The following is a 54,817-nucleotide window of genomic DNA, read 5'->3' as shown; positions in this document are numbered from 1 at the left end:
GCTCGCCCGAGGCGAGGCGCTCCCTGGCCGCCGCGATGGTCTGCCACTCGAAGGTGCCGCCGCCGAGGGTGTCGAACACCGCGTCGGCGGTGATCACCATCCGCGCCCCGGGCTCCCGGGGCGTGGAGCCGGCGCTGGTGACCTGGGTGGCCAGGGCGTGGGGCAGGCCGTCGCGCTGCAGGCGGTGCAGGGCGGCGTGCCAGCTTTCGGGACGCCGCTCCCGTTCAGGACGCCGGGCCATCATGCGTCCCCCTGCGCCGGCGGCCAGGGATGGTGCCGCGAGCGCACCGCCTCGGCGGCGAGCAGTACCCGTTCCGGCGTGGCCGGGGTGTCGAGCCGCGGCGCTTCACCGTAGTCGGCGAGGCTGGCGAGCGCGTCGCGCAGCGCCGACCACACCGACATGCCGAGCATGAAGGGCGGCTCGCCCACCGCCTTGGAGCGGTAGATGCTGGCCATGGAGTTGGGGTGGCCCTCCAGCAGGGTGACGTTGAACACCGGCGGCAGGTCGCCGTAGGTGGGGATCTTGTAGGTGGCCGGGCCGTCGGAGATCAGCCGGCCGGCTTCGTTCCACTTCAGCTCCTCGCTGGTCAGCCAGCCCACGCCCTGGATGAAGCCGCCCTCGACCTGGCCGAGGTCGATGGCCGGGTTCAGCGAGTCGCCCACGTCGTGGAGGATATCGACCCGGTCGACCTGGTACTCGCCGGTGAGGGTGTCGACGCTGACCTCGGCCACGGCGGCGCCATGGGCGTAGTAGTAGAAGGGCCGGCCCTTGCCGGTCGCGCGGTCGTAGTGGATCAGCGGGGTGGCGTAGAAGCCCTTCTCGGAGAGCGAGATGCGGGCGAGATACGCCGCCTGGACGAGCTCGCCCCAGGGGATGCGCCGCTCGCTCTCGCCCTCGCCCGCCACCAGGTGGCCGGCCTCCAGGCGCATGCCCTCGCGGTCCAGCCCGCCGAGCTCGGCGAAGAAGTGCTCGCTGGCGAAGTCGAACAGCCGTTCCTTGAGCTTCAGGCAGGCGTCGCGGGCGGCCTGGCCGTTGAGGTCGGCGCCGCTGGAGGCGGCGGTGGGCGAGGTATTGGGCACCTTGTCGGTGCGGGTGGCGGTGATGCGCACCGTGTCGAGGTCGAGGGCGAGCTCCCGGGCCACCACCTGGCAGATCTTGGTGTGCAGCCCCTGGCCCATCTCGGTGCCGCCGTGGTTGATCATCACGCTGCCGTCGGTATAGACGTGAAGCAGGGCGCCGGCCTGGTTGAGGTGCTTGGCGGTGAAGGAGATGCCGAACTTCACCGGGGTCAGCGCCAGGCCCTTGCGGATGACCGGGCTCTCGGCATTGAACTCGGTGATCGCCCGGCGGCGGGCCCAGTAGTCGCTGCTGGCCTCGAGCTGTCTCACCAGGTCGTGGAGCAGGGCGAGCTGGTCCACCGTCTGGCCGTAGTGGGTGACGTTGCGGCCTTCGCGGTAGAGGTTGCGCTTGCGCACGGTCAGCGGATCCTCGCCGATCCGGCGGGCGATGTCGTCCATGGCCGCCTCGATCACCATCATGCCCTGGGGACCGCCGAAGCCGCGGAAGGCGGTGTTGGAGGCGGTGTGGGTGCGGGCGCGATGGCCGGTGACCCGGGCCTCGCCCAGGGAGTAGGCGTTGTCCGAGTGGAACATGGCGCGGTCGACGATCGCCTCGGAGAGGTCGGGCGAGTAGCCGCAGTCGCCGATCACGGTGATCTCGCCCCCCTGGATCACCCCCTGGTCATCGACGCCGAGCCGGTAGCGGTTGTGGAAGGGGTGGCGCTTGCCGGTGACGCGCATGTCCTCGGCCCGCGGCAGGCGGACGCGGGTGGTGCGCCCGGTGCGACGGGCGATCAGCGCGGCGATGCAGGCCCAGGGGGAGGCCTGGGTCTCCTTGCCGCCGAAGCCGCCGCCCATGCGGCGCATCTCCACGGTGACGGCATGGAAGGGGATGCCCAGCACCTCGGCGACCAGCTTCTGGGTCTCGCTGGGGTGCTGGTTGGAGGTATAGACGACCACGCCCTCGTCCTCGGTGGGCTGCACCAGGCAGGCCTGCCCCTCCAGGTAGAAGTGCTCCTGGCCGCCGACGAACTGCTCGCCCTCGACCACATGGGCGGCCTCGGCCAGCGCCCGCTGCCAGTCGCCGCTCTGCTGGACATGGGTGGGGCGCACGACCTCGCCGCGCTCGGCGGCCGCCACCGGGTCGAGGCTGGCCGGCTGCTCGTCGATTTCCACCACCGCGGCGCGCACCGCCTCGCGGGCGGCGCGGTGGCTCTCGGCGGCCACCGCGAAGAGCACCTGGCCGACGTAGCTGATCTCCTCCTCGACGAAGATGGGGTCGCCGGGGAACACCGGGCCGATATCGGTGTGGCCGGGCACGTCGCCGATGGCGATGACGTCCACCACGCCGGGCATCGCCCTGACCCTTTCCAGGTCGAGGCGGGTCAGCCGGCCGTGGGCCACCGGCGAGAGGCCCAGCGCCACGTGCAGGCAGTCGGCGGGGGCGCGGATGTCGTCGATATAGGCGGCGCGCCCGGTGACATGCTTGACCGCGCTCTCGTGGGCGCTGGCGCTGCCGGCCGCTCCTCGGCTGGTGGCGGGGCGGTCATCGCGGTTGGTGGTCTCCCGGGCCTGGGGGCCATCGCCCTCGATCCGACCCCGCTGCGTTTCGCGAGCCCTGGCGGAGTCGTCCGAGACGTCTGGTGCGGCGCCGGGCGCCTGAACGAACTTAGTGAGCGTACGCATGGAGCATCACCTCCCGGTCGGTGTGGGACGACGGCTGCATCTGGTGGTCACGAAGCAGGACCAGGCGCAGGCGCTCGAGCAGGTTGGCGGCGGAGAGCTGGCGGTAGTGGGCGCTGCCACGCACGTCGCTCATGGGCTGGAAGTCTCGCGTAAGCGCCAGCCGGGCGGCCTGGAAGGCGGCGGTCGAGGGGGCCTGCCCCTCCAGGGCGGCCTCGGCGGCGGCGGCGCGCTTGGGCGTCGCCGCCATGCCGCCGAAGGCCAGGCGCACCTCGCGCAGGATGCCGTCCTCGAGCTTCCAGCTGAAGGCGCCGAGCACTGCGGAAATGTCGTCCTCCCGACGCTTGGACAGCTTCCATACCTTGAGGGTCCGGCCCGCTTCGGGGCGGGGCAGGAAGATGGCGCGGATCGACTCGCCCTCGCCCAGCGCGGTCTTCTTGTAGTCGAGGAAGAAGTCGTCCAGCGGCAGCTCGCGCTCGCCCTCGGGGCCGGTGAGCCAGAGCCGCGAGCCCAGGGCCAGCAGCACCGGCGGAGTGTCGCCGATGGGTGAGGCGTTGGCGACGTTGCCGCCCAGGGTGCCGCGGTTGCGGATCTGGGCCGACCCCAGCCGATGCAGCAGGTGGGCGAAGGGCTCGAAATGCTCCTCGAGCAGCGGCTCCAGGCGCGAATAGGTGACGGCGGCGCCGATCCACCAGCCGGGACGGCCGTCGTCGAGGGTGGTCTCCTCGATGGCGTTGAGCTCGGCGACCCGGGTCACGTCGATCAGCCGCTCGAAGCGCTCGAGGCGCTGGGTGGTCTCGAGCCAGAGGTCGGTGGCCCCGGCCACCAGCCGGGCGTCGGGGTGGCGGCGGCGCAGCTCGACCAGTTCTGCCAGGGTGGCCGGCTGGGCGAAGCGGGCATCGGTCTCCGGGGCGGCGGGTGGCGGCGCCGCCGCATCGAGCCACAACGGACGCTGCTCGGGATGCTCGCCCATGGTCAGGGCGGCGTCGCGGATCGGCCGATAGCCGGTGCAGCGACAGAGGTTGCCGCCGAGCGCGGCCTCCAGCCGCTGCGGGGTCAGCGGCGCCGGGGTCAGCGGCGCCGGGGTGTGGTGCTGTTGCTCGTGCAGGGTGAACAGCGACATGACGATGCCCGGGGTGCAGAAGCCGCACTGGCTGCCGTGGCACTCGACCATGGCCGCCTGGGCGGGATGCAGGGTGTCGCCCTGGGCCAGTCCTTCCACGGTGACCAGGTGGCGACCGTGGAGCTGGTGGGCGGGCGTGATGCAGGCATTGGCGCTGTGGTAGCGGACGCTCCCGTCGGGCCCGGCCTCGCCGATGGCCACGGTGCAGGCGCCGCAGTCGCCCGAGGCGCAGCCCTCCTTGGTGCCGGTCTGGCCGAGCGTCTCGCGCAGCAGCTCGAGCACGCTGGTCTCGGGGGAGGCCTCGCAGCGGCGAGGCTGCCCGTTGAGCAGGAAATCGATCATCGCCTTGTCTCTTGTTGAGTGTCTCTTGTTGATGTGGGTGGCTGATGCCGTGCAGCTGTTGACCATTCGGTCAGGATGTTTCCAGCATGGTTCAGAATCGATCGGTTTGCAAGCCCGTTTGCACCCTTCACAGGGCTGGTGCACTATCCCGAACACTTGATCGCCTGGACGAGGGCCCGGACACGACATGGGGCAGTGAGGTTGCCGATGACGCAGTGGAAGACGCCTCCCGAGAGGAGCGTGCGTGAGAAGGGGGAAACCAACGGCATGACGCGCGAGCGTAACGAGCGCGAGATCCTGGCGGCGGCCGAGCGGGTCTTCGCCCGGCACGGCTATCGCGGCGCCAGCCTCCAGGACATCGCCGAGCAGGCCGGGCTGCCCAAGTCCAATGTGCTCTATTACATGGGCAGCAAGCGGGGGCTCTACGTGCGCCTGCTGGAGCGGATGATGGAGCGCTGGAATGCGCTGCTCGATGATATATCGGTGGAGGACGATCCTGCGGAAGTCCTCGAGGCCTTTATCCGCAGCAAGATGCAGCTGTCGCGCCGCCACCCGGAGGGGTCCCGGCTGTTCGCCGCCGAGATCCTCGGCGGGGCACCCTTCCTGCAGGAGTACCTGAGCGGCGGGCTGCGCGACTGGGTGCAGGCCCGGGCGCGGGTCTTCGAGCAGTGGGCGGAGCGCGGCCTGATGGACCCGGTCGACCCGGTGTGGCTGATCTTCCTGATCTGGTCGGCCACCCAGCACTACGCCGACTTCGAGACCCAGGTGCTCGGCATCACCGGCAAGGAGGAGCTCTCCGATGCCGACGTGGAGCAGATCACCGCCTTCCTGACCCGGGTGATCCTCAAGGGGTGCGGGGTCAGGCCGCGCGAGGCCCGATGACCTGGCCGTCGACGCTGCCCATCGAGGCGCGGCTGGACGCCATCCGCGCGGCACTGGCGGCCCACAGCCGCGTACTGCTGGTGGCCGAGCCCGGCGCCGGCAAGACCACCCGGGTGCCGCTGGCGCTGCTCGACGAGCCCTGGTGCCGGGATGAGCGCCGGGGTGGCAGGCTGCTGCTGCTGGAGCCGCGGCGGGTGGCGGCGCGGCTGGCGGCGGGCTTCATGGCGGAAACCCTGGGGGAGACGGTCGGGGAGACGGTGGGCTATCGGATGCGTGGCGAGAGTCGCGTGGGGCCCAACACCCGGCTCGAGGTGGTCACCCAGGGGGTGCTGACCCGCATGCTCCAGGACGACCCCATGCTCGAGGGCGTGGCGGGCGTCATCTTCGACGAGTTCCACGAGCGCAGCCTCGAGGCCGACCTCGGCCTGGCACTGGCCCTCGATGCCCAGGAGGGCCTGCGTGACGACCTGCGCCTGCTGGTGATGTCGGCGACCCTGGACGTGGACTCGCTGCTCGAGACGCTGGGCGAGGCGACCCCGGTGATCGACTGCCCGGGCCGGACCTTTCCCGTGGAGACTCGCTATCGCTCCCTGGCCAGCCGCGATGAGGCCGCTTCCCAGCAGGCCCGGGCGGTGATCGGGGCACTGGAGGCGGGCGAGGGCGATGCCCTGGTGATCCTGCCCGGCGTCGGCGAGATCCGCCGCCTGGCGCGGGAGCTGGCCGGCCGGCGCCCGGACCTGGCCATCATGGAACTGCACGGCCGGTTGCCGCTGGAAACCCAGCGCCGTGCCCTGCGCCCCGCCCCGGCGGGCAGGCGCCGGGTGGTGCTGGCCACCGCCATCGCCGAGTCGAGCGTCACCGTGGACGGCGTGCGCATCGTCGTCGATGCCGGCCAGGAGCGGGTGCCGGTCTTCCAGCCGCGCAGCGGCCTCACCCGCCTGGAGACGCGGCGGGTCAATCGCGCCAGCGCCGACCAGCGCCGCGGCCGCGCCGGGCGCCAGGGCCCCGGGGTCTGCGTGCGCCTGTGGGCCGAGGAGCAGCCGCTGATGCCCCACGGCGAGCCGGAGATCCGCCAGGCCGACCTGGCGCCGCTGGCCTTCGAGCTGGCCCGCTGGGGCGTCACGGAGCCGAACCAGCTGGCCTGGGTGACCCCGCCGCCCGCCGCGGCCCTGGCCGCGGGGCGTGACCTGCTGCGGCGACTCGGGGTGCTGGACGAGGCCTTCCATCTCACCGCGCTGGGGCGCGCCTGCAGCCGCTGGCCGACCCATCCGCGGCTGGCGGTGATGCTCGAGCGTGCCGTCGCCCTCGACGCGCAGCCCCTGGCCTGCGCCCTGGTGGCGCTGCTGGAGGGGCGCGACCTCGAGGGCGAGAAGGACCTGGAGCGGGCGCTCGAGGCACGCCTGGCGGATGGCCGGGCCCATCGCCAGTGGCAGCAGGACGCCCGCCGGCTGGCGCAGGTCGGCGGTTGCCGGCTGGCGGTGGCGAACCTGGCGCCCCTCGGCGCACTGCTGGCGCTGGCCTATCCGGAGCGGGTGGCTCAACGGACGGCGCACCAGGTCGGGCCGGGCCGCTTTCGCCTGGCCGGCGGGGGCCTGGCGACGCTGCCCGAGGATCACCCCCTGGCCCATGCCGAGCTGCTGGTGGCGGCCGAACTCGACGGCCAGGCCAGCGGGGCGCGGATCTTTCGCGCCGTGGCGCTCGCCCCCGACCGGCTGGAGGCGCTCTACCCCGAGACACGCGAATGGCGGGCGAGCCTGGAGTGGTCCGAGGAGCAGGGCCGCCTGATCGGCGAGCAGGTCCGCGGCCTGGGCGCGGTGGTGCTGGAACGCCGGCCCCTGCAGGCGCTGCCGCCGGAGGCCGTGCGCCAGGCGCTGTTGGCCGCCCTTCGCCGCCGCGGGCGGCTGGCCTTCGACGAGGCCGCCGAACAGCTGCTCGGCCGGGTGGCGCTGCTGCGTCGCGAGCTCGGCGGCGACTGGCCCGACTGGTCCCTCGGGGCGCTGCTCGCCACCCTCGCCGACTGGCTCGGCCCGCACCTCGACGGCGTGACACGGCTCGAGGCGGTCGACAAGCTGCCGCTGGGGCGGATCCTGCTCGACGGCCTCGACTGGTCGCTGCGCGCGCGTCTCGACGAGCTCGCCCCCGAGCGGCTGGCGGTGCCCAGCGGCTCCCATATCCGGCTCGACTACGGGCCCTGCCGGCACGGCGGCGAGCCGGTGCTGGCGGTGAAGCTGCAGGAAGTGTTCGGCTGGCGGGCGACGCCGCGCATCGCCGGCGGGCGCGTACCGGTGCTGCTGCACCTGCTCTCGCCGGCGCGGCGCCCGCTGCAGGTCACCCGGGACCTCGAGAGCTTCTGGGCCAACGGCTACCCGGAGGTGCGCAAGGACCTGCGCGGGCGCTACCCCAAGCACCCCTGGCCCGAGGATCCCATGACCGCCGAGGCCACCGCCCGCACCAAGCGTCGGGGGTAGCGTCATTCGATGCTATGATCAGGCAAAGGCGAAAGGCGTCATCGGGGGGAACATGATCGCATTGCTGGAGAGTGCACGAGGGGATATCCAGACACTGTGTCGTCGTTACGGTGTCCGTCGTCTGGCCGCGTTCGGGTCGGCCGTCGCAGGTGATTTTTCAGACGCCAGCGATCTGGATTTCCTGGTGGAGTTCGAGCCCGAGCTATCCCCTGTCGAGGTGGCCGACGCTTTCTTCTCCCTCAAGGCGGCACTGGAAGCGCGGCTCGAGCGGCCGGTTGACCTGGTGACGCCCCATGCACTTTCCAATCCGTGGTTCCGGCAGAGTGTCGAGCAAAGCGAGGCCTTGCTCTATGCGGCGTGAACCGCGCAAATACCTCCATGACATGCAACAGGCCGTCGAACGGATCGTCTGGGGTGTCGTGGAAGGCCAGCTGCCCAAGCTGGAAAGCCAGTTGGCCCAACTCCTCGAGTGATGCCATATATCAGCGCGCCTCGGCCTTGCGGTGTCCGGTGCCCCGGGGACCACTGGCCGGGCGCCGCCCGTGGTGCGGCGGCGCAACACCCACTTCTCCAACTCGACGATCAGCAGGATCGCCACGCTGCCGGCGAGGATCACCAGCCAGTGGACGAGACCCAGGGCGGCGCTGCCGAAGATCAGCTGCATGAAGGGCAGGTAGGTCCAGGCCAGCTGCAGCGCGACCACCAGGGCGATGGCGATCCACACCGGCCGGCTGCCGAAGATTCCCGTCATCGACAGCGAGCTGTGGATCAGGAAGCGGCTGTTGATCAGGGAGGCGTCTGGGTCGCGGGGCTGTCGGGCCATGATGTCGCGCATGGGCCTCCTGGCCGCTCAATCCCCGCGGCGTGACGTCGAGTCGCGTCAGCGACTCCTCGGCCGGCAGGGCATGCCAGCTGGGGCGTTCGTGGGGCTTGTGCTCGGGCATCCTGTTACCTCCGGCACGGGGTGTCACTGTAACCGCTGCCAAGGCGACAGATGTAGCACACCCCGTGTTGCACCGCAGTGATCCGGGACAAGGCACCGCGCCCAAGTGGGTGATAACCCCCGGCAGTGTCGGCTCCTAGAGCAGCATGGCGGCGAGCCAGCCGAAGGCGATCAGCGGGATGTTGTAGTGCAGGAAGGTGGGGACGACCGAGTCCCAGATATGGTCGTGCTGACCGTCGGCGTTGAGGCCGGCGGTCGGCCCCAGCGTCGAGTCCGAGGCCGGCGAGCCGGCATCGCCCAGGGCGGCGGCGGTGCCCACTAGGGCCACGGTGGCCATGGGGGAGAAGCCGAAGCCCAGCGCCAGGGGCACGTAGAGCGAGGCGATGATCGGGATCGTCGAGAACGACGAGCCGATGCCCATGGTGATGAAGAGGCCGACCAGCAACATGATCAAGGCGGCGAGCCCCTTGTTGTCGCCGATCAGCTCGGCGGAGCCGGCCACCAGCCCTTCCACCTCGCCGCTGGCCTGCATCACGCTGGCGAACCCCGCCGCCGAGATCATGATGAACCCCACCAGGGCCATCATGCGCATGCCCTCGGTGAAGATGCTGTCCTGCTCGTGCCAGCGGAACACCCCGCTCATCGAGAGCAGGGCGAAGCCGAAGAGACCGCCGAGCACCATGGAACCGGACAGCAGCTGGATGGCCACGGTGCCGCCCAGGGCCACGGCCAGCACGCCGAGCTGCCAGGGTGCCAGGTGACGGGCCGCCTCGGCCGGCGTCTCGTCGCCGTGGGCCAGGTCGTGATCCTCGTAGTGGCGCGGCTTGCGGTAGCTCCACAGCACCGCCACGGCCAGGCCCAGCGCCATGCCGCCGATGGGAATCACCATGGCCAGGGGCACCATCTGGCGGGTCACCTCCAGCCCCAGTGCCGCGCCGCTCTCGTTGAGATTGGCCAGCAGGATGTCGTTGAGGAAGATCGAGCCGAAGCCTACCGGCAGCAGCATGTAGGGCGCGGTGATGCCGAAGGTGATCACGCAGGCGGCCACCCGTCGGTCGAGCCGCAGGTGGTTCATCAACTTGAGCAGCGGCGGCACCAGCACCGGAATGAAGGCGATATGCACCGGGATCAGGTTCTGGGAACTGACCGCCGCGGCCAGCAGGGCGCCCAGGAGGGTGTAGCCGACCAGGCGGCGATTGCCGCTGTCGTCATCCAGGTCGAGGCCGCGAATCGCCCGGTTGGCGAGCAACTCGGTGATCCCGGAACGTGACAGGGCGACGGCGAAGGCGCCGAGCACGGCATAGGAGAGGGCGATGGTGGCGCCGTTGCCGAGGCCGTCGTTGAAGGCGTCGAGGATATCGGCGAGCGGCATGCCGGCATGGAGACCGCCGACCAGGCTGGCGGCGATCAGCGCGAAGACCACGGAAACGCGGGCGAGACTCAGGGTGACCATCACCAGGATGGCCAGAACGATGGCATTCATGCTTGGCTCTTGTCGTTGATTGAGGGCGGCGACATCCCGGGGCCGAAGCCCCGGGGCGGAGGATGGTACGTCAAGGGAGGCCGACCGTCAGTGACTGGGTAGCAGTGACTGCGGCACCAGGGCGTTCAGGACGCGGGATTCGAGCAGCTCGGTCGCGGCCTCGATGTCGGGGGCGAAGAAGCGATCCTTGTCGTAATGGGCCACGCGTTCGCGCAGGGCGTGGCGTGCCCGTTCCAGCGGCTCTGTGGTGGTGAGGCGATGGCCATTCCCATCCATTCGGAAGTCCAGCCCCTGGCAGGCGGCCAGCCACTCGATGGCGAGGATGCCGCGCACGTTCGCGGCCATCTCCCACAGCCGCTTGCCGGCGGCCGGGGCCATGGAGACGTGGTCCTCCTGGTTGGCCGAGGTCGGCAGGCTGTCGACGCTGTGGGGATGGGCCAGGGCCTTGTTTTCACTCGCCAGGGCGGCGGCCGTCACCTGCGCGATCATGAAGCCGGAGTTGACCCCGCCGTGCTCGACCAGGAAGGGCGGCAGCCGGGACATGTGCTCGTCCATCATCAGCGAGATGCGCCGCTCGGTGAGCGAGCCGATCTCGGCGATGGCCAGGGCCAGGTTGTCCGCCGCCATGGCCACCGGCTCGGCGTGGAAGTTGCCGCCGGAGATGATGTCCCCCTCGGCCGCAAAGACCAGGGGATTGTCCGACACCGCATTGACCTCGACGGCCAGCACCTCGGCGGCCTGGCGGATCTGGGTCAGGACGGCCCCCATGACCTGGGGCTGGCAGCGCAGCGAGTAGGGGTCCTGTACCTTGCCGCAGTGGACGTGGGAGTCGCTGATCTCGCTGCGGCGGCCGAGCAGGTGACGATAGCCCGCGGCGGCATCGACCTGCCCCGGCTGACCACGCACCTCGTGGATGCGCGCGTCGAAGGGCGCCCGCGAGCTGAGCGTCGCCTCCACGGTCAGCGAGCCGCACACCGTGGCGGCGGCGAACAGGTCTTCGGCCTCGAACAGCCCCTTGAGGGCATAGGCCGCGGAGACCTGGGTGCCGTTGAGCAGCGCCAGGCCCTCCTTGGGGGCCAGGGAGAGCGGCTGGAGGCCGGCCACTTCCAGGGCCTGGCGGGCGGGGAGCCACTCGCCCCGGTGGCGGGCCTTGCCTTCGCCGAGCAGCACCACGCTCATATGCGCCAGCGGCGCCAGGTCGCCCGAGGCGCCCACCGAGCCCTTGAGCGGAATATGCGGGTAGACCTCGGCATTGATCAGCGCCACCAGGGCGTCGAGCACCTCGCGGCGAATGCCGGAGAAGCCGCGCGCCAGGCTATTGACCTTGAGCACCATGATCAGGCGCACCAGGGCGTCGTCCATGGGCTCGCCGACGCCGGTGGCATGCGACAGCACCAGGGAGCGCTGCAGGTCTTCCAGGTGCTCCTGCTCGATGCGGGTCTGGGCCAGCAGGCCGAAGCCGGTGTTGATGCCGTAGACGGTGCGGTCCTCGGCCACGACGCGGTTGACGCAGTCGACGCTGCGCTGGATCGCCGCATCGGCGCTCGCCGGCAGGCTGACCCGGGCCGGTGTCTCGAAGACCCGGCGTGCCTGGGCCAGGGTCATCGTGCCGGGGTGGATCTCTAGATGGGGCATGAAGTGGCTCTCCTGAGAAAGGTGTGTGCGGCGTAGAGCGATGAGCTATTCCGGCGACAAGCCTGCGCGAGGGCGCTGTGAACCCGTCCCTGGGCGCTACATTCGCCATCCCTGGCGAATGACCCTCGCTACGCCTTGTCCCCGGCGCTCATCGCGCCGGACGTTTGTGGTCGTGCTCTTACTTATCGAGCATCGGCAGGTCGAGTCCGTTCTCGCGGGCGCAGGTCTTGGCGATCTCGTAACCGGCGTCGGCGTGGCGCATCACCCCGGTGCCCGGGTCGTTGCGCAGCACCCGCCCGAGGCGGGCGTGGGCGTCGTCCGTGCCGTCGGCGACGATCACCACCCCGGCATGCTGGGAGTAGCCCATGCCCACGCCGCCGCCGTGGTGCAGCGAGACCCAGGTCGCGCCACCGGCGGTGTTGAGCAGGGCGTTGAGCAGCGGCCAGTCGGAGACGGCGTCACTGCCGTCCCGCATGGCTTCGGTCTCGCGGTTGGGGCTGGCCACCGAGCCGGAGTCGAGGTGGTCGCGGCCGATGACGATGGGCGCCTTGAGTTCGCCACTGGCGACCATCTCGTTGAAGGCCTGGCCGAGGCGGGCGCGATCCTTGAGGCCCACCCAGCAGATGCGTGCCGGCAGCCCCTGGAACGAAATCCTCTTCCGGGCCATGTCGAGCCAGTTGTGCAGGTGCGGGTCGTCGGGGATCAGCTCCTTGACCTTGGCGTCGGTCTTGTAGATGTCCTCCGGGTCGCCGGAGAGCGCCGCCCAGCGGAAGGGGCCGATGCCCTGGCAGAACAGCGGGCGGATGTAGGCCGGCACGAAGCCGGGGAAGTCGAAGGCATTCTCGACCCCTTCCTCCTGGGCCATCTGGCGGATGTTGTTGCCGTAGTCGAAGGTCGGCACGCCCATCGCCTGGAAGTCGAGCATCGCCTGGACATGCACGGCCATGGAGCGCTTGGCGGCCTTGACGGTGACCTCGGGCTCGGAGATGCCCCGTGCCACGTAGTCGTCCCAGCTCCAGCCGGCGGGCAGGTAGCCGTGCAGCGGGTCGTGGGCGCTGGTCTGGTCGGTGACCATGTCCGGCTTGACGCCGCGCCTGACCAGCTCTGGGAGGATATCGGCGGCGTTGGCGCACAGGCCGATGGAGACGGCCTTGCCCTCGCTGGTGTAACGCTCGATACGCGCCAAGGCGTCGTCGAGATCGGTGGCCTGTTCGTCCAGGTAGCGGGTGCGCAGGCGGAAGTCGAGGCGCGACTGCTGGCATTCGATGTTCAGCGAGCAGGCGCCGGCCAGGCTTGCCGCCAGCGGCTGGGCGCCGCCCATGCCGCCGAGGCCGGCGGTGAGGATCCAGCGGTCGGTGAGCTTGCCGTCGTAGTGCTGGCGGCCGGCCTCGACGAAGGTCTCGTAGGTGCCCTGGACGATGCCCTGGGAGCCGATGTAGATCCACGAGCCGGCGGTCATCTGGCCGTACATCATCAGGCCCCGGCGATCGAGCTCGTTGAAGTGCTCCCAGTCGGCCCAGGCCGGTACCAGGTTGGAGTTGGCGATCAGCACGCGCGGCGCGTCCCTGTGGGTCTCGAACACCCCCACCGGCTTGCCCGACTGGATCAGCAGCGACTGGTTGTCTTCCAAACGACGGAGGGTCTCGACGATCTTGTCGTAGCACGGCCAGTCGCGGGCGGCGCGACCGATGCCGCCATACACCACCAGGTCCTCGGGGCGCTCGGCCACGTCGGGGTGGAGGTTGTTCATCAGCATGCGCAGCGGCGCCTCGGTGAGCCAGCTCTTGCAGCTGAGTTCGGTGCCCGTGGGGGCGGCGACCCGGCGGCTGGGGTCGTGACGGGAATCGGTGCTGATGGGCTGGTGCTGGGTCATGGTCATGGACTCTCGTGTCGTGGTGGTAAGGCTTCGTCGGTGGCTGACGGCGCCGGGAGTGCGTGATGCGCCGTGTCAGGTCAGCGTCAGGTGATGGATGAGTCGCGCCGCCGCCCGGGCGGTGCGGCCATCGATATCGAAGCTCGGGTTGAGCTCGGCGATGTCGGCCAGGCGCAGCTTGCCGCTGTCGCGCGCCCGTTCGAGCAGCCGCTCGATCAGGGGAAGCGAGAGGCCATGAGAGGCCGGGGCACTGACGCCGGGGGCCTCGCTGGCGGGCAGCACGTCCAGGTCGATGGTCAGGTAGAGGTGGTCGCACCCGGCGATGAAGGCGTCCAACTCGGCGGCGATCGCTTCGAGGCTCGTCGCGGTGATCTCGCGATCCTCGCGTACCAGCACCTCGAGGTCGGCGGCGCGGGCGAACAGCGCCCGGGTATTGGCGGCGCGGCTCACGCCCAGGCAGGCGTAGCGGAACGGCCAGCCACGGGTCTGGCACTCGGCGGCGATCTGGGCGAAGGGGGTGCCGGAGGAGCACAGGTGACTCGGGTCGCGCAGATCGAAGTGGGCGTCGAGGTTGACGATGCCGACGCTCGGGGCCTCGTCGCCCTCTGCCTCGAGATGGCGTGCCAGCCCCGACCAGCTGCCGAAGGCCACCTCATGGCCGCCGCCCAGCACGATGGGTCGATGGCCGGCCGCCAGCAGGGCGGCCAGGCACTCGGCGAGGCGCTTCTGGGCGGTCTCCATGCCGTCGTCGCCGCCGTGACCGTGGCCGACCACGTCGCCGGCGTCATGGACCGGCGCCTGGCGGTGCCAGGCCAGGGGAGCCAGCGCCTTGCGGATGGCCCGCGGTCCGGCGGCGGCGCCGATGCGGCCCTGGTTGCGCGCCACGCCGGCGTCGCAGGCGAAGCCGAGCAGCGCCACGCCGGCGGGGCTGTCCACCGTCAGGGGCTCGACGACCTGGTGCCAGCGCAGGCTGTTGGGCTCCGGATCCTCTCGGCCGGCCCAGGGGGACATGTCGATGGGGTCAAGCATGTGCAGTGTCATGGGTCACCTCCCCATTGAAGATGCGTTGACGCAGGCGGCCGGGCTGCACCGCATAGGCCAGGGCGGCGGGGGACTCGGCGTCCCACCAGCAGAGATCCGCCGGGGCACCTGCCGTGACGCGGCCGTGCCCACCGTCATCCTGTTCATGCAGCCCCAGGGCGCGGGCACCCTGTGCGGTCATGCCGGCCAGGGCCTCCCGTGGGGTGAGGCGGAACAGGGTGCAGGCGAAATTGAGCATCAGCGTCGGGTTGAAGATCGGCGAGCTGCCGGGATTGGCATCGGTGGCGATGGCCATGGGCACGGCGGCGGCGCGCAGCGCCTCGATGGGCGGCAGCCGGGTCTCGCGCAGGGTATGGAAGGCGCCGGGCAGCAATACCGCGACGCTGCCCGCCTCGCGCAGGTCGGCCACGCCGGCCTCGTCCAGGTATTCGATGTGGTCCGCCGAGAGCGCCCCGTGACGTGCCGCCATGGCGCTGCCGCCCAGGTTGGAGAGCTGCTCGGCGTGGGCCTTGACGGGCAGGCCATGGGCCGCGGCCGACTCGAAGACCCGCTCGCACTGGGCCACCGAGAAGGCGATCTTCTCGCAGAAGACGTCCACGGCATCGGCCAGGCCCTGCTCGGCCGCCGCCGGGATCATCTCCCGGCAGACCAGCTCGATATAGCCGTCGCTGTCGCCCGCGAACTCGGGGGGCAGGGCGTGGGCGCCGAGCAGGGTAGTGATCACCCGCACCGGCAGGGACTCACCCAGGCGGCGGGCCACCCGCAGCATCTTCAGCTCGTCGGCGACGGTGAGCCCATAGCCGGACTTGATCTCCACGGTGGTGACGCCCTCGGCCATCAGCGCCTCCAGGCGGGGCCTGGCCTGGGCGAACAGCTCGTCCTCGCTGGCTGCGCGAGTGGCGCGAACCGTGCTGAGGATGCCGCCGCCGCGACGGGCGATCTCCTCGTAGCTGACGCCCTCCAGCCGCTGCTCGAACTCGTCGGCCCGGGAGCCGCCGAACACCAGGTGGGTATGGCAGTCCACCAGCCCGGGAGTCATCACCCCGCCGCGCCCCATCTCCCGGCAGCCGGCGGCGACGTCGCGGTCGAGCTCGGTCATCGGCATCACGCGGGAGATGTGGCCAGCCTCGACGACGACGGCCATGGGCTCGGCCCGGGTGTCGTGCCCGTCGAAGAGGACGACGTCGCGCCAGAGTCTGGGGGGCTTCGGGTTGCCTGCCATCGGGGCCTCCTGCGGTAGCGTTGTATTTGTATATACATTTAGTGGATGAGCGGGGCGGCGTCAACCCCGCGACGGGTGTGCACGGACATGGCCCGTGGCACCCGGCTCTCGGGCATCTCGCTATCACTACCCAACCAACTGAAAAATATCGTCTAAATATGGTGTCTTCGGCGAGCGGCCAGGAGGGGGAGGCGACGGGTTGCGACTAAAGTATAGGATAGATGGAGGCGTCGGGATTGGCATCGTTCGACGAGCTATTGTATATACATAGCGAGGCAGTCAGGCGAAGCACCACTCCACATCACAACGAGAGGGAGGAACTCCCCCCATGGCAAGCCAGGAGCAGGCGACGGACATCACCCGCCGCCCATCACTCACCACGGTTCTCAAGCTGTTCGTCCCCAGTGCGCTGGGCATCCTGATCTTCTTCGTGCCGGTGACCCTGGCCGGGCGTACCACCATTCCGCTGGACCACATGGTCACCGGGGCGCGCGGCCTGCTCGGCGATGCCAGCGGCTTCTATGCCCTGGCGCTGATCGTGGCGGGCGCCGCCTATCCACTGCTCAGGGGAAGCTGGCGGCGCAACCTCACCGAGCGCATCTTCACGGTGCTCAAGATCGCCGGGGTGGCCGTGGCCCTGATGGCGCTGACCGGCTGGGGCCCGGCCTTTCTCCATGAGCCGGACATGCTGCCCTTCCTGTTCGACAAGCTGGTGATCCCGGTGGGGCTGATCGTGCCGATCGGTGCGGTCTTCCTGGCGCTGCTGATCAGCTATGGCCTGCTGGAACTGGTCGGCGTGCTGGTGCAACCGGTGATGCGGCCGATCTGGCGTACCCCGGGGCGCAGCGCCATCGATGCCGTGGCGTCGTTCGTCGGCAGCTACTCCATCGGCCTGCTGATCACCAACCGGGTCTACCAGGGGGGGCAGTACTCGGCGCGGGAGGCGGCGATCATCGCCACCGGCTTCTCCACGGTCTCGGCCACCTTCATGATCATCGTGGCGCGTACCCTGGAGTTGATGAGCGTGTGGAACCTCTACTTCTGGCTGACCCTGGTGATCACCTTCACGGTCACGGCGATCACCGTGCGGCTGCCGCCGCTGTCGCGCATGGACGACGGCAAGACCGACGGCGAACCCGTCTCGGTGCCGGGCAAGCGGCTCTCCACCGCCTGGCACACCGGCCTCGGTGTCGCCGAGCAGGCGCCCAGCCTGCCCAGGAGCGTGGCCCTCAACGTGCGCGAGGGGCTGGTGATGGCGATCAGCATCCTGCCGTCGATCATGTCGGTGGGCCTCGCGGGATTGGTGATCGCCAAGTACACGCCGCTGTTCGAGTGGCTGGGCTGGCTCTTCTACCCCTTCGTGGCCATCTGGGGGCTGGATGATGCGGCGGCACTGGCCCAGGCGTCCGCCTCGGGGCTCGCCGAGATGTTCCTGCCGGCGCTGCTGATGAGTGATGCCGACTTCGTGGCGCGCTTTGCCGCCGGGGTGGTGTCGGTCTCCTCCGTGCTGTTCTTCTCGGCGTCGATTCCCTGCATCCTCTCCACCAGCATCCCGATCTCGGTGGGGCGCATCGTGGTGGTGTGGTTCATCCGCGTGGCGCTGAGCCTGCTGCTGGCGGTGCCGGCGGGCTATCTGGCGCTGGCGGCTGCCGGTGGCTGATGCCCACCGGAAACCGGAGCGGGCAAGAGGCAGCGAGGCCGGGGGATTCCCGGCCTCGCCGTTTCATGGGGCCGATCAGGATGACTGGCGATGCACCGAGGAGCGCAGCTTGTAGCGCTCGCCGGGATGGATCAGCCGCGCATAGCTGATCAGGTTCTCGCCGGACCAGGTGCGGCGGATCATGCTCAGGCAGGGGCGGGTGACCTCGGTGTCCAGGTGGCGGGCGGTGGCGGCATCGACCAGCACGGCCTCGACCACGTGCTCGATATCGGTGATCGGGCAGGCCGCCACCAGCACCTCGTTGGGGGTGTGGCGGGAGAAATCGGTGTCGAGATACGCCGGTACCCAGCGCGGGTTGACGTAGCGATCCTCGAGCTGGATCGGTACGCCGTTCTCGCGGTGCACGATCAGCGTATGGAAGACCTGGGTACCGAGGCGCACCCCGAGGCGCAGTGCCACCTCGTCGTCGGCCGCGATGGCTTCACGGCGCAGCACGTCGTTGCCGTAGTCGTGCCCGCGGCTGCGCACCTCCTCGGCGATGTTGTGGACCTCCACCAGGGACGACTCGGCCTTGCGGTCGGTGACGAAGGTGCCGAGCCCCGGCTGACGGGTCAGGTAGCCCTGCTGCACCAGATCGCGGATCGCCTTGTTGGCGGTCATGCGGCTGACGCCGAAGTCCCGCGCCAGCTGCTCCTCCGGCGGAATCTGGTGATGGGCCGGCCAGTCACCATTCTGGATCTTCTCCAGCAGGTGCTGCTGAATCTGCAGGTAGAGCGGGGGAGAGCTGCCCATGGTCTGCGCTGAGTCCTTTCTCCGGGAGTGGGGTGGGGGTCGACGCGTCCAGTTTACCCGCAGCGGGACGCCCCGGCATCCTGTGGTCGTAACGCCAGGTGCGCACCCGCCAGGGTGCCCGCGACGTCTGGAACTCCACCACGCTTTGGCATGCCGGGCCTCGGCCCGCGTTCGACAAGGCAACCCCGGCATCTCTCGTGATGCAGTGATTTACGGTGAATCGGGCGTGAAGCGAGCCTAGCGGTGCCGTGGCCGAATACCCTTGAGCCGGCGACCTCGGTGATGCGCTAGCGTGTGAGCCCATCGCACCGATCGGGTACCCTCTGAATAGGGAGGATGACCGGATGCGATCGATCGATTGGCGCGCCGCGATAGGGGCGGGCATTGCCGCCGGGATCGTGGCAACTGCGATACAGGTCGTCCTGTGGGAGGCATTCGGCCATCCGCTGCCCGAGATACTCTATCGCGATGCGCGGTTCGCGGCCGCGATCGTGCTCGGGCGGGAGGTGCTGCCACCGCCGGCGTCGTTCGCGGCACCGGTGTTCGCGGTGGCGACCCTGGTGCACTTCGCGCTCTCCATCGCGTATGGGGTCGCCATCGCGATGCTGGTCGTGCGGCGACGGCTGCTGCCGGGGCTGATCGTCGGCATGCTGTTCGGCGCCGCGCTGTTCGCCGTCAACCTGTATGGGTTTACCGTTGCGTTCCCATGGTTTGCGGCGGTGCGTGATCCGATCACGTTCGCCGCACATCTGGCGTTCGGTGCCACCGCGGCACTCACCTACCGGCTGTGCCGTTCGCCATGACGGCGGCCCCGGTGCTCTTTGGAAATCACCCGCATGGTCTCCTCGACGTGACGTGCCAGGGTGGCCCGCGCTCGGCGTTCGACACCCATGCAGGGCTTTGCTAACGTCAAGTCAGGTTTCCAGGCCCGTTTTCCTTATCGGAGTCGCTGTAGATGGCGACCACACCCTCGGAAGCACTCGACACCGCCGATGCCGCGAGGCCACTGCTGGAGGTCAGCAACCTCGTCATGGATTTCGGCGGGTTGCGCGCCCTGGATGCGGCGACGCTGAAGGTGGGGCAGGGGACCATCACCGGCCTGATCGGACCGAACGGGGCGGGCAAGACGACGCTGTTCAATGTCGTGGCCGGCTACTACGAACCCCGGGCCGGCCGCGTGTACCTGGATGGCGAGGACATCACCGGCCTGCCACCGCACCGGATCTTCGCGCGCGGGCTGTGCCGTACCTTCCAGATCCCGCGGGAACACGCCAGCATGTCGGTGCTCGAGAACCTGATGCTGGTGCCCCGGGGCCAGGCGGGCGAGCGCTTCTTCGCCAACCTGCTGCGGCCCGGCCTGGTGCGTGAACAGGAGCGGGCGCACCGGCAACACGCCGAGGAGGTCCTGGCGTTCCTCGATCTCTCGCACCTGGCCCACGAATATGCCCGCAACCTCTCCGGCGGCCAGAAGAAGCTGCTCGAACTGGCGCGCACCCTGATGGCGGATCCCAAGCTGGTCCTGCTCGACGAACCCGGCGCGGGGGTCAACCCGACCCTCATGGGGCGCCTCAAGGAGAACATCGAGCGGCTCAACCGCGAGCGTGGCCTCACCTTCCTGATCATCGAGCATGACATGGACCTGGTGATGAGCCTGTGCGATCCGGTGATCGTGATGAGCGAGGGCCGCTACCTGATGGAAGGCCCGCCCGAGGCGGTGCGCCGCGATGCCCGGGTCCTGGAAGCCTATCTCGGAGGCCAGTATGCCGCTGCTGAAGGCTGAAGGGGTCACCGCCGGCTATGGTGACATGGAGATCCTCCACGAGGTCGACCTGGAGGTGGAGGCCGGCGAGATCGTCTCGCTGATCGGGCCGAACGGGGCGGGCAAGTCGACCTTGATGAAGACCATCTTCGGGCTGCTGCACCCGAAGTCGGGCAGCATCACCTACCGGGACAAGCCGATCCACGGTCGCAAGCCCCACGAGATCGTCACCCTCGGCCTGTGCTATGTGCCGCAGGTCGCCAATGTCTTCGTCACCCTGACGGTGGAGGAGAACCTCGACATGGGCGCCTACCTGCTCGACGAACGCGAGATCCCGCCACGCCGGGAGCGGGTCTACGAGCTCTTCCCCAGGCTGCGGGAGCGTCGGCGCCAGCGCGCGGGCAAGATGTCGGGCGGTGAACGCCAGATGGTGGCCATGGGGAGCGCGCTCATGCTGGAGCCGGACCTGCTGCTGCTGGACGAGCCGTCGGCGGGCCTCTCGCCCAAGCTGGTGGACGAGATCTTCGACAACATTCGCCGTATCAATGCCGCCGGCCTGGCCGTGCTGATGGTCGAGCAGAATGCCAGGAAGTCGCTCCAGATGGCGAACCGGGGCTATGTGCTGGCCAACGGCGAGAACCGCTACGACGGCACGGGCCAGGAACTGCTCGCCGACCCCGACGTGGCTCGCCTCTACCTGGGGGGATGACCGATGGCCGTATCCGAGACCCGCAAGCCGGGGGAGGGGCTGCCCGCCGACGAGCGCCGCCGCGGCGAACGTCTACGCGCCTTCATCCGCACGCGCGGCTTCCTGGTCGGCACCTTCGTGGTGATCCTGATCGCCATGTACGTCGCCGGCCTGATCGCGGGGGCCAGCGCGCAGCGCCTGCTGGCGCTGACGGCCTGGGGGCTGATGCTCGGCGGTATCATCGCCCTGGGCAGCATCGGCCTGTCGCTGGTCTACGGCGTCCTCAAGTTCCCCAACTTCTCCCACGGGGCCCTGGTCACCCTGGGCGCCTACGTGGCGTACACGGTGGTCCCGCTGCTGCCCCAGGGCGAGGCGCTGCGCCCGCTCTCCTTCGGCTACGAGTTCCTGGTGGCGCTGGTCGTGGCCATGCCGGTGGTGGGCGCCGTCGCGGTCGCCATCGACCGCCTGGTGTATCGGCGGCTGCGCAACACCGGTGCCCACCTGGTGCTCTTCGCCATGGCCTCGCTGGCGATGGCGTTCTTCGTGCGCAGCATGATCTATCTCATCTGGGGACCCGATTTCCACTTCTACTATCCGGGGCGGGCCAACCCGGCCCTCTATCTGCCGTTCGGCATGCGCGTCCGCGCGGACCAGCTGTTCATTCTCGTGCTCGCCTTCGTGCTGGTCGCCGCCGTCTATGTCCTGCTCGAATGGACCCGCATGGGCAAGGCGATGCGCGCCACCGCCGACAATCCCCATCTCGCCCAGATTCGCGGCATCAACACCGAGCGCGTCATCTCCTGGACCTGGATGCTCGGTGGCGGACTCGCCGCCGCCGGCGGCATCATGTACGGCCTGAGCTCGCAGCTCCGGCCGGAGATGGGGTTCTGGCTGCTCCTGCCGATGTTCGCGGCCACCATCATGGGGGGCATCGGCAATCCCTACGGCGCGCTGAGTGCGGCGCTGATCATCGGCATTGCCCACCAGGTGTCGACGTCATTTCTCGATCCGACCTATGGCCCCGCGGTGGCGTTCGTGCTCATGGTGCTGACGCTGCTCATCCGCCCCCAGGGGCTGCTCGGCCGCACGGAGGGGTGATCCGCCATGTCCCAGTTGATCTTCCTCAAGGGCCTGATGCTGGGTATCGCCCTGGCGTGCATCCTGCCGATCCTGCTGCCGCCCGGGTCGAGGTGGCGGGTGCCGGGCGGCATCGTGCTGGGGCTCGCCGCCGGCCTGGGCATCGCGGCCAGCGTGCCGTCGGGCTACCTGTCCTACTTCATCGGCTTCATGACGATGGCGAGCCTCTACGCGATTCTCAGCCTGGGCCTGAATACCCAGTGGGGCTACACGGGGCACCTGAATTTCGGCGTGGCGGGCTTCTTTGCGGTGGGTGCCTTCACCTCGGCGCTGTTCACCATCGAGGCGCCCACCGGCCTGGCGGCCCAGTACACCCAGGTGCTGTTCGGCCTGGAGATGCCGTTCCTGGTCGGGGTGCTCGCGGCCGCGGTGGTCTCGGCGCTGGTGGCCTTCGTCGTCGCCGTCCCCGTGCTGCGCCTGCGCCTGGATTTTCTCGCCATCGCCACCATCGGGGTGGCGGAGATCATCCGCCTCATCTTCCAGAACGAGCGCTGGCTCGCCAATGGGCCCCAGCCGCTGCGCGGCATCCCGCAGCCGGGCCGCTGCCTCTTCGAGTCCCGCCACTGCGAGTGGCTCCCCGAGTCGCTGGCGTGGCTCATCGAGCCCCTGGGCACACGGGACTACACCGCCTTCTACCTGATGGTCGTGGCGGCCTTCCTGGCGCTGATCTACGTGGTGCTCGAGCGCACCTGTCGCTCGCCGTGGGGGCGCATGCTGCGGGCGGTGCGCGACGAGGAGTCCTCGGCGGCCATGAACGGCAAGAACGTCACCTTCGCCCGGGTCCAGGCCTTCGTGGTCGGGGCCGTGGTCATGGGGATCGCCGGGGCGCTCTACGCGCACTACACCGTCGCCATCGACTACAGCCACTTCCATGCGCTGTTCGGTACCTTCCTGGTGTGGATCATGCTCATGCTGGGGGGGAGCGGCAACCACCGCGGCGCCATCCTGGGGGCGATCCTGGTGTGGGGCGTCTGGGCCGGCACGGCCTTCCTGGCCAACGCCCTGGAACCGCTGCTGGCGCTCATTCACGAGGATCTGCCCGGTCGTGCCCAGTACATCCGCTGGCTGCTGGTGTCGCTGCTGCTGGCCGCCGTGGTGCTGTTCCGGCCCCAGGGGCTGCTGCCGGAGGAGATGCGGGTGTCCAACCACCTGCGCGGCGACGGGCGCTGACACGGCTCGTCGTCCCTGCGGCGGTGCGCTAACCGCCAAAGGAAGCGGAGCCCTCATCGAGGGCTCCGCGGGGGCGACGGCTACTCCTCCGGGATGTCGTCCGGGGAGCGGATCTCGAGGGTCTCGCTGGCGCCGTCCTGGAACTGCCAGATGGCGATGGGGGTCAGCACGTCACCGTTGTCGTCGAAGTTCGCCGGTCCGGCCGCGCCGCTGTACTGGACGTCCTCGCCGGCCATGATCGCCTCGATGCCGGCGACGAGGCTGTCGTAGTCCCCGGCCAGGATGGTCTGCCCCGGCGGATTGGCCACGTCACGCAGGCGGTCGCGGAGCACCGGTCCGGTGATGTCGTCGGCCGACTCGTGGCCGTCCGCGTACGCCTTGACCGCCGCCAGGCCGATGACGATCGCCGCGTCGTAGGCGGACTCGGTGAAGGGCGGGATGCGATCGTGCCCGAACTCCTCCATGAACTGCTCGGAGAATTGCTGGAAGCCCGGAATGCTCGGGTCCTGCCCCGGTGCGGTGCCGATCACGCCCTCGACGGTATCGGCCCCGAGTGCCTCCACGACCTCATCGGAACGGTTACCGTCGACGAACTGCCAGGCCACCTGGTCGAAGAGGTCCCGGGCCTCGGCCAGGAAGGTCGCGGTATGGGCCGGGTAGCTCGCCGCGAACAGCATGTCCGGTTCGTCCTGCAGCGCCGAGGCGATCTGCGAGGTGTAGGTCGGCTGGACCTCTTCCGGGTGCGGGACCTGGGCGTGGACCACGCCACCGCGAAGCTGGAACGAACGGGCGAAGGCATTCGACAGGCCCTGGCCATAGGGGTTGTTGATGAAGATGGTCGCGGCACTCTCGAACTGGTAGTCGTCGATGATCTCGCCGGCGGCGAGCTGTGCTGCGACAACGCCCTGCAGGGCGTCGGACGCCGTGGTCCGAAACAGCAGGTCGGCGTCGCGATCCTCCGGGAGCACCGAGATCAGCGGCGATGTCGAGCCATTGGAGATCTGTAGCACCTCCGCAGGAATGGTCACGGAGGTCGCCACCGCGACCGTCACGCCGCTGGACCAGCCACCGATGATGGCCGGTACGCCGCGCACCTCGACCAGGCCGCGGGCTGCCTCGATGGCGGGGCTCGGCAGGGTCGCGCTGTCCTCGGCGATGTGGTCGCCGATGATGGCGCCGCCGAGCACCTCCTCGGTGGCGGCGTTGATGTGCTGGACGCCGAGCGCCACACCATCACGGTAGTACTCGCCGAACTCGGCGCCCGCCCCCGTGAAGGGGGCGATCTGGCCCAACGTGATCGAAGGAGGTTGAGCGACGGCGGCATTGGATGCCACAGCCAGCGCCAACGCCGTCAGCCCGGCCACCCCGATACCCGTGGCCGATGAAACCCTACGCATGTGTGCCGTCATGACTGCTACCTCCCTTGACGGAAAGGTTGCTGGAGTCGGTCGATCCCGTCATCGGCCATGTCCACCATGCCTTCGGGTACGCAGTCGATCGCGACAGGATTGACGACAATCAGGCTAGTCCGCCGGCGGGGCTCCCGCCACTTTCTGCCCTGTCCCTGCTGGCGTCCTCCCGGCCAAGCGTTACAATTCGCCTGACCCCTGTTGCCTGGATGTGCCCCATGATCGATGCCCGACTGAAGAGTCCCGCCACGGCGCGCAATCGCCAGCCGATCCTCGAGGTGTTGCAGCAGGAGTTGCCGGAACGCGCCCGGGTGCTGGAGGTGGCCAGTGGTAGCGGCGAGCATGCCGTGCACTGTGCGTCGGCCATGCCGGGCTGGGAGTGGCAGCCCAGCGACCCGAATCCGCATGCGCGTCGCTCGATCGAGGCGTGGCGGGCACATGCCGGCCTGCCCAATCTGCACGAGCCGATGGCGTTGGATGTGACCATCGTCTGCCCGGCCGGGCCCTATGATGCCATCGTGGCGATCAATCTCCTGCACATCTCGCCGTGGGAGGTCAGCGAGGCGCTGCTGGCCTGTGCCGGGAGGCGGTTGCGGGAAGGCGGGATGCTCTATCTCTACGGGCCCTTCTGGCGCGCAGGGCGCCCTACGGCGCCCAGCAACGCGGCCTTCGATGCCGACCTCCGGGCCCGTGATCCGCGCTGGGGCATTCGCGACCTCGACGCCGTGACGGCCGAGGCCGCGCGCCAGGGGCTGGTCCTCGTGCGAGTGGTGGAGATGCCCGCCAACAACCTCAGCGTGATACTCCGCAAGAACGCCTGACGTTCAGGCGCCGCTGCTGCCGTTACTCGGGGATCTTGCCGGGCACCCGGTACTCGATCGGTTCCGCCCGGCGCTCCTCGGGGGGGCGGGTCTCGTCCTCGGCGGGCACGCCCCACAGGGTCTCGCGGCTGCCGTCGGGGAAGGTGTAGGTGGTGCAGCCGGCGAGCAGGACGAGGGCCAGGCCGGCGGTGGGCAGCAGGAGCTTGGTTCGGGTCACGATGAATCCCTTCATGAAGTCAGCATTGCGGCCAGCCTGCGGGCCGGCCGTGCGGTCGTCAACAGCCGTCGGCACCAGGCTCGCTGGCTTTTCGTACAAGATCTGGTCCATCCCGGTGCCGGGGTGGGGGGCCGCCGTGCCCGACAAGAGCGTAAACTTTCGTCATCGCGGGGTGTCATCGCCGGGCAGAATCGGGTTAGGGTCCCCGTACCCCTTGATAGCAATAGCCTCTGATAGCAATGGAGTTTTCATGACCGTACTCAAGTCTCTTGCCATCTCCACCCTGACACTCGCCCTGGCCGCCCCGGCCCTCGCCCAACAGATGCCCCAGGGGCAGGGTCAGGCCCCCAGCGCCGAGGACCAGGTGAGCCAACTCGATGAGCTGGTCGACCTCGATGACAACCAGGAGCAGGAGCTGGTCACCCTGCTCAACGACTCCCAGAGCCGCATCCAGGAGCTGCAGGCCGAGGCTCGGGAGCTCCAGATGCAACTGCAGGGGAGCATCGGTCCCGAGTTCGACGAGGCCACCATCCGCCAGGACGCCGAGCGTCTCGGCCAGCTCACCGGTGACATGATGGCCGAGAGCGTGCTGATGCAGTCGCGGCTCGAGGCCACCCTGACCCAGGAACAGCGCGACGAGCTGCAGCGGCAGATGGAAGCTCAGCAGGAGGCGATGCGCCAGATGCAGGAGCAGATGCAACGGCAACAGCAGTCCCGGCCCGAGTAACGGGCACGGCGCCTGGGGAGGCGGGACGCTTCAGGCTGGGCCGATCAGGTGCTTCACCTCCATGCTCACCGTCCCGCTCCCCAGTGGTGCCTCAGTTCATCGCGGGTGACCTTGTCGATGACCACATCCGGGTGGTGACGATGGATCGCCGTATAGATCTCGTCCTCGCGATCAGCGGGAACGTCCACCATCATCAGGAAGGCGCCGTTCTCGATGTCATCCTCGAACTTGTCGACCTTCACGTCATGCACCGACACCCCGATCATGGTGCTGCTCCAGATGCCGAACAGGCCGCCGAACACCGCCATGCCGAGGATCAGCAGGATAAAGCTGACGCCGTCGATGGCCCTGTCCAGCACGACGTAGGCGATGATGCCCAGTACGAGCCCGAGCGGGACGCCATACTTGAGACCGCGCATTGCCGCATTGACCACATCCGTGGTCTCGCGTAGGGTGGCGTTGTGCACCCCCTGTTTTTCCAGAAGTTTCCAGTCTCTGCCCGTGACATGAACCTCATGCTTCTTCAGCTTGAGGTCGTTCAGCTCATGGGCGATGTTGACGGTGGTATCCAGGTCAGGGGTCAAGAAATATAAGCGACTCATGTTCTTCTCCAGTCCAGCAACATCGAGGAGGCAGGCACAATGCCCGGTATCCTCCTGCTCCTTTCCAGTCAGCCGTCTCCCTGTCTCCGCCGCAGCCGTGCGGCGAGGTCATGCCCTGGCTCATCGGATGAGTCGATGCCGCCTTGACCGCAGATGGGACTCCACTACTTCAAGGTTGTCGATAAAGCGGGGATCGGCAAGCCGGGGAGGCCCCCGGTGATACCCACGACGAAAAACCGCCACCCGGCATGACCCGTAAGTGGCGGTTTCTCTTGATGTTCATGGTCGGAGCGACAGGATTCGAACCTGCGACCTCTGCAACCCCATTGCAGCGCGCTACCAAGCTGCGCCACGCTCCGACAGGTTTTCGGTGACTGGTGGCTACTGCCAGTGGCCCCCGAGAACGAGGCGTATACTAGCGCGTTGCGAGGCAAATGAAAAGCCCTCTTTGCGCTTCAGTTTCAATCGCTTGGCTCGGGCATCCGCGGCAGGCCGGCGTCACGCGACGGGGGCGCCGCTTTTTCCTGCGTGCCGCCTGGATGTTGGCGGGCTTCGGAGGCAATCACTATAGTGGTTCCATAATGTACTCAACTTGTGCAACGGGCAGTGGAGTGCAAGGGAGGGAGGCCGATGGCGATAGCGATTGCTGTCATCGTGTTGGCGCTGGGGTCGGTACTGTTCTTTTTTCTCAGTCCCTGGAAGCTGACGCCGTTGGCCTCCAACTGGGGGACCATCGATGACACCATCCATGTCACCATCTGGGTCACGGGAGCGGTGTTCGTCGCCGTCAACCTGTTCCTCGCCTTCGCCATCATCCGCTATCGCTACCACAAGCAGCGGCGGTCGCACTATGACCCCGAGAACAAGAGGCTCGAGGCCTGGCTTGCCGGCCTGACGACGATCGGCATTGCCGCGCTGCTGGCTCCCGGGCTGCTGGTGTGGGGGGCCTTCGTCTCGGTCCCCGAGGATGCCCACGAGGTCGAGGTGGTCGGGCAGCAGTGGCACTGGAGCTACCGTTTTCCCGGGGAAGACGGCCGTTTCGGCGCCGTGCAGACTCGCCTCATCGGCCCGGACAACCCTTTCGGCCTGGTCGGCGATGCCGCCGGCCGGGACGATGTGCTGATCCAGAGTCCGCGTCTGGTGCTGCCCGTCGATCGACCGGTCAAGATGGTGCTGCGTTCCAAGGACGTGTTGCACAATTTCCAGGTGGCCAACTTCCGCGCCAAGATGGACATGGTGCCGGGCCAGGTCACCTATTTCTGGCTGACGCCTACCGAGACCGGCGAGTTCGAGGTGAGCTGCGCCGAGTTGTGCGGCATCGCCCACTTCGCCATGCGTGGCCGGGTGGATGTCGTCGAGCCGGCAGCGTTCGACGACTGGCTGGCCGAACAGCCCACCCATGCCGAGCTCGCGGCCCGTGAGCCGGGTGACCCCGAGGCCGGGGAGGCCCACTTCGCCAGCTGCGCCGCCTGCCATGGCAGCGAAGGGCAGGGCAACCCCGACCAGAATGCGCCCAGGCTCGCCGGCCTCGAGCCCTGGTATCTCGAGCGCCAGCTCGAGCTGTTCCGCGCCGGGGCCCGCGGGACCCATGAGGACGATACCTTCGGGCAGCAGATGCGTCCCTTCGCAACCCAGCTCCCCGACCGGCAAGCGATCGCCGATCTCGCCGCCTACCTCCAGACCCTGCCTGACGAGCCGGTCGAGGCCAGTCTGTCGGGGGATGCCAAACGCGGAGCGCGGCTCTATCGCACCTGCGGCTCCTGTCACGGCGCCGAAGGCCAGGGAATACGGGCCACCAATGCTCCGCGCCTGGCGGGCATGCACGACTGGTATCTGGCCAGGCAGTTGCGGCATTTCCGGGAAGGCATTCGCGGTCGCCATCCCCAAGACCTCTATGGTCACCAGATGGTCGACATGGCGCAGGTGCTGGTCGACGACCGGGCCGTCGACGATGTGGTCGCCCATATCAATACGCTGGCCGGCAGTGGGGAGGAGTGAGCGATGGCCGAACGGGGACACGACAGCGCATCCTATGCAGCCGCGAGCGATATCGAGGAGATGGAGCTCGTCCATCCCAAGACCTTCATCGGCAAGTACATCTGGAGCCAGGACGCCAAGGTCATCGCGATCCAGTACGCCATCACCGCCACGGCCATCGGCCTGGTGGCCCTGGTGCTGTCGATCCTGATCCGCCTGCAGCTCGGGTTCCCCAACGCCTTCTCGCTGGTCGACCCGAGCAACTACCTGCAGTACGTGACCATGCACGGCATGATCATGGTGGTCTATCTGCTCACCGCCCTGCTCCTGGGGGGCTTCGGCAACTACCTGATCCCGCTGATGTGCGGTGCGCGGGACATGGTCTTTCCCTACCTCAACATGCTCAGCTACTGGTTCTACCTGGCCTCGGTGCTGATCCTGGTGGCGAGCTTCTTCGTGCCGGGCGGTCCCTCGGGGGGCGGCTGGACGCTGTACCCGCCCCAGGTGATCAGCCAGGGTACGCCGGGAGTCGACGGCGGCATCCTGCTGATGCTGGTGTCGTTGTCGGTGTTCATCATCGGCTTCACCATGGGCGGGCTCAACTATGTGGTCACGGTGCTGCAGGCGCGCACCCGCGGCATGACGCTGATGCGCCTGCCGCTGACCGTCTGGGGGATCTTCATGGCCACGGTCATGGCGCTGCTGGCCTTCCCGGCGTTGCTGGTGGCCGTGCTGATGACGATATGCGACCTGCTGCTGGGCACCAGCTTCTTCATGCCCGAGATGCAGACCCTGGGCGAGCAGTCAAGCCACGAGGGCGGCAGCCCGCTGCTCTTCCAGCACCTGTTCTGGTTCTTCGGCCATCCCGAGGTCTATATCGTCGCGCTGCCGGCCTTCGGCATCGTCTCCGACCTGCTGGCGACCCATGCGCGCAAGAACATCTTCGGCTACCGCATGATGGTCTGGGCCATCATCATCATCGGGGTGCTGAGCTTCATCGTCTGGGCGCACCACATGTTCGTCAGCGGCATGAATCCCTATTTCGGCTTCCTGTTCGCCACCACCACCCTGATCATCGCGGTGCCCACGGCGATCAAGGTCTACAACTGGGTGCTGACCCTGTGGCGGGGCAATATCCACCTGTCGGTGCCGATGCTGTTTGCCATCGGTTTCCTCTTCACCTTCGTCAACGGCGGCCTGAGCGGCCTGTTTCTCGGTAACGTCACCGTGGACGTGCCCTTGTCGGACACCTATTTCGTGGTCGGCCATTTCCATATGGTGATGGCCGTGGCGCCGATCCTGGTGATCTTCGGGGCCATCTACCACTGGTATCCCAAGGTCACCGGCCGGATGCTCGACGATCGCCTGGGCAAGGTGCATTTCTGGGTGACCTTCCTCGGCACCTATGTCATCTACTTTCCGATGCACTTCATGGGCTTCGCCGGCGTGCCGCGGCGCTACTATGCGTATGGCGAGACGGCCTTCATCCCCGATTCGGTGGTGACCATGAACAGCGTGATCACCGTTGCGGCGATCATCGTCTCCCTGGCCCAGGTGCTGTTCCTCTTCAACCTGGCCTGGAGCTACTTCCGCGGTCGCGAGTCGGGCCCCAACCCCTGGCAGGCGACGACCCTGGAGTGGCAGACCGAGCATACGCCGCCCCGTCACGGCAACTTCGGCGACGAGTTGCCGGTGGTCCATCGCTGGGCCTACGACTACAGCGTGCCCGGCGCCGAGCGAGACTTCATCCCGCAGACGGTCCCCCACGAGGGCGAGGAGCGCCGATGATCATCTCGCTGGTCTTCCTGTCGCTGCTGATGGCGCTGTTCGGTGGCTGGCTGTTCAGTCACTCGATCAATGTCAGGCCCTGGGAGGTGCCGGGCGGCGCGCTCGGTGAGCGGCCGGCGGCGGTGACGGCGCCTCGGGTGGGGCTGGCAGTGTTCCTGGCGGTGGCGACATCGCTGTTCGCCCTGACCATCAGCGCCTACATGATGCGCATGGAAATGGGCGCCGACTGGCGGTCGCTGCCGACGCCGGGGCTGCTCTGGTTCAACACCGCGCTGCTGGTGCTGGGCAGCCTGGCCCTGCAGCGGGCCTGGGGGGCGGCCCGGCACGGCAGGCGCGGTGAACTCGGCATCGGCCTGATCGCTGGCGGGGCCTGTAGCATTGCCTTTGTCCTCGGCCAGGGCCTGGTCTGGTGGCAGCTCGAGGCGGCGGGCCACTACCTGGCGGCCAACCCGGCCAATGCCTTCTTCTACCTGCTGACCGCCCTGCATGGTCTGCACCTGCTGGGCGGCCTGGTCGTCTGGGCCAGGACACTGTTCCGCTTCAGGGGGGGCGCCACGCCCGAGCGGTTGTGCGGCAGCGTCGAGCTGTGCGCGCTGTACTGGCATTACCTGCTGGTGGTGTGGGGCATTCTCTTCATGCTGGTGTTGTCGACCTGACAGGAGGGCAAGCGATGGCCAATCCTGGTTCCCATGGTCCCGGTTCGCCCGAGGGGGTGAGGGGCCTCGTCTCGGACTGGTCCTCGGACCGGCGGGTCTTCAATGTCCCCTGGGGCAAGGCGATGATGTGGATCTTCCTGTTGAGCGATATCTTCATCTTCGCCTGTTTCCTGGTCGGCTACATGACGATGCGCATGTCGACCACCGACACCTGGCCGGATGCCAGCGAGGTCTTCGCCCTGCACGTGGGCGGGCAACAGGTTCCCTTGCTGTTGATCGCGATCATGACCTTCATCCTGATCAGTAGCAGCGGCACCATGGCGCTGGCGGTCAAGTACGGTTACGAAAAGAACCGTCGCATGACCGCCGTGCTGCTGATCCTGACCGCACTGCTCGGTGCCTCCTTCGTCGGCTTGCAGGCGTTCGAATGGACCAAGCTGATCGAGGAGGGTGTCCGGCCCTGGGGGAACCCCTGGGGCACGGCCCAGTTCGGGGCGGCGTTCTTCCTGATCACCGGCTTCCACGGCACCCATGTGAGCTTCGGGGTGCTGTTTCTGGTGATCATGGCGGTCAAGGTCGTGCGGGGGGCGCTGGACGACCAGCGTCCCGGCTTTCTCACCGGCCGCAAGGGCCGCTACGAGATGGTCGAGACCCTCGGCCTGTACTGGCACTTCGTGGACCTGGTGTGGGTATTCATCTTCGCGTTCTTCTATCTGTGGTAGCACCCCGGGGAGGTCGTCATGGCGAGTGAAGGACATCAGCAGCATCCACTGCGGGTCTATCTATGGATCTGGTTCCTGTTGTTCGTGCTCAGCGTGTTCTCCTACCTGGTCGACTATGTGGGGATGGAGGGCTACCTCAAGTGGACCCTGATCACGCTGTTCATGCTGATGAAGGCCGGCCTGATCATCGCGGTATTCATGCATATGGTCTGGGAGCGGCTGGCGATCATCAGTGTCGTGCTGGTGCCACCGGGGGTGCTGTTGTTCCTGATGGGGCTGATGATGCTGGAGTCGAACCATACGCTGGTGATGCGCCTGACCTTCTTCGCCAATTGATGGATAGACGACCGGGGGGGCGAGCGTGCCGTTGATCATGGGCATGAGCGTGCTGCTGGCCTGCCAGTTCCTCGGTGAGCTGGTCGCCCGTGGCCTTGTCCTGCCCGTGCCGGGGCCGGTGATCGGCATGGTGATCCTGCTGGCGGGGCTGATGATCCGTGGCAAGGTGCCGGATAGCCTGCGCATGACCGGTGAGGGGCTGTTGCGCTACCTGACGCTGCTGTTCGTGCCGGCGGGAGTCGGCCTGATGGGGCATTTCGAGCTGATCGGTCTCGACCTCTGGCCTATCCTGGTGACCCTGGTGGTTTCCACGGCCGTCACCCTGGCGGTCACCGGCTGGTTGCTCGAGCGGTTGAATCGCCGGCAGGGAGGGCGATCATGAAGGTCGCGGCCCTGGATCAGCTATGGGTCTATCTCTCCGGGCATCCGCTATTGTCGTTGCTGGTGACGCTGCTGGCCTTCACTGCCGCGGTGCGGATCAATCGTGCGCTGGGCGGAACCTCGCTGCTGCATCCGGTGACCCTCTCCATTGTCCTGCTGATCGCCTTCCTGCTGCTGGTGGACATGGACTATTCCACCTACTTCGAGGGGGCCCAGTTCATCCACTTCCTGCTCGGGCCCGCCACCGTGGCCCTGGCCATTCCGCTCTATGACCATCGCGAGCGGGTGCGTCGCCTGCTGGTCCCGTTGCTGCTGGCCTGTGGGGCCGGCATCGTCACTGCCGTGGGCTCGACCCTGGGGCTGGCCATGCTCCTGGGCGCGCGCGCCGAGACCCTGCTGTCGCTGGCTCCTCGTTCGGTGACCTCGCCGATCGCCATGGGCATCGCCGAGCAGATCGGCGGGATCCCCTCGCTGGCCGCTGGCCTGGTGCTGTTGACCGGCTCCATCGGGTGCGCCCTGGCCCCCTGGGTCTTCCGCCTGCTGCGGGTGCGCGATCCGGCGGTGCAGGGCTTCACCCTGGGCCTGTCGGCGCATGGCTTCGGCACGGCCCATGCCTTTGCTCGCATCGGTGCCGTGGCCGGTGCCTTCTCGGGGCTTGCCATGGGCCTGACCGGTCTGCTGACGGCCTTCCTGCTGCCGTTGTTGGCGCGTCTCTTCGGGCTCCACTGATCGCCGGCATGATGGCGCTGTGGGCTCAGAGCTCCTCCCAGATCCGCTCGCGGAACTCGTGGGAGAGCTGGGTGGCCTTTTCCATTCGCTTCATCTGGGCATCGGTGACGTCCTTGACCAGCTTCTGGTAGCACTCCTGCACCTCGGCAGGCGTGCTGGGCGCGTCCTCGCCGCCGACGCATTCGGCCATTCGTTGGCCGCTCTCCGCCATGGTCTTGAAGTACTGGGCCTCGAACTGCATGGCCTCGGCGAGGCTCTCCATCCAGGCCAGCTGCATGCGGGCCAGGGGGCTGGCACTCTGTAGCCACTGTTGCTGCCACCATGCCAGCATCGGTTCGGTCGCGGGCATTGCCGGGGTGGGGGAGGTCGGTTTGCGGTTGCTCATGAGCGGGCTCCTGTGTCTGCCGGCGTGACGGGGGCAGTCGTGAGGTGGAAAAGACACATGTAAAGTATAGGTGGCGGCCGATGCCTTGCCTGCTCCTCGCGAGGCTGTTGGTTGCCCACCTGATGCCGGTCAAGGTGCCGGTACCCACCTGCGACCAAAGAACGAGCGTGATGGTCGGGCAGAAGGAGAGAGCCGCAATGTGGAGCGTGATCAAGTCGGTGTTGGCCGCCTTCTTCGGCGTGCAGAAGGAGCGACAGCGCCGGACGGACTTCGAGACGGGACGCCCCGTCGTTTTCATCGCCGTGGGGATCGTCATGACGCTGGTCCTGGTGGGGCTGGTGGCCCTGGTGGCGAACCTTGCCGCCCGCTGAGCGCCTGCCCGGGGTGACAGCGTTGAAGCCGGCGTTAACGGTTTATGGTATTGATGTCGAGAGACGAATCCTGTACCTCTTCTATAATCGTCCTGTATCTTGAAAAAACTAATTAAGAGAAAGAGTAACAATAGGGGTGATGGCTCCACGATCCTGGCGGTGTCCCTGGAGCCTTGGTGGTTGACGACAATAACGACGACAAGGAGGCGCCGATGCGCACGTTGCTCGTGTGGATGGCGGGGTGCTGTATCCTGGCCGGGCTCAGCCCGCTGGCGCTGGCCAACGGCTGGAACATGCCGGTCGGGGTGACGGACCTGAGTCGCGAGATATTCTCCCTGCACATGACGATCTTCTGGATCTGCGTGGCCATCGGCGTGGTGGTCTTCGGGGTGATGTTCTATTCCCTGTTTCGCTTCCGTCGCTCGCGGGGCGCCAAGGCCGACAATTTTCATGAGCACACCACCGTCGAAGTGCTCTGGACGGCCATCCCGCTGCTGATCCTGGTGGGCATGGCGGTGCCCGCCACCGCCACCCTCGTGCAGATGTACGACGCCTCCGATGCCGAGCTCGATGTGATGATCACCGGGCAGCAGTGGCGCTGGCGCTACGAATACCTCGGTGAGGACGTGGCGTTTACCTCCAACCTGAGTACACCCCGGGCACAGGTTCGCGGCGAGGAGGCGCGCGGCGAGCATTACCTGCTGGAAGTCGACGAGCCCCTGGTGCTGCCGACCGACCGCAAGGTGCGCTTCTTGATGACATCGGATGACGTCCTCCACTCCTGGTGGGTGCCGGACCTGGCCGTCAAGCAGGACACCATCCCCGGCTTCATCAACGAGAACTGGGTGAACATCAGCGAGCCCGGCATCTACCGCGGCCAGTGCGCCGAGCTGTGCGGCATCAACCACGGCTTCATGCCGGTCGTGGTGCATGCCATGGAAGGGGAAGAGTTCGACGACTGGCTGGCCGAGCGCAAGGAGGCTGCCGCCGAGGAGGCGTTGGGTGTCGATCGCGACTGGGAGCTCGACGAGTTGATGGAGCGGGGCGAAGCCGTCTACAGCAGCATCTGTGCCTCCTGCCATCAGCCCGAAGGTCAGGGGGCGCCGCCCGCCTTCCCGAGCCTGGCCGGCAACGAACGCCTGATCGGCGACGTCGAGTGGCATGTCCAGACCATCATCAACGGTGTCTCGGGTACGGCCATGCCGTCCTTCCGCAATACCCTGAACCCGGTCGAGATCGCTGCCGTGGCGACCTTCACCCGCAACGCCTGGGGCAACGACACCGGCGATGTGGTGCAGCCTTCAGACGTCGCCGAGCAGCTGGCGCAATAGAGCAGGCCGAGCGATTCCGTGACCCTGACAAGAACAACGCATTCAGGAGAGTGCCGATGGCGCCCAAGTTACCCCCGCAGCCACCCCTTGAACACAGCTCCGCTGCTACTGCCGGCGGTGCCGCCGCCCATCACGCGCCGCCCAGGGGCATGCTGCGCTGGCTGCTGACCACCAACCACAAGGAGATCGGCAGCCTCTACCTGATCTTCTCGCTGATCATGTTCTTCATCGGCGGCATCTTTGCCATGGTGGTGCGCGCCGAGCTGTTCCAGCCCGGCCTGCAGCTGGTGAACCCCGATTTCTTCAACCAGATGACCACCATGCATGGCCTGATCATGGTCTTCGGTGCGGTGATGCCGGGCTTCGTGGGACTGGCCAACTGGATGGTGCCGTTGCAGATCGGCGCGCCGGACATGGCCCTGCCGCGACTCAACAACTTCAGCTTCTGGCTGTTGCCGATAGCCTTCCTGCTGCTGCTTTCCACCCTGCTGATGCCGGGGGGCGGGCCGGACTTCGGCTGGACCTTCTACGCGCCGCTGTCCACCACCTATGCGCCACCGTCGACCACCTTCTTCATTCTCTCGCTGCACATGGCCGGCATCAGCTCGATCCTCGGGGCGATCAACATCATCGCCACCATCCTCAACCTGCGTGCCCCGGGCATGCGCCTGATGGACATGCCGCTGTTCGTCTGGACCTGGCTGATCACCGCCTTCCTGCTGATTGCCGTGATGCCGGTGCTGGCCGGGGTGATCACCATGATGCTGATGGACATCAACTTCGGCACCAGCTTCTTCAATGCGGCCGGCGGCGGCGACCCGGTGCTCTTCCAGCACCTGTTCTGGTTCTTCGGGCATCCCGAGGTGTACATCATGATCCTGCCGGCGTTCGGCATCGTCTCGGCGATCATTCCCACCTTCGCCCGCAAGCCGCTGTTCGGTTATGCCTCCATGGTCTATGCCACGGCCTCCATTGCCCTGCTGTCATTCCTGGTCTGGGCCCATCACATGTTCGCGGTCGGCTTGCCGCTGGTGGCCGAGCTGTTCTTCATGTACACCACCATGCTGATCGCCGTACCCACCGGGGTGAAGGTGTTCAACTGGATCACCACGCTGTTTCGCGGCTCGATCTCCTTCGAGCCGCCGATGCTGTTTGCCCTGGCCTTCGTGGTGCTGTTCACCATCGGCGGCTTCTCCGGGCTGATGCTGGCGATCGCGCCGGCCGACTTCCAGTACCACGACACCTACTTCGTGGTGGCGCATTTCCACTATGTGCTGGTGCCGGGGGCGGTGTTCGCGATCATGGCCGGGGTCTACTACTGGCTGCCCAAATGGACCGGCCACTATCCCAATGTGCGGCTGTCGCAGTGGCATTTCTGGCTGTCGGTGATCGGGGTCAACCTGACCTTCTTCCCCATGCACTTCTCGGGCCTCGCCGGGATGCCGCGACGCATCCCCGATTACGCCCTGCAGTTTGCCGACTTCAACCTGGTGTCGAGCCTCGGCGCCTTCCTGTTCGGCGCGTCGCAACTGGTGTTCGTGGCGGTGGTGGTCCTCTGCGTCCGCGGGGGAGAGAAGGCGCCGGCCAAGGCCTGGGACGGCGCCGAGGACCTGGAGTGGAGCGTGCCGAGTCCAGCCCCGTTGCACACCTTCGATACGCCACCCACCTTCAGTCCCCATGTGCACTGACGCGAGGATGCCATGAGCCACCGGGATCACGGTGCCACCGATTCGCACAAGCTCGGTGTCAGGCGTACGGTCGTGCGCTCCGTGGCGGCGCTGATCGGCATGTTCGCCTTCGCCTTCGCGCTGGTGCCGCTGTATGACGTCTTCTGCCAGGTCACCGGCATCAACGGCAAGGTGGACAACACGGCCCAGGCCATCATCCACGAGGGCGTGGATGACTCTCGCTACGTCACCGTCCAGTTCATTACCCGCGGCAGTTCCGGCCTGCCATGGCGCCTGGAGGTGGAGACGCGTCAGGTGCGGGTCCACCCGGGCCAGACCAGCGAGATCAACTTCACCTTCCGCAACCAGAGCGCAGAAGCCAGCCGGGCACGGGCGGTACCCAGCGTCTCTCCCTCCCGGGCGTCGCGTCACCTGCGCAAGGTCAGTTGCTTCTGCTTCGACGAGCAGCACCTGGAGGCCGGCGAGCGTCTCGAGCTGCCGCTGGTCTTCCAGTTGGCGCGCGACCTGCCCCCCGACGTCAATACCGTAACCCTGGTCTATACCCTGTATCCGGTCACCGATGCTCGAGCTCCCCGGCGGGCGCAGGTGACTGCCGGCAAAGGAGATGAGGCATGAGTGGTGGCAGCTATTATGTTCCCGCAAGCAGCAAGTGGCCGATACTGGCTTCGCTCGCGCTCGGCGTGATGATGACCGGGACCGGGATGGTGCTGGTGCACGGGCGCGGAACCCCGATGATGGCGGCGGGGCTCGTGGGGGTACTGGCGGTCATGACCCTGTGGTTCCGTGACGTGATCCGGGAGTCCCGCCGGGGGCTCTACGATGCCCAGATGGATCGCTCCTTCCGCTGGGGAATGGGCTGGTTCATCTTCTCCGAAGTGATGTTCTTCGCCGCCTTCTTCGGTACGCTCTTCTATGTGCGCAACTTCGCCATCCCCTGGCTGGATGGCGAGGGTGCCAAGGGGGTCGCGGCGCTCCTGTGGCCCGACTTCACCGCCAGCTGGCCCTTGATGAATCCGCCGGATTCGTCCATCGCGGGCCCCGTGGAGACCTTCAGCCCCTGGCAGCTGCCGCTGGTCAATACCCTGATCCTGGTCAGTTCCAGCATCACCCTGACCGTGGCCCACGAGGGGCTGAAGGAGGGCTACCGGTCAACGACGCGAAACTGGCTTGCCTGCACCGTGCTGCTGGGGCTCTGCTTCATCACCATCCAGGGCGTCGAGTACTACGAGGCCTATGCCCACTACGGCATCACCCTGCAGGCGGGTATCTACGGGGCGACCTTCTTCATCCTGACCGGCTTCCATGGCCTCCATGTCATCATCGGCACCATTATCCTGGCCGTGATGCTGGGGCGGGTGCTGCGTGGCCACTTCGCGGCCGGTGACCATTTCGGCTTCGAGGCAGCCGCCTGGTACTGGCACTTCGTCGACGCGGTATGGATCGGCCTGTTCCTGTTCGTCTATGTTTTCTAGGGCGGGCCGGGCCGCCTCAGCCGGCGAGGCCGTCGACATAGAAGCCGTAGAAGAGCAGGCCGAGCAGGGTGGCAGCGAGGGCCACCCGGATCTTCAGCGAGACGAGCAACCGGCGCGACTGGCTGCCGTCCCGCAGCAGGAAGCCGGCCCCGGCGGCCAGGCTGGTCACCATGGACAGGAACACCAGGGCAATCAGGATTTTCAGTAACATGAGGCACTCCTTGGCTCGCGATGACACCCAGCATGCCTGTGCGCGTCGACGGCGGCAACGGCTCTGGTGGGCGTTCTGGTCACCGCTGGTGGTGCTCGGGTTGATGCTGGGGGTCTGGCAGTGGGAGCGTGCCGCCGAGAAGCGCGACTACCTGGCCCGGCTCGAGGCGGCCCCCCATCAGGTGGCGCCCCGGGACAGGCCGCCGGAAGGCGCCCGCGTGACCCTTGCCGGGGAGTACCTGCCCGACGAGACGCTGTTTCTCGACAATCGCACCCTCGAGGGCCGGCTCGGCGTCGCCGTGCTGACACCGTTGCGTGGCGATGATGGGCGGCTGTGGCTGGTGCAGCGCGGCTTCCTGGCCACCGGCACGACCCGCGACACGCCGTCGGTCGCGACGCCGGCCGGGCCGGTGACGCTGGCGGGGGACTGGCAGCCGGCAGGGGACCGCGGCCCGCTGTTCGGCCCCAACCGCGAGGGGCGGCGCCTGCAGCAGATCGATCTCGCCGCCTGGTCGCTGGACTTCGCCCATGACGGCTGGCTGCATCTCGACGCCGGTCCCGGCCACCTCGAGTCCTGGTGGACCCCCAGCGTGATGCCTCCCGGTCGTCATCTCGGCTATGCCGTGCAGTGGTGGGGGCTGGCCCTGGCGGCCCTGGTGGTGATGCTGGTCGGTGGGCGTCGCCTGGGTCGCGATCGCGACGCGCTTTCCGTTTCCCTCCCTCCCGATTCCCTGCCGCTCAAGGAGACGCGACAATGAGCACATCCCGTGCCGTTCGTCATTCGCGATTCAAGCTGCTGGCGCTGCTGGCCGTCTTCGTGCTGCCGCTGCTGGTGGCCTGGATCATGGTGGCCTGGCGCATCGGCATCCCCGAGCAGCGTACCGCCCACGGTGAGCTGGAGCCGGACATTCCGGCCCTGGCCCAGTGGCCGCTGGCCGAGCCGCGCACGACGATGCCCGAGGGTGGCGACTGGGTGCTGGCCTTCGACTGCGCCGGCGCCTGCGAGGCGCTGGCCGACCAGTGGTGGCGGCTGCATCGGGCTCTGGGGCGTGAGGCCCACCGGGTCAGACGCCTGAGGATCGGCGGCGCGGCGCAGGCACTGCCCGGTGAAGTGGTGGCGCGCTGGTCGACGCCGCCCGACTGGCGCCGGCCCGGTCACCTGTGGGTTCTCGACCCCCGGGGCGAGGCCGTGCTGGGCTATTCGGCCGGCGTCGAGGCCCGGGACGTGCTGGATGATGTCAACAAGCTGTTGCGCATGAATCCGGAGCCCTCGGTGAAGCCCGGTCGCCAGGTGGCGCAGCAGTGAGTGGGCCGCAGCGGGCGGCAACGGGAAGCGAGGTGGCGATGACGAAGCCGGCGAGCAGGCTGCGCCTGCTGATCACCCTGAGCCTGGTCGGCGTGCTGTTCACCATTGGTGTGATTCTGGTGGGCGCCTGGACGCGGCTGGTGGATGCCGGCCTGGGGTGCCCGGATTGGCCGGGCTGCTACGGGCGCCTGGTGGTCCCGGATGCCGATCGGGCGTTGTCTCACAGCCCCGATGTCCCGCTGGAAAGCTTCAAGGCCTGGATCGAGATGATTCATCGCTACGTGGCCTCCACCCTCGGGCTGCTGGTGATCGCCCTGGTGCTGCTCGGGATGCCGCTGCGCCGCCGCGCCGGCTATCCCTGGGGGGTCAGCCTCGCGCTGTTGGCCGTGATCCTGCTGCAGGGAGCCTTCGGCGCCTTCACCGTGACCCTCAAGCTGTGGCCTCAGGTGGTGACCCTCCACCTGCTGGGCGGGCTCTCGGTGATGCTGATGTTCCTCTGGTTACACCTGCGGCTACGACGTTTCGCCTCGGTCGAGGCGCCGGCGTCGCCACGACGCGCCCTGACCCCGCTATGGGGCCTGGCCATGGTGCTGCTGCTGCTGCAACTGGCACTGGGGGGCTGGGTCTCGAGCAACTATGCCGGCATCGCCTGCCAGGGCTTCCCGACCTGCAACGGCCAGTGGTGGCCGGCCACCGACTGGAGCGAGGGGTTCCACCTCACCCAGACCGTGGGGCCCAACTACCTGCATGGCCAGTTGCATGCCGATGCCCGCACCGCCATCCACTTCGGTCATCGCCTGGGGGCGCTGGCGCTGGGCCTGGGGCTGCTGCTGCTGGCGTGGCGCCACTGGCACGAACGTCGCCTGCGTCCCTGGCTCGGCGCCCTGTTGGGGGCGTACGCTGTGCAACTGGGGGTGGGGGTCGCCAATGTCCTGCTGTGGCTGCCGCTCTGGTTGGCCTTGCTGCATACCGCCGGGGCGGTGGCGTTGGTGGTGCTGATGGCCCTGGCCGTCTGGGTCTGGCGGGAGCCGGTCGCGCACGGCGAGAGACGACAACGGGCAGAGAAGGAGTGGGCACATGCCTAATGCGGTGATGGAGCGCGTCGCGTCGCTGGACGAGGCCCGGTGGGGCTGGCGGGACCTGGTGACCCTGTGCAAGCCGAGGGTGGTGGTGGTGATGCTTGCCTGTGCCTTGGTGGGGATGGCCCTGGCCAGCCCGGTATTGCCTTCACTGGCGGCGGTCGTCTACGGCCTGGTCGGCATCGGCCTGGCCGCCGGGGGTGCCGCGGCCTTCAACCATGTGGTGGATCGTCGTCTGGACGCCATGATGCTGCGCACCTCGCGGCGTCCGCTGGCGTCACGGCGCATGCCGACCTCGGTGGCCCTGGGGTGGGCCACGCTGCTCTCGGTGGCGGGGATCGGCCTGCTGGTGTGGCAGGTCAATGCCCTGACCGCCTGGCTGACGCTGGGCTCCCTGCTCGGTTATGCGCTGGTCTATACCGCCTTCCTCAAGCGGGCCACGCCCCAGAACATCGTCATCGGCGGCGTGGCGGGGGCGGCGCCACCGCTGCTGGGCTGGACGGCGGTGACCGGCCAGCTGGGGCCGGAGCCGTTGCTGCTGATGCTGATCGTTTTCGCCTGGACGCCCCCTCACTTCTGGGCCCTGGCGATCCACAAGCGTGACGAGTACGCCAAGGCCGGGGTTCCCATGCTGCCGGTGACCCATGGCGAGGCCTTCACCCGGCTGCAGGTCTGGCTGTATGGCTGGCTGACGGTGGCGGTGACCCTGCTGCCCTTCGCCATCGGCATGAGTGGGGCGGTCTACCTGGTGGGCGTGATGGCACTCAATGTCCGCTTCATGTTCTGGAACTGGAAGGTCTGGCGGGGCAAGGACCCCCGCGCACCGCTGGCGGCGTTCTGGTTCTCGATCCGTTACATCCTGGGCGTCTTCGGCGTGCTGCTGCTGGATCACTACGCCGCGGGATGGGCCCTCTGGTCCTGACGCCCTGGCGCCCTGGCGCCCTGGCGCCCCGGCGAGTCGGGGATTGGGGGGGCGCGGCAGGGCATGTAGAATGCGTGCCCTGTCCAACGACCCCCGGTGGAACCCGATGACGACGACCACTGCGCTGATTCTGCTCGGTGTGGGCCTGGCGATCATCGCCGGCCTTGCCGCCTATGCCTTCACGCTTCGGCGGGAGCTTCGCCGCCGCCGCGTCTTCCGCGAGGAGGAGGAGCGTCGGGCCCGTGACAACTGTCTCGAGAACCTCGAGATGGTGGCGTCGGCCCTGTTGCAGGAGCAGGTGGACGTGACCGAGGGGGCCTGGCGCTGCAAGGTGCTGCTGGAGATCCTCGATCCGCGGCTGCTGGAGCGTCCGGCGTTCCAGGCCTTCGGCGAGGTGCATGCCCGAACCCGACACCTGCATACCCACTCCGCCCGCGAGGCGCTCACTCCCAGGGAGCGCTTCCGGGAGGACAACGAGCGGCTCGCCGTCGAGGCCGAGATGCGCGAGGCGATTCTCGAGGCCGCCAGGGCGGCGCTGGCCTTTCGTCGCGACTGGCCGGGAAGCCTGCACTGAGCCGACGTGTGATCCGCGTTGATCGCACGCTGTTTGATTATCCGTGGCACGCTGTGCCGTTAATGTCATAAGATGACGATTGAAAGATATACCGGGCTCCGGCAAGCTGGCAGCGCCAGGAAGGCGTCATCGCTTGTCGAGTTCCGGCCCGACGGTAGGGCAGGTGGGCAAGGGTGCATGGCCTCGCGCCAGCCGACCGTCAGGATCGCTTGGGAACGGGGACTGATGCTGGTTCCCCAGGAATTGAATCAAGAAGAAGGAGTTTGAAAAATGAAAAAGTCAACGACTGGCTTGTTGCTCGGTTCCGCACTGGTTATCGGCCTCTCCGGCTGTGCCAGTTCGGCGTCTCAATCCTCGGCGGGGTCGTCCGATCGAGCCTGGTATCAGCAGCCCGTGGTCTGTGGTATCGCCGGCGGCCTGATCGGCGGCGGCATCGGCTATGGCGTCAGCGGCAGCTCCGACGAAGAGGATGGTGTCGCCATCGGCGCGACCTCCGGTGCCGCCATCGGTGCGCTGCTGTGTGCCGACCGCACCCCCGAACCGGTCGCCAGGCCGGCGCCCGAGCCGATGCCCGAGCCCGAGCCTGCCCCCGAGCCGGAATTCGAGCCGGTGGTGCTCTCCAGTGAAGTCACCTTCGCCTTCGACTCTGCCGAGCTGCGCCCGCAGGCCGAGATCATCCTGAATGAGGTGGCCAGCCGCCTGCGTGAGAACCCCGATCTCCGCGTGCGCATCGATGGCCACACCGACTCCGTCGGTTCCGACGAGTACAACCTGGATCTCTCCCAGCGTCGTGCCGAGTCGGTACGTGACTACCTGATGTCCCAGGGCATCGCCGGTAATCGCATGACCGCCACGGGTTACGGTGAGGAGCGTCCGGTTGCCACCAACGACACCGACGAGGGTCGTTCGCTGAACCGTCGCGTCGAGATCGATCGCCAGTGATCTAGCGACCGACTCACGTCGATCCTGCCGAGCATCGTCGATGCCCGGCACGGGGGCGCCTCAGGGCGCCCCCGTGCCGTTCCTGGCGGGCGACGATGCACCCTGTCCCGGTCGCCACCGGCATGGCGCCCGGCCCCGCGGTTCTGGTAATGTAGTCGGTCGTTGCGCCGTCTCCGGCACCGTCTCACCCCCGTCGTCCGCCGCGGCGGGGCGTGATGGTCGGGGAGGGCGTGGCCATTTCACCGTTCATTCTTCGTTCATCGCGACATGTGGTCTCTCGTATGGGCCACCACTGCGCACAAGGACCCTTCATGCCCATCGTGACCCTGCCTGACGGCAGTCAGAAAACCTTCGACGAACCCCTTTCCGTGATGCAGCTGGCCGAGAGCATCGGCCCCGGCCTGGCCAAGGCCTGCGTGGCCGGCAAGATCGACGGCGTGCAGGTGGATGCCGCCGACGTCATCGACCGTGACGCCAGGGTGGCGATCCTTACCGCCCGTGATCCGGAGGGCCTGGAGGTCATCCGCCACTCCTGCGCCCACCTGATCGGCCATGCGGTCAAGCAGCTCTATCCCGAGGCCAAGATGGCCATCGGCCCGGTGATCGACGACGGCTTCTACTACGACATCGACTTCGGTCGTTCGGTGACCCCCGAGGATCTCGAGGCCATCGAGGAGCGCATGAAGGTGCTCATCGACAGCGAATACGACGTGGTGCGCGAGTATGTCGACCGCGACCGCGCGATGCTCACCTTCCTGCACCGCGACGAGCCCTACAAGCAGGAGATCGTGCGCGAGATTCCCGAGGGAGAGACCATCCGTCTCTACCATCACGATGAATACATCGACATGTGCCGGGGGCCCCACGTGCCCAACACCCGGCACCTCAAGGCGTTCAAGCTGACCAAGCTGGCCGGTGCCTACTGGCGTGGCGACGCCAGCAAGCCGATGCTGACCCGTATCTACGGCACGGCCTGGGGTGACAAGAAGCAACTCAAGGCCTATCTCAAGCGCCTCGAGGAGGCCGAGAAGCGCGATCACCGCAAGCTGGCCAGGAAGATGGACCTCTTCCACCTGCAGGAGGAGGCGCCGGGGATGGTCTTCTGGCATCCCAACGGCTGGACCCTGTACCAGGCCCTGGAGCAGTACATGCGCCGGGTTCAGGTCGAGAACGGCTATCAGGAGATCAAGACCCCCCAGATCGTCGACCTGTCGCTGTGGAAGAAGTCCGGCCACTGGGGCCACTACAGCGACATGATGTTCACTACCGAGTCGGAGAAGCACGACTACGCGATCAAGCCGATGAACTGCCCCTGCCATGTGCAGGTGTTCAACCAGGGGCTGAAGAGCTACCGCGACCTGCCGCTGCGCCTGGCCGAGTTCGGCAGCTGTCACCGCAACGAGCCGTCGGGGGCCCTGCATGGCCTGATGCGGGTGCGCGGCTTCACCCAGGACGATGCCCATATCTTCTGCACCGAGGGGCAGATCCAGGCCGAAGCCGAGGCCTTCATCGCCCTGACGCTGAAGGTCTACCGGGAACTCGGCTTCGAGGACGTGGAGCTCAAGCTCTCGACCCGGCCCGACGGCGAACTGATGGGGGAACCGGCGACGTGGGACCGCGCCGAGGCGGGGCTCGAGGCGGCGTTGAACGCCACCGGGCTCGACTGGGAGCTGCAGCCGGGCGAGGGCGCCTTCTATGGTCCCAAGATCGAGTTCGCCCTGCGCGACTGCCTCAATCGGGTCTGGCAGTGTGGTACCCTGCAACTGGATTTCAACCTGCCGGGCCGTCTCGGCGCCCAGTTTGTCGACGAGGACGGGGCGCGCAAGACCCCGGTGATGCTGCATCGGGCGATCCTGGGCTCCTTCGAGCGCTTCATCGGCATCCTCATCGAGCACTACGCCGGCGCCATGCCGCTGTGGCTGGCGCCGCAGCAGGCGGTGGTGATGACCATCACCGATGCGCAGCGCGACTATGCGTCCCGGCTCGAGCGCCGCTTGCAGAAAATCGGCCTGCGCGTCAAGGCGGACTTGAGGAACGAGAAGATCGGCTTTAAAATCCGCGAGCATACGTTGCAGAAAGTTCCCTATCTCCTGGTAGTGGGGGATAAGGAAGTCGAGGCTGACTCGGTTGCCGTGCGCACGCGCACCGGCGAGAATCTCGGGACCATGGGGGTCAGCGACCTCATCGAGCGTCTGAGTGCCGAACTCGGCTGACGACATCGTCAATTGTCTTAAGGAGACGTAGCGATCAAGCGAAGCAACCCAAGAGGGCGCGTTCAGGACAAGCGCCCCCCGATGAACGAGCGCATTACCGAGGATCAGGTTCGCCTGATCGACAGCGACGGCGAACAGCTGGGTGTCGTGCCCACCAGCGATGCGCTGGAGCGTGCCGAAGCCGCCGGTATGGACCTCGTGCAGATTTCCAACGCCGATCCGATCGTCTGCAAGATCATGGACTACGGCAAATTCGTCTTCGAGCAGAAGAAGCAGAAGTCGGCTCAGAAGAAGAAGACGAAGCAGATCCAGGTCAAGGAAGTGAAGTTCCGGCCTGGCACCGACGAGGGCGACTATCAGGTCAAGCTGAAGAACCTGACGCGTTTCCTCGAAGGTGGCGACAAGGGCAAGGTCACGCTGCGTTTTCGTGGCCGTGAAATGGCGCACCAGGACATCGGCCGCAAGCTGATGGAGCGGATCGCCGCGGATCTCGAGGAGATCGGGACCGTGGAGTCCTTCCCCAAGATGGAAGGGCGCCAGATGATCATGATCATTGCCCCCAAGAAGAAGTGATCCGACGGCCAGTCGAACGGTCGGGAGGCGTCCGCGCCTCCCGTCGGCCCCGGATTTTCTGAAAAAACCTCGAGCGGAGTTAGTCTCATGCCGAAGATCAAGACCAACAGCGGCGCTGCCAAGCGCTTCAAGAAGACGGCCAACGGCTTCAAGCACAAGCAGTCGTTCCGTAGCCACATCCTGACCAAGAAGTCCACCAAGCGGAAGCGTCACCTGCGCGGCATGAAGCAGATCCATGACGCCGACAAGCAGTTGATTCAGCGCATGTTGCCGAACCTGTAACCCCTGGTAGACCCCTTAACGTCAGGAGATAGCTATGACTCGTGTCAAGCGTGGCGTCGTTGCCCGTCGCCGTCACAAGAAGATTCTCAAGCAGGCCAAGGGTTACTACGGTGCCCGTTCGCGCGTTTTTCGCGTGGCCAAGCAGGCCGTCATCAAGGCTGGCCAGTACGCCTATCGTGACCGCCGCCAGCGCAAGCGCCAGTTCCGCGCCCTGTGGATCCAGCGCATCAACGCCGGTGCCCGTGTGCACGGTCTCTCCTACAGCCGTTTCGTCGGTGGCCTCAAGAAGGCCGGTATCGAGATCGATCGCAAGGTGCTGGCCGACCTGGCCGTCAACGAGAAGGCTGCCTTTGCCGCCATCGTCGAGAAGGCCAAGGCTGCCCAGTAAGTGACATCGACCGCGACCGGCCGGCGAATGCCCGGGACGGTCGCTGGCGTTGCAGGGGAAGAGCAGCCGCTCTTCCCCTGTTTTTTTGCAAGCGACATCATTGCAGGACCACAGACTTCGGAGCTCAACGGATGGACCACCTTCCCACTCTGGTCACCGAGGCTCGCCACGCCATCCAGGCCGCCGACAGCATCCCGGCGCTCGAGGAGTTGCGCGTGCGCTATCTCGGCAAGAAGGGCGAGATCACGGCGCTGCTCAAGGGGCTCGGCAAGCTGCCGGCGGAAGAGCGCCCGGCGGCGGGCGAACGCATCAACCAGGCCAAGCAGGCGCTCGCCGAGGAGCTCGAGGGGCGGCGACACGCCCTGGAGAAGGCCGCGCTCGAGGCGCGTCTCGCCGCGGAGCGCATCGATGTGACCCTGCCGGGGCGCGGCCAGCCCAGTGGCGGCCTGCATCCGGTCACCCTGACCCTGGAGCGCATCGAGGGGCTCTTCACCCGCATCGGCTACGAGGTGGCGGTGGGGCCGGAGATCGAGGACGACTACCACAACTTCGAGGCGCTCAACATCCCCGAGCATCATCCGGCGCGGGGCATGGCCGACACCTTCTATTTCGATGCGACCCGGCTGCTGCGTACCCATACCTCGCCGGTGCAGGTACGGACCATGAAGGAGCAGGCGCCGCCGATCCGCATCGTCTGCCCGGGACGGGTCTACCGCAGCGACTCCGACCTGACCCACACGCCGATGTTCCACCAGGTCGAGGGGCTGCTGGTCGACGAGGACGTCAGCTTCGCCGACCTCAAGGGCACCATCGAGGACTTCCTGCACGCCTTCTTCGAGCGGGACGACCTCTCGGTGCGCTTCCGGCCTTCCTATTTCCCCTTCACCGAGCCCTCCGCCGAGGTCGACATCCAGTGCGTGATGTGTGGCGGCGAGGGATGCCGGGTCTGCTCCCACAGCGGCTGGCTCGAGGTGATGGGCTGCGGCATGGTGCATCCGGAGGTGTTCCGCCACTCCGGCATCGATGCCGAGCGCTACAAGGGCTTCGCCTTCGGGATGGGGGTCGAGCGGCTGGCGATGCTGCGCTACGGGGTCAACGACCTGCGCCTGTTCTTCGACAACGATCTGCGCTTCCTGCGCCAGTTCGCCTGATCGCACGGCATTACACGGACCTTGGCAGAACACAGGATTTACCATGAAATTTTCCGAACAGTGGCTGCGTGACTGGGTCTCTCCTGCGCTTGCGACCCAGGCCCTGGCCGACCAGATCACCATGGCGGGCCTGGAAGTGGACGCCGTGGAACCGGTGGCCGCGGCCTTCGAGGGCGTGGTGGTGGCCGAAGTGGTGGCCAGGGAGCAGCACCCGGATGCCGACAAGCTCAATGTCTGTCGGGTCGACGACGGCAGCGGCGAGATGGTCCAGGTGGTGTGTGGCGCGCCCAACGTCGCCGCGGGGCAGAAGGTGGCCTTCGCCCGGGTCGGTGCCGTGCTGCCCGGCGACTTCAGGATCGGGAAGGCCAAGCTGCGCGGCGTCGAGTCGCGCGGCATGATCTGCTCCGCCTCGGAGCTGGGGCTCGAGGAGGAGACCTCCCACGGTATCCTCGAGCTACCGGCCGACGCCCCGGCGGGCGAGAGTTTCCGAGCCTTCATGGGCCTCGACGACCATACCATCGAGGTGGACCTGACCCCCAACCGCGGTGACTGCCTGAGCGTCAAGGGCATGGCCCGCGAGGTCGGGGTGCTCAACCGCCTGGCGGTCACCGGTCCCGAGATCACCCCGGTGGCGCCGACCCATGACGAGACCTTCCCGGTACGCGTCGAGGATGCCGAGCGTTGCCCGCGCTACATCGGGCGCCTGATCAAGGGCGTCGACGTGACCGCCGAGACGCCGTTGTGGATGGTCGAGCGGCTGCGGCGCAGCGGCATCCGCGCCATCGACCCGGTGGTCGACGTCACCAACTACGTGATGCTCGAGCTGGGTCAGCCGCTGCACGCCTTCGACCGTGCCAACCTGCATGGCGCCGTGATCGTGCGGCTGGCCCGGGAGGGCGAGCGCCTGGTGTTGCTCGACGGCCAGGAGATCACCCTGACCGACGCCACCCTGGTGATCGCCGACGAGCGCGGCCCGCTGGCCATTGCCGGGGTCATGGGCGGGGAGCACTCCGGGGTGGCGGCCGAGACCCGCGACATCTTCCTCGAGTCGGCCTTCTTCTCGCCGCTGGCGGTGGCCGGCCAGGCGCGCTCCTACGGCCTGCACACCGACGCCTCCCACCGCTTCGAGCGAGGTGTCGACCCCCTGCTGGCTCGCGAGGCCGCCGAGCGGGCCACCGCGCTGCTGCTCGAGATCACCGGCGGCGAGCCGGGGCCGCTGATCGAGGCGGTCAGCGCCGAGCAGCTGCCCGGCGAGCGCCAGGTCCACCTGCGCGCGGCGCGCCTCGAGCAGGCCCTGGACAAGGCGCTGCCGGCCGACGAGGTCACCGAGATCCTCGGCCGGCTGGGCATGGCGGTGGAAACGACCGCCGAGGGCTGGCTGGCCTGGGCGCCGAGCTGGCGCTTCGATATCGCCATCGAGGAGGACCTGATCGAGGAGGTGGCGCGCATCCATGGCTACAATCGCCTGCCGGTGCGCCGCCCGGCGGCGCGCCTCTCGCTGCGTCCCGACCGCGAGGCACGCACTCCGCTGGGCCGGCTGCGGCGCCAGCTGGTCGCCCGGGGCTACCAGGAGGCGGTGACCTACAGCTTCGTTTCCCCGGAGCTGCAGCAGGCGCTGCTGCCCGAGGCGGTGTCGCCGGCACTGGCCAACCCCATCTCCAGCGACCTGTCGGTGATGCGGGCGAGCCTCGTCCCCGGCCTGGTGCGGGCGCTGCAGTACAACCTCAACCGCCAGCAGACCCGGGTCCGGCTGTTCGAGACCGGCCTGGTCTTCCGCGGCGAGCTCGACGACTTGCACCAGACGCCGATGCTCGGTGCCCTGGTGTGCGGGACCCGCGAACCCGAGGGCTGGGCCGGTGGCAAGGACCGGGTCGACTTCTTCGATCTCAAGGGCGACCTGGAGAGCCTGCTGGCGATGGGCGGCGATCCGGATGCCTGGCGCTTCGAGCCCGGCGAGCATTCGGCGCTGCACCCCGGCCAGTGTGCCCGCATCCTGCATCGCGGCGAGGAGGCCGGCTGGATCGGTACCCTGCACCCGGCGGTGCGGGCGCAACTGGGCCTGAAGGTCGATGCGCTGCTGTTCGAGGTGCGCCTGGATGCCCTCACCCAGGGGCGGGTACCGGCCTTCACGCCGCTGTCGCGCTACCCCGAGGTGCGCCGTGACCTGGCCTTCCTGGTCGACGAGTCGCTGCCGGTGCAGGCGCTGCTCGACACCATCCATGGCCAGGCGGGGGAGTGGCTGGTCGAGTCGCGCCTGTTCGACGTCTACCAGGGTCGGGGGGTGCCGGAAGGACGCAAGAGCGTCGCCCTGGGCTTGACCTGGCAGCATCCTTCGCGCACGCTGAATGACGATGAAATCAATCAGTTGGTTGACGCCATCGTCGCCGAGTCACGCCAGCATCTGGGAGCGGAACTGCGTGGATAGTCGTGCGGATCGCGGCAGGGTCGACGCCGCCGCAGGCCGGCCGGCGGGGCGTATCCACCATGAGGGAGCGAACATGGGTGCATTGACCAAGGCGGAGCTGGCTGAACATCTGCACGCCGAACTCGGCCTCTCCAAGCGCGAGGCCAAGTCCATGGTGGAGGCCTTCTTCGAGGAGATCCGCGCCTGTCTGCGCGAGAACGAGCAGGTCAAGCTGTCGGGCTTCGGCAACTTCGACCTGCGCGACAAGCGCGAGCGGCCGGGGCGCAACCCGAAAACGGGCGAGGAGATCCCCATCTCGGCGCGGCGGGTAGTGACCTTCCGGCCGGGCCAGAAGCTCAAGAGCCAGGTCGAGAGCTACGACGGCGAAGCGCCCTGAGCGAGACCCGCCAACGAGAACGCCACCCGACGGGTGGCGTTCTCGCGTCGTGCTGGGGCATGGCGGGTCAGATGCCACCATTCTCCATGATCCAGGTGATGACCACCTTGAATACATAGCCCAGCATGCCGGCGCCGAGAACGACGAACAGCATGATGGTACCGAAGCGTCCGGCCTGGGACTTCTTCGCCAGATCCCAGATGATGAAGCACATGAAGAGGATCAGGCCGCCGATCATGATCGGCGTGACCCAGGCCTCGAAGGTCTGCTGCATATCGCCTCCGTGCAGGGGGAAGAGAACCCGGGCATTATACTCGGCCATCGCCCGCGGCGCAGGGCGCTGGCTGCGGTCTGGTGTCCCACCCGTCACCGCGGTCGGGATGCGCGGGGGCCCCGCGCCATGTTAATATCCGAGCGAAATTCTCAGGTAAATCCAAGACATGCCCATGCTGAAGATCTTCGTCGGTACCATGTACGGCGGCGCCCTGGACGTCGCGGAGCAGGTCAAGCCGTTGTTCGAACAGGCCGGCTATGAGGTTGCCATCTTCGACCAGCCGACCCTCGAGGACCTGGTCGGGTCGCCCACCGACCTGGCGCTGTTCTGCGTTTCCACCACCGGCAGCGGGGACTATCCCGGCAATTTCGTTCCCTTCGTGCGCGAGCTCGACGAGCAGAGCCCGTCGCTGGCCGACCTGCGCTACGGGCTGATCGCCCTGGGCGACAGCTCCTACGGCGACACCTTCTGTGGTGCGGGGCGCAGCCTCGACGAGCTGCTGGCGGGACAGGGGGCGGTTCGCCTGGGTGAGCGCCTCGAGGTCGATGCCATGGAGACCTTCATGGCCGACGACGAGGCACTGCCCTGGGCCGAGGAGTGGATCGAGACCCAGCAGTTGAAGGTGGCCTGAGATGGCAGCCAACCCCACGCCGGAGCGGCTCAGCCTGCTGCTGGGCCTGGCGGTGCTGATGCTGGCCACCGTGCCCCGCTTCCTGGCGGGTGGCCACGAGACACGCCTGACGCTGATCCTGATCGCCGTGGCGGTGGTGGTCGGGGTGGCGTTCCTTCACTGGCGTATGCTGCAGCGCGAGGCCCGGCGACGGCTGCCGCGCCTGCTCGGAGGGCTGGGGCTCGGCCTGCTGGCCGGCCTCGCGGGCATGGGCCTCTGGCATGCGCTGTTCACCGACTGGATCAGCTGGCAGCGGCTGATCGCCCATGGCGCCACCCTGGGCCTGCTGCTGCACGCCCTCTGGCTCTGGTGGCAGGCCGAGAGGGCGTGAGGGGCGTGGGTCACGCCAGCCGGTAGCAGGGTTCGTAGTCGCCGGCGAGCTTCATGCGCCCCTGGGCGACGAAGGAGGTGAGCAGCTCGTCGAGACGCGTCATCAGTTCCGGTTCGGCATGCAACTCGAAGGGGCCATGGGCCTTGATGGCGCGAATGCCCTGTTCCTTGACGTTGCCGGCGACGATGCCCGAGAAGGCGCGGCGCAGGTTGGCGGCGAGCTCGTGCACCGGTTGCCGGCGATGCAGGGCCAGTCCCGCCATCGCCTCGTGGGTGGGGGCGAAGGGCTCCTGGAAGTGACGGTCGATGTTCAGCCGCCAGTTGTAGTAGAAGGCGTCCTGGCGGGTCTTGCGGTAACCGGTGACGGCATCGACCCCCTTGCGCATGGTACGCGCCACTTCGGTGGGGTCGTCGATGATGATGCGGTAGAGCCGACGCACCTCCTCGCCCAGGGTGTAGGCCAGGAACTCGTCGATGCGCCGGAAGTAGTCGGCGGAGTCGGCGGGGCCGGTGAAGACCACCGGCAGTTCCATGTCGCCGTTCCCCGGATGCAGCAGGATGCCGAGCAGGTAGAGGATTTCCTCGGCGGTGCCCACCCCGCCGGGGAAGACGATGATGCCGTGGCCCAGGCGCACGAAGGCTTCCAGGCGCTTCTCGATGTCGGGCATCACCACCAGTTCGTTGACGATGGGGTTGGGGGCCTCGGCGGCGATGATGCCGGGTTCGGAAACACCCAGGTAGCGGCCGTGGTGGCGGCGCTGCTTGGCGTGGGCCACGTTGGCGCCCTTCATGGGCCCCTTCATGGCCCCGGGGCCGCAGCCGGTGCAGATGTCCAGCTCGCGAAGCCCCAGGTGGTAGCCCACGTCCTTGCTGTACTCGTACTCCTCCCGGGAGATCGAGTGGCCTCCCCAGCACACCACCAGGCTGGGGTCGCGGCCCGGCTTCAGGGTGCCGGCCTTGCGCAGGATATGGAAGACCGCGTTGGTGGTGCCCTCGGCGGTGGTGAGGTCGAAGCGCCGGTGGGTCTGGATCTCGTTGTAGACGTAGACGATGTCGCGCAGGATCGACGACAGGTGCTCGCGGATGCCGCGGATCATCTTGCCGTCGACGAAGGCCTCGGCCGGGGCGTTGGTGAGCTTGAGGCGCACGCCGCGATCCTGCGGGATCACCTCGATGTCGAAGTCCTGGTAGGCCTCCATCAGCGCCACGCTGTCGTCGGTGGGGTTGCCGCAGTTGAGCACGGCCAGGGCGCAGCGGCGCAGCAGGTCATGCAGCCCGCTGCGGGAGGTGTCGTGCAGGCGGCTGACCTCGTGCTGGGAGAGAATCTCCAGGCTGCCTTCCGGCGAGATGGTACTGGAAATGGTATCGGGCATCCTGGGCGTCCTTGTCGTGAACGTAGTCGTGCGTGGCCGGCATCACGGCGGGCCGGCTGTCAGGAAGATGCTATCATGCCCCGTCGCCGTCGCGCAGCGGTGCGACCGGGCGGGCGAGCTGGTAGAATGCTGCTAGCCGGCTCCCCCGAGTGATGTGCCTCCCCCATGTTCAATGCCCAGTACTTCCGTACCTTCATCACCCTGGTCGAGACGGGCAGTTTCACTCGCACGGCCCGCCAGCTGGAGATGACCCAGCCCGGGGTCAGCCAGCACGTGCGCAAGCTAGAGCGGTACCTGGACAAGCCACTGCTCGAGCGCCACGGACGTCGCTTCACTCTCACCGAGGCGGGGCGTCGGGCCTACGACTATGCGCTGAAACTGTTCGCCGAGCACGAGCAGTTCCGCCACTCCCTCGATGCCGACTCGCTCTTCTCCGGTGACTGCCGTCTCGCCTCGCCCGGCAGTGTGGGGCTGATGCTCTATCCGTTCATCCTCGGCCAGCAGCAGATGTACCCCGGGCTGACCGTGAGCTACAGCTTCGCCTTCAATCACGAGATCGTGCAGGACGTCCTGGCCGGTCGTTACGATCTCGGCATCATCACCGAAGAGGTCAGGCAGCCCGACCTGAACGTCGAGCCGTGGCACAGGGAGCCGCTCTGCCTGGTGGTGCCGGCCGACTTCGCGGGGAGCGGCCTCGCCGACCTGATGGGGATCGGCTTCATCAGCCATTCCGAAGGCATGAACCATGCCGGGGCCCTGCTGCGCAGCAACTTTCCGGCGGAGTTCCGCTCCATGAGCCACTTCCGGCGCCAGGGGTTCACCAATGAGGTGGGCATGGTGCTGGACGCCGTGGCCCGCGGCCTGGGGTTCACCGTGGTCTCGCGGCTGGTGCTCGAGACCTCGCCCTGGCAGCGCCAGGTCAAGGAGCTCGACCTGGCGGTACCGGTCCACGAGACGCTGCACCTGGTGAGTCGCGCGGGCGTCGAGATGCCGCGCCGCTATGCCCGCTTGCTGGAGGACTTCCGCGAGCAGCGCCGTCAGGCGCTCTACGGCTACAGCGAGCAGCCGGGCTTCGGCCAGGCGGCCGATGACGGCTCGCCCTAGGAGCCTGTCGGACTTAACGCTGATCTACTGCGAGAACCGGTCTTTCGGCCAAT

At 67.7% G+C, this 54,817-nt stretch carries 55 protein-coding genes, 1 tRNA gene and 1 pseudogene (1 of these 57 only partly in view); 39 read left to right on the top strand and 18 right to left on the bottom strand.

The genetic code is table 11. The features are described 5' to 3' along the window. The 3 genes in view from xdhC to xdhA are tightly spaced (each overlapping or abutting the next) and all read right to left on the bottom strand, a layout consistent with a single transcriptional unit that may run on beyond the window. Positions 1-244: the start of a xanthine dehydrogenase accessory protein XdhC gene (gene xdhC / locus CR157_RS18285; RefSeq protein ID WP_258364230.1), read on the bottom strand. The gene continues 614 nt to the left of window position 1, outside the view; 244 of the gene's 858 nt are visible here — the first part of the coding sequence; it begins with the start codon at positions 242-244; its stop codon lies off the left edge, out of view. Next, entirely contained in the window at positions 241-2,745 is a 2,505-nt protein-coding gene (gene xdhB / locus CR157_RS18280; RefSeq protein ID WP_110284972.1) for a xanthine dehydrogenase molybdopterin binding subunit, read from the bottom strand. The genes xdhC and xdhB overlap by 4 nt, the downstream gene beginning before the upstream one ends. Further along, on the bottom strand, positions 2,729-4,207 hold the full coding sequence (gene xdhA, locus CR157_RS18275) for a xanthine dehydrogenase small subunit (protein ID WP_110284971.1): 1,479 nt from the start codon (positions 4,205-4,207) through the stop codon (positions 2,729-2,731). The genes xdhB and xdhA overlap by 17 nt, the downstream gene beginning before the upstream one ends. A gap of 267 nt (positions 4,208-4,474) precedes the next feature. Here xdhA and CR157_RS18270 point away from each other — a divergent pair, with 267 nt between their 5' ends. From CR157_RS18270 to CR157_RS23375, 3 genes and pseudogenes are all read left to right on the top strand, one after another. Continuing rightward, entirely contained in the window at positions 4,475-5,089 is a 615-nt protein-coding gene (locus tag CR157_RS18270) for a TetR/AcrR family transcriptional regulator (RefSeq protein WP_181422117.1), read from the top strand. Continuing rightward, entirely contained in the window at positions 5,086-7,557 is a 2,472-nt protein-coding gene (gene hrpB, locus CR157_RS18265; RefSeq protein ID WP_110284969.1) for an ATP-dependent helicase HrpB, read from the top strand. The genes CR157_RS18270 and hrpB overlap by 4 nt, the downstream gene beginning before the upstream one ends. Positions 7,558-7,609: 52 nt before the next feature. Next, positions 7,610-7,849: pseudogene (locus CR157_RS23375) on the top strand (nucleotidyltransferase family protein); the annotation flags it as partial. Here CR157_RS23375 and CR157_RS23125 read toward each other — a convergent pair. The 6 genes from CR157_RS23125 to hutI all read right to left on the bottom strand — a co-directional run bounded on the left by CR157_RS23125 (position 7,760) and on the right by hutI (position 15,754). Continuing rightward, positions 7,760-8,380, bottom strand: a complete 621-nt coding sequence (locus CR157_RS23125) for a cation transporting ATPase C-terminal domain-containing protein (protein ID WP_373681028.1) — start codon at positions 8,378-8,380, stop codon at positions 7,760-7,762. The pseudogene CR157_RS23375 and the gene CR157_RS23125 sit on opposite strands and share 90 nt — an antisense overlap. Positions 8,381-8,636: 256 nt before the next feature. Continuing rightward, positions 8,637-9,983, bottom strand: coding sequence for a Na+/H+ antiporter family protein (locus tag CR157_RS18250; protein ID WP_110284967.1), 1,347 nt, complete (start codon positions 9,981-9,983; stop codon positions 8,637-8,639). Between the two features lie 87 nt (positions 9,984-10,070). Next, positions 10,071-11,618, bottom strand: coding sequence for a histidine ammonia-lyase (gene hutH / locus CR157_RS18245; RefSeq protein ID WP_110284966.1), 1,548 nt, complete (start codon positions 11,616-11,618; stop codon positions 10,071-10,073). 178 nt (positions 11,619-11,796) lie between these two features. Beyond that, on the bottom strand, positions 11,797-13,491 hold the full coding sequence (gene hutU, locus CR157_RS18240) for a urocanate hydratase (protein WP_110285022.1): 1,695 nt from the start codon (positions 13,489-13,491) through the stop codon (positions 11,797-11,799). Positions 13,492-13,566: 75 nt separating this feature from the next. Next, entirely contained in the window at positions 13,567-14,532 is a 966-nt protein-coding gene (gene hutG / locus CR157_RS18235) for a formimidoylglutamase (RefSeq protein ID WP_258364228.1), read from the bottom strand. After that, positions 14,513-15,754, bottom strand: coding sequence for an imidazolonepropionase (gene hutI, locus CR157_RS18230; protein WP_110284965.1), 1,242 nt, complete (start codon positions 15,752-15,754; stop codon positions 14,513-14,515). The genes hutG and hutI overlap by 20 nt, the downstream gene beginning before the upstream one ends. A 328-nt stretch (positions 15,755-16,082) precedes the next feature. On the opposite strand from hutI, the gene CR157_RS18225 reads away from it, so the two are divergent. After that, the gene (locus CR157_RS18225; protein ID WP_110284964.1) at positions 16,083-17,414 is read left to right on the top strand and encodes a YjiH family protein; all 1,332 of its coding nucleotides are present in this window, start codon (positions 16,083-16,085) and stop codon (positions 17,412-17,414) included. Positions 17,415-17,489: 75 nt separating this feature from the next. Here CR157_RS18225 and hutC read toward each other — a convergent pair whose 3' ends face one another. After that, positions 17,490-18,206 (bottom strand): histidine utilization repressor, encoded by a 717-nt coding sequence (gene hutC / locus CR157_RS18220; RefSeq protein ID WP_110284963.1) that lies wholly within the window; start codon positions 18,204-18,206, stop codon positions 17,490-17,492. Between the two features lie 344 nt (positions 18,207-18,550). Between hutC and CR157_RS18215 the strand changes: the two genes are divergently transcribed. From CR157_RS18215 to CR157_RS18195, 5 genes are all read left to right on the top strand, one after another. Beyond that, the gene (locus CR157_RS18215; RefSeq protein WP_110284962.1) at positions 18,551-19,009 is read left to right on the top strand and encodes a sodium:proline symporter; all 459 of its coding nucleotides are present in this window, start codon (positions 18,551-18,553) and stop codon (positions 19,007-19,009) included. Between the two features lie 152 nt (positions 19,010-19,161). Beyond that, complete coding sequence (locus tag CR157_RS18210) at positions 19,162-19,986, top strand: ABC transporter ATP-binding protein (protein ID WP_110284961.1); 825 nt, start codon at positions 19,162-19,164, stop codon at positions 19,984-19,986. Beyond that, on the top strand, positions 19,967-20,674 hold the full coding sequence (locus CR157_RS18205; protein ID WP_110284960.1) for an ABC transporter ATP-binding protein: 708 nt from the start codon (positions 19,967-19,969) through the stop codon (positions 20,672-20,674). The genes CR157_RS18210 and CR157_RS18205 overlap by 20 nt, the downstream gene beginning before the upstream one ends. Positions 20,675-20,677: 3 nt before the next feature. Continuing rightward, complete coding sequence (locus CR157_RS18200) at positions 20,678-21,751, top strand: branched-chain amino acid ABC transporter permease (RefSeq protein ID WP_110284959.1); 1,074 nt, start codon at positions 20,678-20,680, stop codon at positions 21,749-21,751. 6 nt (positions 21,752-21,757) lie between these two features. Then, on the top strand, positions 21,758-22,960 hold the full coding sequence (locus CR157_RS18195; RefSeq protein WP_258364227.1) for a branched-chain amino acid ABC transporter permease: 1,203 nt from the start codon (positions 21,758-21,760) through the stop codon (positions 22,958-22,960). An 80-nt stretch (positions 22,961-23,040) separates the two neighbouring features. On the opposite strand, the gene CR157_RS18190 is transcribed toward CR157_RS18195, so the two are convergent. Next, positions 23,041-24,357: an ABC transporter substrate-binding protein gene (locus CR157_RS18190; RefSeq protein WP_181422112.1), complete on the bottom strand. Its 1,317-nt coding sequence runs from the start codon at positions 24,355-24,357 to the stop codon at positions 23,041-23,043. Between the two features lie 230 nt (positions 24,358-24,587). On the opposite strand from CR157_RS18190, the gene CR157_RS18185 reads away from it, so the two are divergent. After that, positions 24,588-25,190, top strand: coding sequence for a DUF938 domain-containing protein (locus CR157_RS18185; protein WP_110284957.1), 603 nt, complete (start codon positions 24,588-24,590; stop codon positions 25,188-25,190). Between the two features lie 22 nt (positions 25,191-25,212). On the opposite strand, the gene CR157_RS18180 is transcribed toward CR157_RS18185, so the two are convergent. Continuing rightward, positions 25,213-25,407: a hypothetical protein gene (locus CR157_RS18180; protein WP_258364226.1), complete on the bottom strand. Its 195-nt coding sequence runs from the start codon at positions 25,405-25,407 to the stop codon at positions 25,213-25,215. A gap of 250 nt (positions 25,408-25,657) precedes the next feature. On the opposite strand from CR157_RS18180, the gene CR157_RS18175 reads away from it, so the two are divergent. Further along, positions 25,658-26,134, top strand: a complete 477-nt coding sequence (locus tag CR157_RS18175) for a periplasmic heavy metal sensor (RefSeq protein WP_110284956.1) — start codon at positions 25,658-25,660, stop codon at positions 26,132-26,134. 65 nt (positions 26,135-26,199) lie between these two features. Here the strand turns inward: CR157_RS18175 and CR157_RS18170 are convergent, their stop codons facing one another. Continuing rightward, a complete protein-coding gene (locus CR157_RS18170; RefSeq protein ID WP_110284955.1) occupies positions 26,200-26,736 on the bottom strand; it encodes a DUF1269 domain-containing protein in 537 nt (178 codons plus the stop codon). A 282-nt stretch (positions 26,737-27,018) separates the two neighbouring features. After that, a tRNA-Pro gene (locus CR157_RS18165) sits at positions 27,019-27,095 on the bottom strand. A gap of 271 nt (positions 27,096-27,366) precedes the next feature. Here CR157_RS18165 and CR157_RS18160 point away from each other — a divergent pair. From CR157_RS18160 to CR157_RS18130, 7 genes are read left to right on the top strand one after another with little or no spacing between them, the layout of a single operon-like run. Next, on the top strand, positions 27,367-28,734 hold the full coding sequence (locus CR157_RS18160; RefSeq protein WP_110284954.1) for a c-type cytochrome: 1,368 nt from the start codon (positions 27,367-27,369) through the stop codon (positions 28,732-28,734). 3 nt (positions 28,735-28,737) lie between these two features. Then, positions 28,738-30,501 carry a cytochrome c oxidase subunit I gene (locus tag CR157_RS18155; protein ID WP_110284953.1) on the top strand — a complete coding sequence of 588 codons (1,764 nt, stop codon included), beginning with the start codon at positions 28,738-28,740 and terminating at the stop codon, positions 30,499-30,501. After that, the gene (locus CR157_RS18150) at positions 30,498-31,157 is read left to right on the top strand and encodes a cytochrome c oxidase subunit 3 (RefSeq protein ID WP_110284952.1); all 660 of its coding nucleotides are present in this window, start codon (positions 30,498-30,500) and stop codon (positions 31,155-31,157) included. The genes CR157_RS18155 and CR157_RS18150 overlap by 4 nt, the downstream gene beginning before the upstream one ends. Positions 31,158-31,171: 14 nt before the next feature. Continuing rightward, the gene (locus CR157_RS18145) at positions 31,172-31,879 is read left to right on the top strand and encodes a heme-copper oxidase subunit III family protein (protein WP_110284951.1); all 708 of its coding nucleotides are present in this window, start codon (positions 31,172-31,174) and stop codon (positions 31,877-31,879) included. An 18-nt stretch (positions 31,880-31,897) separates the two neighbouring features. Continuing rightward, positions 31,898-32,215 carry a cytochrome C oxidase subunit IV family protein gene (locus CR157_RS18140; RefSeq protein ID WP_110284950.1) on the top strand — a complete coding sequence of 106 codons (318 nt, stop codon included), beginning with the start codon at positions 31,898-31,900 and terminating at the stop codon, positions 32,213-32,215. A gap of 25 nt (positions 32,216-32,240) precedes the next feature. After that, positions 32,241-32,597: a CidA/LrgA family protein gene (locus CR157_RS18135; protein WP_110284949.1), complete on the top strand. Its 357-nt coding sequence runs from the start codon at positions 32,241-32,243 to the stop codon at positions 32,595-32,597. After that, complete coding sequence (locus CR157_RS18130) at positions 32,594-33,325, top strand: LrgB family protein (RefSeq protein ID WP_110284948.1); 732 nt, start codon at positions 32,594-32,596, stop codon at positions 33,323-33,325. The genes CR157_RS18135 and CR157_RS18130 overlap by 4 nt, the downstream gene beginning before the upstream one ends. 25 nt (positions 33,326-33,350) lie before the next feature. Here CR157_RS18130 and CR157_RS18125 read toward each other — a convergent pair whose 3' ends face one another. Next, entirely contained in the window at positions 33,351-33,710 is a 360-nt protein-coding gene (locus CR157_RS18125) for a hypothetical protein (protein WP_110284947.1), read from the bottom strand. Positions 33,711-33,907: 197 nt separating this feature from the next. On the opposite strand from CR157_RS18125, the gene CR157_RS18120 reads away from it, so the two are divergent. From CR157_RS18120 to CR157_RS18100, 5 genes are all read left to right on the top strand, one after another. Next, complete coding sequence (locus CR157_RS18120; protein WP_110285018.1) at positions 33,908-34,081, top strand: DUF2970 domain-containing protein; 174 nt, start codon at positions 33,908-33,910, stop codon at positions 34,079-34,081. A 212-nt stretch (positions 34,082-34,293) separates the two neighbouring features. Further along, a complete protein-coding gene (gene coxB / locus CR157_RS18115) occupies positions 34,294-35,412 on the top strand; it encodes a cytochrome c oxidase subunit II (RefSeq protein WP_110284946.1) in 1,119 nt (372 codons plus the stop codon). A 56-nt stretch (positions 35,413-35,468) separates the two neighbouring features. Further along, the gene (ctaD, locus tag CR157_RS18110) at positions 35,469-37,100 is read left to right on the top strand and encodes a cytochrome c oxidase subunit I (RefSeq protein WP_110284945.1); all 1,632 of its coding nucleotides are present in this window, start codon (positions 35,469-35,471) and stop codon (positions 37,098-37,100) included. Positions 37,101-37,112: 12 nt separating this feature from the next. Continuing rightward, positions 37,113-37,715, top strand: a complete 603-nt coding sequence (locus tag CR157_RS18105) for a cytochrome c oxidase assembly protein (protein WP_110284944.1) — start codon at positions 37,113-37,115, stop codon at positions 37,713-37,715. Next, positions 37,712-38,572, top strand: coding sequence for a cytochrome c oxidase subunit 3 (locus CR157_RS18100; RefSeq protein ID WP_110284943.1), 861 nt, complete (start codon positions 37,712-37,714; stop codon positions 38,570-38,572). The genes CR157_RS18105 and CR157_RS18100 overlap by 4 nt, the downstream gene beginning before the upstream one ends. 16 nt (positions 38,573-38,588) lie before the next feature. On the opposite strand, the gene CR157_RS18095 is transcribed toward CR157_RS18100, so the two are convergent. After that, positions 38,589-38,783 carry a DUF2909 family protein gene (locus CR157_RS18095; RefSeq protein ID WP_110284942.1) on the bottom strand — a complete coding sequence of 65 codons (195 nt, stop codon included), beginning with the start codon at positions 38,781-38,783 and terminating at the stop codon, positions 38,589-38,591. On the opposite strand from CR157_RS18095, the gene CR157_RS18090 reads away from it, so the two are divergent. The 13 genes from CR157_RS18090 to ihfA all read left to right on the top strand — a co-directional run bounded on the left by CR157_RS18090 (position 38,782) and on the right by ihfA (position 51,013). After that, entirely contained in the window at positions 38,782-39,540 is a 759-nt protein-coding gene (locus tag CR157_RS18090) for an SURF1 family protein (RefSeq protein WP_110284941.1), read from the top strand. The two genes, CR157_RS18095 and CR157_RS18090, sit on opposite strands and share 2 nt — an antisense overlap. Beyond that, positions 39,537-40,088, top strand: a complete 552-nt coding sequence (locus CR157_RS18085) for a hypothetical protein (RefSeq protein WP_110284940.1) — start codon at positions 39,537-39,539, stop codon at positions 40,086-40,088. Before CR157_RS18090 ends, CR157_RS18085 begins: the two co-directional genes overlap by 4 nt. 38 nt (positions 40,089-40,126) lie before the next feature. Next, the gene (locus tag CR157_RS18080) at positions 40,127-41,173 is read left to right on the top strand and encodes a COX15/CtaA family protein (RefSeq protein ID WP_110284939.1); all 1,047 of its coding nucleotides are present in this window, start codon (positions 40,127-40,129) and stop codon (positions 41,171-41,173) included. Then, the gene (gene cyoE, locus CR157_RS18075) at positions 41,166-42,089 is read left to right on the top strand and encodes a heme o synthase (protein ID WP_110284938.1); all 924 of its coding nucleotides are present in this window, start codon (positions 41,166-41,168) and stop codon (positions 42,087-42,089) included. The genes CR157_RS18080 and cyoE overlap by 8 nt, the downstream gene beginning before the upstream one ends. A 106-nt stretch (positions 42,090-42,195) precedes the next feature. Next, on the top strand, positions 42,196-42,663 hold the full coding sequence (locus CR157_RS18070) for a DUF2489 domain-containing protein (RefSeq protein WP_110284937.1): 468 nt from the start codon (positions 42,196-42,198) through the stop codon (positions 42,661-42,663). Between the two features lie 270 nt (positions 42,664-42,933). Next, on the top strand, positions 42,934-43,605 hold the full coding sequence (locus tag CR157_RS18065; protein ID WP_110284936.1) for an OmpA family protein: 672 nt from the start codon (positions 42,934-42,936) through the stop codon (positions 43,603-43,605). Positions 43,606-43,916: 311 nt separating this feature from the next. Then, the gene (gene thrS / locus CR157_RS18060) at positions 43,917-45,818 is read left to right on the top strand and encodes a threonine--tRNA ligase (RefSeq protein ID WP_110284935.1); all 1,902 of its coding nucleotides are present in this window, start codon (positions 43,917-43,919) and stop codon (positions 45,816-45,818) included. A gap of 33 nt (positions 45,819-45,851) precedes the next feature. After that, positions 45,852-46,391 carry a translation initiation factor IF-3 gene (gene infC, locus CR157_RS18055; RefSeq protein WP_258364233.1) on the top strand — a complete coding sequence of 180 codons (540 nt, stop codon included), beginning with the start codon at positions 45,852-45,854 and terminating at the stop codon, positions 46,389-46,391. 87 nt (positions 46,392-46,478) lie between these two features. Next, the gene (gene rpmI / locus CR157_RS18050) at positions 46,479-46,673 is read left to right on the top strand and encodes a 50S ribosomal protein L35 (RefSeq protein ID WP_110284933.1); all 195 of its coding nucleotides are present in this window, start codon (positions 46,479-46,481) and stop codon (positions 46,671-46,673) included. Positions 46,674-46,707: 34 nt separating this feature from the next. Then, positions 46,708-47,061 carry a 50S ribosomal protein L20 gene (gene rplT, locus CR157_RS18045; protein WP_102626946.1) on the top strand — a complete coding sequence of 118 codons (354 nt, stop codon included), beginning with the start codon at positions 46,708-46,710 and terminating at the stop codon, positions 47,059-47,061. Positions 47,062-47,192: 131 nt separating this feature from the next. Further along, positions 47,193-48,212, top strand: coding sequence for a phenylalanine--tRNA ligase subunit alpha (pheS, locus tag CR157_RS18040; protein ID WP_110284932.1), 1,020 nt, complete (start codon positions 47,193-47,195; stop codon positions 48,210-48,212). A gap of 43 nt (positions 48,213-48,255) precedes the next feature. Further along, a complete protein-coding gene (gene pheT, locus CR157_RS18035) occupies positions 48,256-50,637 on the top strand; it encodes a phenylalanine--tRNA ligase subunit beta (RefSeq protein WP_110284931.1) in 2,382 nt (793 codons plus the stop codon). Further along, entirely contained in the window at positions 50,558-51,013 is a 456-nt protein-coding gene (gene ihfA / locus CR157_RS18030) for an integration host factor subunit alpha (RefSeq protein ID WP_306766790.1), read from the top strand. Before pheT ends, ihfA begins: the two co-directional genes overlap by 80 nt. Before the next feature lie 67 nt (positions 51,014-51,080). Here the strand turns inward: ihfA and CR157_RS18025 are convergent, their stop codons facing one another. Further along, positions 51,081-51,287 (bottom strand): DUF2788 domain-containing protein, encoded by a 207-nt coding sequence (locus CR157_RS18025; protein ID WP_110284929.1) that lies wholly within the window; start codon positions 51,285-51,287, stop codon positions 51,081-51,083. 166 nt (positions 51,288-51,453) lie between these two features. Here CR157_RS18025 and CR157_RS18020 point away from each other — a divergent pair, with 166 nt between their 5' ends. Continuing rightward, positions 51,454-51,918: a flavodoxin domain-containing protein gene (locus CR157_RS18020; protein ID WP_110284928.1), complete on the top strand. Its 465-nt coding sequence runs from the start codon at positions 51,454-51,456 to the stop codon at positions 51,916-51,918. Position 51,919: 1 nt separating this feature from the next. Beyond that, positions 51,920-52,288 carry a hypothetical protein gene (locus CR157_RS18015; RefSeq protein ID WP_110284927.1) on the top strand — a complete coding sequence of 123 codons (369 nt, stop codon included), beginning with the start codon at positions 51,920-51,922 and terminating at the stop codon, positions 52,286-52,288. Between the two features lie 10 nt (positions 52,289-52,298). Here the strand turns inward: CR157_RS18015 and ppnN are convergent, their stop codons facing one another. After that, positions 52,299-53,660 (bottom strand): nucleotide 5'-monophosphate nucleosidase PpnN, encoded by a 1,362-nt coding sequence (gene ppnN / locus CR157_RS18010; RefSeq protein WP_110284926.1) that lies wholly within the window; start codon positions 53,658-53,660, stop codon positions 52,299-52,301. Positions 53,661-53,825: 165 nt separating this feature from the next. Here ppnN and CR157_RS18005 point away from each other — a divergent pair, with 165 nt between their 5' ends. Beyond that, positions 53,826-54,764, top strand: coding sequence for a LysR family transcriptional regulator (locus CR157_RS18005; RefSeq protein ID WP_110284925.1), 939 nt, complete (start codon positions 53,826-53,828; stop codon positions 54,762-54,764). Positions 54,765-54,817: the final 53 nt, after the last annotated feature.

It is taken from the genome of Halomonas sp. LBP4 (assembly GCF_003202205.1).
GTDB lineage: Bacteria > Pseudomonadota > Gammaproteobacteria > Pseudomonadales > Halomonadaceae > Halomonas > Halomonas flagellata.
The sequence above is the reverse complement of the archived record's forward strand: the minus strand, read 5'-3'. Positions and strand labels throughout refer to the sequence as shown.

Excerpts from the sequence above, each read along its gene's own strand:
- rplT (WP_102626946.1), top strand. The coding sequence starts at position 46,708 with ATGACTCGTGTCAAGCGTGGCGTCGTTGCCCGTCGCCGTCACAAGAAG.
- hutC (WP_110284963.1), bottom strand. The coding sequence starts at position 18,206 with ATGGGCAGCTCTCCCCCGCTCTACCTGCAGATTCAGCAGCACCTGCTG.
- CR157_RS18250 (WP_110284967.1), bottom strand. The coding sequence starts at position 9,983 with ATGAATGCCATCGTTCTGGCCATCCTGGTGATGGTCACCCTGAGTCTC.
- CR157_RS18105 (WP_110284944.1), top strand. The coding sequence starts at position 37,113 with ATGAGCCACCGGGATCACGGTGCCACCGATTCGCACAAGCTCGGTGTC.
- xdhA (WP_110284971.1), bottom strand. The coding sequence starts at position 4,207 with ATGATCGATTTCCTGCTCAACGGGCAGCCTCGCCGCTGCGAGGCCTCC.
- ppnN (WP_110284926.1), bottom strand. The coding sequence starts at position 53,660 with ATGCCCGATACCATTTCCAGTACCATCTCGCCGGAAGGCAGCCTGGAG.
- CR157_RS18195 (WP_258364227.1), top strand. The coding sequence starts at position 21,758 with ATGTCCCAGTTGATCTTCCTCAAGGGCCTGATGCTGGGTATCGCCCTG.
- CR157_RS18215 (WP_110284962.1), top strand. The coding sequence starts at position 18,551 with ATGCGATCGATCGATTGGCGCGCCGCGATAGGGGCGGGCATTGCCGCC.
- CR157_RS18015 (WP_110284927.1), top strand. The coding sequence starts at position 51,920 with ATGGCAGCCAACCCCACGCCGGAGCGGCTCAGCCTGCTGCTGGGCCTG.
- CR157_RS23125 (WP_373681028.1), bottom strand. The coding sequence starts at position 8,380 with ATGGCCCGACAGCCCCGCGACCCAGACGCCTCCCTGATCAACAGCCGC.
- hutH (WP_110284966.1), bottom strand. The coding sequence starts at position 11,618 with ATGCCCCATCTAGAGATCCACCCCGGCACGATGACCCTGGCCCAGGCA.
- CR157_RS18175 (WP_110284956.1), top strand. The coding sequence starts at position 25,658 with ATGACCGTACTCAAGTCTCTTGCCATCTCCACCCTGACACTCGCCCTG.
- CR157_RS18005 (WP_110284925.1), top strand. The coding sequence starts at position 53,826 with ATGTTCAATGCCCAGTACTTCCGTACCTTCATCACCCTGGTCGAGACG.
- CR157_RS18205 (WP_110284960.1), top strand. The coding sequence starts at position 19,967 with ATGCCGCTGCTGAAGGCTGAAGGGGTCACCGCCGGCTATGGTGACATG.
- CR157_RS18150 (WP_110284952.1), top strand. The coding sequence starts at position 30,498 with ATGATCATCTCGCTGGTCTTCCTGTCGCTGCTGATGGCGCTGTTCGGT.
- CR157_RS18145 (WP_110284951.1), top strand. The coding sequence starts at position 31,172 with ATGGCCAATCCTGGTTCCCATGGTCCCGGTTCGCCCGAGGGGGTGAGG.
- CR157_RS18190 (WP_181422112.1), bottom strand. The coding sequence starts at position 24,357 with ATGCGTAGGGTTTCATCGGCCACGGGTATCGGGGTGGCCGGGCTGACG.
- hutG (WP_258364228.1), bottom strand. The coding sequence starts at position 14,532 with ATGACACTGCACATGCTTGACCCCATCGACATGTCCCCCTGGGCCGGC.
- CR157_RS18155 (WP_110284953.1), top strand. The coding sequence starts at position 28,738 with ATGGCCGAACGGGGACACGACAGCGCATCCTATGCAGCCGCGAGCGAT.
- CR157_RS18025 (WP_110284929.1), bottom strand. The coding sequence starts at position 51,287 with ATGCAGCAGACCTTCGAGGCCTGGGTCACGCCGATCATGATCGGCGGC.
- CR157_RS18225 (WP_110284964.1), top strand. The coding sequence starts at position 16,083 with ATGGCAAGCCAGGAGCAGGCGACGGACATCACCCGCCGCCCATCACTC.
- CR157_RS18200 (WP_110284959.1), top strand. The coding sequence starts at position 20,678 with ATGGCCGTATCCGAGACCCGCAAGCCGGGGGAGGGGCTGCCCGCCGAC.
- CR157_RS18070 (WP_110284937.1), top strand. The coding sequence starts at position 42,196 with ATGACGACGACCACTGCGCTGATTCTGCTCGGTGTGGGCCTGGCGATC.
- CR157_RS18100 (WP_110284943.1), top strand. The coding sequence starts at position 37,712 with ATGAGTGGTGGCAGCTATTATGTTCCCGCAAGCAGCAAGTGGCCGATA.
- CR157_RS18065 (WP_110284936.1), top strand. The coding sequence starts at position 42,934 with ATGAAAAAGTCAACGACTGGCTTGTTGCTCGGTTCCGCACTGGTTATC.
- CR157_RS18125 (WP_110284947.1), bottom strand. The coding sequence starts at position 33,710 with ATGAGCAACCGCAAACCGACCTCCCCCACCCCGGCAATGCCCGCGACC.
- pheS (WP_110284932.1), top strand. The coding sequence starts at position 47,193 with ATGGACCACCTTCCCACTCTGGTCACCGAGGCTCGCCACGCCATCCAG.
- CR157_RS18080 (WP_110284939.1), top strand. The coding sequence starts at position 40,127 with ATGACGAAGCCGGCGAGCAGGCTGCGCCTGCTGATCACCCTGAGCCTG.
- pheT (WP_110284931.1), top strand. The coding sequence starts at position 48,256 with ATGAAATTTTCCGAACAGTGGCTGCGTGACTGGGTCTCTCCTGCGCTT.
- thrS (WP_110284935.1), top strand. The coding sequence starts at position 43,917 with ATGCCCATCGTGACCCTGCCTGACGGCAGTCAGAAAACCTTCGACGAA.
- coxB (WP_110284946.1), top strand. The coding sequence starts at position 34,294 with ATGCGCACGTTGCTCGTGTGGATGGCGGGGTGCTGTATCCTGGCCGGG.
- CR157_RS18160 (WP_110284954.1), top strand. The coding sequence starts at position 27,367 with ATGGCGATAGCGATTGCTGTCATCGTGTTGGCGCTGGGGTCGGTACTG.
- hrpB (WP_110284969.1), top strand. The coding sequence starts at position 5,086 with ATGACCTGGCCGTCGACGCTGCCCATCGAGGCGCGGCTGGACGCCATC.
- xdhB (WP_110284972.1), bottom strand. The coding sequence starts at position 2,745 with ATGCGTACGCTCACTAAGTTCGTTCAGGCGCCCGGCGCCGCACCAGAC.
- rpmI (WP_110284933.1), top strand. The coding sequence starts at position 46,479 with ATGCCGAAGATCAAGACCAACAGCGGCGCTGCCAAGCGCTTCAAGAAG.
- CR157_RS18130 (WP_110284948.1), top strand. The coding sequence starts at position 32,594 with ATGAAGGTCGCGGCCCTGGATCAGCTATGGGTCTATCTCTCCGGGCAT.
- CR157_RS18185 (WP_110284957.1), top strand. The coding sequence starts at position 24,588 with ATGATCGATGCCCGACTGAAGAGTCCCGCCACGGCGCGCAATCGCCAG.
- CR157_RS18085 (WP_110284940.1), top strand. The coding sequence starts at position 39,537 with ATGAGCACATCCCGTGCCGTTCGTCATTCGCGATTCAAGCTGCTGGCG.
- ctaD (WP_110284945.1), top strand. The coding sequence starts at position 35,469 with ATGGCGCCCAAGTTACCCCCGCAGCCACCCCTTGAACACAGCTCCGCT.
- CR157_RS18270 (WP_181422117.1), top strand. The coding sequence starts at position 4,475 with ATGACGCGCGAGCGTAACGAGCGCGAGATCCTGGCGGCGGCCGAGCGG.
- hutU (WP_110285022.1), bottom strand. The coding sequence starts at position 13,491 with ATGACCCAGCACCAGCCCATCAGCACCGATTCCCGTCACGACCCCAGC.
- CR157_RS18140 (WP_110284950.1), top strand. The coding sequence starts at position 31,898 with ATGGCGAGTGAAGGACATCAGCAGCATCCACTGCGGGTCTATCTATGG.
- CR157_RS18095 (WP_110284942.1), bottom strand. The coding sequence starts at position 38,783 with ATGTTACTGAAAATCCTGATTGCCCTGGTGTTCCTGTCCATGGTGACC.
- ihfA (WP_306766790.1), top strand. The coding sequence starts at position 50,558 with ATGACGATGAAATCAATCAGTTGGTTGACGCCATCGTCGCCGAGTCAC.
- cyoE (WP_110284938.1), top strand. The coding sequence starts at position 41,166 with ATGCCTAATGCGGTGATGGAGCGCGTCGCGTCGCTGGACGAGGCCCGG.
- CR157_RS18090 (WP_110284941.1), top strand. The coding sequence starts at position 38,782 with ATGAGGCACTCCTTGGCTCGCGATGACACCCAGCATGCCTGTGCGCGT.
- CR157_RS18120 (WP_110285018.1), top strand. The coding sequence starts at position 33,908 with ATGTGGAGCGTGATCAAGTCGGTGTTGGCCGCCTTCTTCGGCGTGCAG.
- CR157_RS18020 (WP_110284928.1), top strand. The coding sequence starts at position 51,454 with ATGCCCATGCTGAAGATCTTCGTCGGTACCATGTACGGCGGCGCCCTG.
- CR157_RS18210 (WP_110284961.1), top strand. The coding sequence starts at position 19,162 with ATGGCGACCACACCCTCGGAAGCACTCGACACCGCCGATGCCGCGAGG.
- CR157_RS18170 (WP_110284955.1), bottom strand. The coding sequence starts at position 26,736 with ATGAGTCGCTTATATTTCTTGACCCCTGACCTGGATACCACCGTCAAC.
- hutI (WP_110284965.1), bottom strand. The coding sequence starts at position 15,754 with ATGGCAGGCAACCCGAAGCCCCCCAGACTCTGGCGCGACGTCGTCCTC.